We start from the raw sequence: 56,084 nt of genomic DNA on the forward strand, positions 1-56,084 counted from the left end.
GACGCCTGATGCGCGGCCTTCCCTCATCCCACCGGAACCCTCGTTCATGCCCTTGACCGTCTTCCGCCCCGCCGCAGTGGCGCTCGCGCTCGCCGCGGGCTTGGCGGCGCCGCTGCCGTCGTTTGCCCAGCAGCCCGTCGACCTGCCGGCCGCGCAGTTCAACACGCTGCGGCAGAAGCTCGCGCAGCGCCTGCCGGATCTGCCGCCCATCGAGGGCGCGCGCCCCGCGCCGGTGCCCGGCCTCATCGAGCTGCGCGGTGGCGGTCACGTGTTCTACACCGACGCCAATGGCGAGTACCTGATAGACGGCAACGTGCTGGAAACGCGCAGCCGCCGCAACCTCACCGAAGAGCGACTTGACGAGATCAACAAGGTCGATGTCGACCAGTTGCCGCTGAAGGATGCGGTGGTCTGGAAGAGCGGCAACGGCAAGCGCCGCCTGATCGTGTTCACCGATCCGAACTGCGGCTATTGCAAGCGCCTCGAGCGCGAACTGCAGCAGGTGAAGGACGTCACCGTCTACAACTTCGTCGTGGCCATCCTGGGCGACGACTCCCGCCAGAAGGCCGAGGCCATCTGGTGTGCCAAGGACCGCACGCAGACCTGGCGCGACTGGATGCTCAACGGCGTCACGCCACCGCGCGCGCTCGGGGCCTGTAACTCGCCCATTCAGCGCAACGGGGCCCTGGCGCAGCGCCTGCGCGTCAACGGCACGCCGGCCATCTTCTTCGACGATGGCAGCCGTGTGCCCGGTGCCGCCAGTGCGGCCACGATCGAGCAGCGCATGCTCAAGGCACAGGCACGAGGCGGTTGAGCCTCAAGGCGCGGGCACCGAGCCTGCGCCATTCACGGCCGCAGGGCGGCCCATCTGCGGCGCGCCATTCATGCGCAGTTCCATGAAGTTGGCGTCGCCCTGGCGCAGCATCATCCGCACGGGCAGGTACTGCAGGCCGGGCGCAAACCACAGCTCCAGGCTGAGGTTGTTGTTGTCTTCCACCAGGCGGCGCGGGCGTACGTGCACGGTGGGCACGGCGCCAATCGGCGTGTCCAGCACCTCTTCGCCCAGCACGTCATAGGCGATCACTTCGATTTTGCGTGCCGAGGCAATCGGCAACTCGATGCGTTGGCCGGCCTGCACCAGCGACGGCCGGGTGATGAACTGGTACGCCAGGTGAATCATCTGGCTGAGCGGATCCTGCAGAGCCGGAGGGCGGGGCACGCGGCTGCCATCCGGCAACTGAACCTCGTCGCCGTCGATCTGGACCACCTTCGGCTTGCCGCTGCGGATCAGCAGGCGGTTCACGTTCTCGTACCGTTCAGGCTGCAGTCCTTGTGGCGCGATGCGCCCCTGGCTGCTCAGGTTCCATGAGCCGATGGGCGCGAAGCTGGGGCCCACGATGGCATCCAGGTGCACCTGATAGCGCTCGCCCTGGCGCACCCATTCCACGGCCGCCTGGCCCTGGATGGGGCCACGGTAGTTGCCTGTCATCTTGAAGCGCACCCGGGCCGCCGTGGGCCAGACAAAGCCTGGCGCGCTGGCGGCCTGAGACGGTGTCGAGGCCGCGACTGCGACCGAGGTCGGTGCGCTGGCTGCCGCCACAGACGCGGGGGTGCTCGCTGCCGAGACTGCGACTTGTGGTGCCACGGCCTCTGCTGCGAGCGCAGCCTCCGACACCGCTTCAGAGGCCGCCTCTGCCTGGGCCACCGCCGAAGCGGCATCCAGCGGCGCGCTGGCAGCCTCGGCCGGTGCCGGCGCCACCTTGGGCTTCGTGCGTGGCTTCGGCGCGCGGCGTGGCGCAGGAGGCGGCGCCGGGGGCGCTGCAGCCACCGGCGGGGCCGTCAGGCGCATTTCGCTCACGTAAACGGCCTCCATGCGCTGAATGCGCCGCGCTTCCTCGCCCGGCTCCACATACAGGCGCTCGGCCACCTCGCCCGTCAGCCACAGATGGCCGAGCGTCACCGCCACCACGAGCGCGATCAACCAGGGGGCGTGTCGACGCAGCCGGCGCGGTGCGTTCTGTGGGCGCTCCGCCGGGCGGGCGGCTGCATTCGTCATCAGCGTGTCAGCCAGGCCCGTCTGCGTTGCAGCGCTTCAGGTTGCGGTTTGTCTGCGGGCATCAGCGTCACCACGTCGGCTGCGGCGGGTGACGGGGCCCGGCCCTGCAGGGCGGGCAGGCTCACCGTCAGCACCCGGCCGTCCCGCGCCAGCAACAGGGGCTGGGCATGGCTCGCGTCATGCCAGGTGGTGAGGTCGTCCGCCTTGCGCAGGCGCCAGCCGGCCAGGGCGAGGAGCTCGTCGCCAGCGCTCAGGCCGGCTTCCTCGCCTGCACCGCCGTGCATCACGGCTTGCACCTTCAGCGCGCCGCCCGATTCGCTGAGCTTCACCCCCAACTGCTGCGCCATGCTGCCCGCCTTCGTCGACCAGGCCACACCGTGTTCCGACAGGAGTTGGGGCAGTGGCAGGTCGCCGGTGCCTTCTGTCCAGGCGTGCAGCAGGGTCTGCCAGCCGGCCAGCGCATCCGCGGTCTTCGCACCTTGCGGGGGAGCGCCGGCTTCGTCGGCCAGCGCCTGAGCCACATCGGCCTCTGTGATCGCCCGCCCGAGTGCCCACAGCCGGCGCATCACGCCATCCAGCGATGGGAACTGGGCATCGTCGCGTTCCGGCAGCGCACGCAGGCTCAGATCCAGGGCCAGCGCCACCAGCGAGCCCTTGGTGTAGTAGTTCACCGTCGCGTTGGCGGTGTTTTCATCCTGGCGGTAATAGCGCGTCCAGGCGTCGAAGCTGGCCTGCCCGACGCTGTACTGCAGCCGTCCCGGGGCGGCCAGCACGAGGTTCACCGTGCGCGCCAGCAGCTTCAGGTAGGTTGCCGCGTCGATCAGCCCGGTGCGCAGCAGGAACTGGTCGTCGTAATACGAGGTGAACCCTTCGAAGAACCACAGCATGCGGGTGGGGTTCTCGCGGCTGAGCTCGTAAGGATCGAAGGCCACGGGCTTCAGGCGCTTCACGTTCCAGGTGTGGAAGTACTCGTGGCTGATGAGGCCCAGCAAGGTCGTGTAGGCGTCCTGGTTCAGCGGGCGACCCTGGCGCGGCAGGTCCTTGCGGCTGCAGATCAGGGCCGTGCTGGCCCGGTGCTCCAGGCCGCCATAGCCATCTTCCACGGCGTTCAGCATGAACACGTAATGCTGGAATGGCGCCTTGCGCCGCCCGTGCCAGAACGCGATCTGTGCCTCGCACACCTTGCGGGTGTCGTCCAGCAGGCGCTGGCCGTCGAGGTCGGCCGGTGCGCCGGCCACCACGAAGTCGTGCTGCACACCGCGCACGGTGAACGTGCCCTTCCAGAAGGTGCCCAACTCGACGGGGTGGTCGATCAGCTCGTCGTAGTCGGCCGCAACGTAATCGCCCACGCCCAGGGCGTTGACCTTGACCGAGGGCAGAGACGTCGCAACCGACCACCCACGCGGCAGCCCGGTGATCTTCACCCGGTGCGGCTGGGCCTCCAAGCCGTGGGCCTTCAGGAACACGCTCGTGCCGTTGAAGAAGCCGCGCGAGGCGTCCAGGAACGCCGCCCGCACCGAGGTGTCGAAGGCATAGACCTCGTAACGCAGCGTCAGCGCCCCTCGGCCCGCACAGCGCACCATCCAGCTGGCCTTGTCCAGGCAGCTCACATCGCAAGGCTGCCCACCCTGGGTTGCGGCAATCGGTGACAGATGCCGGGCGAACTCCCGCACAAGGTAGCTGCCCGGAATCCACACCGGCAGGCTGAACACCTGCTCGGCAGCAGGTTGCGCCACCTTCAGCGTCACGACGAAACGGTGGGCGTGGGCATCGCCCACCTCGATGCGGTAGTCGATCATGCAGACCTCAGATCTGGGCAGCGGCCAGGAAGCAACTCAGGCTGGCGAACACGGTGAGGCGGAAGCGCAGGGTCAGCCAACCCGCCGCGCCGAGCTCCGGGTAACGCTTGCGGTCGATCAGGTAGCAGCCGATCAGCAGCCCGCCCAGCACCACCAGACCGGCATGCGGGGGCATCAGCAGGGCGACCCAGGCCGCAAGCGAGAACGCGATGCCGGCCCACAGCGCCCGATGGTGGCTGGGCAGCTCGGCCTCGCCTGCCGCGTTGCGCAGCATCACCAGCCCCCAGGGGATCCCGCCCAGAAAGGACACGATCAGCGCGGCGTAGCTGGTGAGCGCCCGCACGACAAAAATGAAGGGCTCTTCTTCCACGCGCCCCACAAGCAGCCAGACGAACAGGGCGCCGGCCACGAACGGGATCAACCCGGCGTAGCCCAGCTTGTTGGCCAGTTCGCCGGGTTCGCTGTGATGGTGGGGGTCGGTGGGCAGTGTGAGGGTAGGGGGGGTCGTGCTCACGATGTCACGCTTTCTGATTGGGTTCAACGCCGGAAAATCGGTCTTCGCATTGTGTCAAGAAGCCCGTATCCCTGTGCGACGCAGGCGGGCTTCGTGGCTCAGGCCGCGAGCCAGCTGAACACGGCCGGCACCTTGTCGGGCAGGGCCAGCGGCTGCTCACGCCAGCGCGCCACGGTGGCCATGCGGGCAAAGCCACCGGGCAGCGTCAGGCCACAGGCCACGCTCAGTTGTGTCGTCGGTTGCAGGTGCTGCACCAGGGCTTCCCACAGCGCCATATTGCGATAGGGGGTCTCGATGGCGATCTGCGTCTGGTGGGCGCGGCGAGACTGCGTCTCCAGGTCCTTGATCCGCTGCGCGCGCTGTGCCGTTTCGGTCGGCAGGTAGCCCGCAAACGCAAAGCTCTGGCCGTGCAGGCCGCTGGCGGCCAGGGCCAGCAGCAGCGACGTCGGCCCCGAGAACGGCACCACCTCGATGCCGGCCTGGTGTGCCGCCTTGACCAGTGCCGAACCCGGGTCCGCCACACCCGGCAGGCCCGCTTCGGAGATCAGCCCGATGTCATGCCCCTCCAGTGCCGGTAGCAACAGATTGAGCAGCACTTCGCCCGCATCGGCTTGCCCCCCCTTGGCGCCGCCCTTGGCCGGGCGCGGCAGCACCTCGATGCGTTGCTCCTGCATGGGCGTCTGCAGCGGCACCACCTCCGAAACGCGCTTCAGGAAGGCGCGTGTCGTCTTGGCGTTCTCCGCCACCCAGTGGCTCAGCGAGGCCGCCGTCTCGATCACGCCATACGGAATCACCATGCGGATGTCCGGCAGCGGGCCGTCCTCCTCGGCGTGACCCAGATCGAGGGTGTTGGGGATCAGCAGCAGGCGGCCGGTGCGGCGTGAAGAGGCTTGGCTCATGTGGGTCTCAGGAAAGAAAGGCAAGAAGGTGAACGGTCAGCCGGTCAAGCGTTCGCGAGCGGGTCCAGTCCTGCTTCGCGCAGCAGCTGGCACAGGGCAATCAGCGGCAGGCCGATCAGGGTGGTGGGGTCGTTGGAGGCCACGCGTGACAGCAGCGTGATGCCGAGCGCCTCTACCTTGGCACTGCCGGCGCAGTCGTACGGCTGCTCGCGTTGCAGGTACGCCTCGATCTCGGCGTCGCTCAGGTCACGGAAGTCCACCGACACGGTTTCGACCACTGTCCGCTCGTAGTCGGTACGAGGGCGGCACACCGTCAACGCGGTGTGAAAGTGCACCGTCTGCCCGCGCATCGCGCGCAACTGGGCGGTCGCGCCAGTGTGGTCGCCCGGCTTGCCGAGCGCGTGCCCGCGCAGGTCGGCGACCTGGTCGGAGCCGATGACGACAACGTCGCTGTCCGGCAGTGCTGCAGCCACCGCGCGCGCCTTCGCGAGCGCCAGCCGTTCGGCAAGGGCACTGGGTGCTTCGCCGGCCCGGGCCGTCTCGTCCACGCCAGGCGAGCGCACCTCGAAAGGCATACCCAGCCGGTGCAGCAGTTCACGGCGGTAGGCCGAGGTCGAGCCGAGCACGAGCCGCGGTGGCACCGCAGGAGACACGGGGGGGAGGTTCATCCCGCCATTGTCCCCGGTATACGGCTGCCTGCTGCAGCGCTTGTCCTACACTTCCGCCATGAAAGCACGCACCTGGGCGCCCCGCAAGCTGGACATCGGGGCCTTCATTGAATCGGGCGAAAGCCTGTCTGGCGAGACCGCCGTGGCCGATCTGGCCCGCCTTGCCGAAGGCTTGGCACAAGATGCCGATCTGGCCGCGCTGCCGCCGGTGCGATGGCAGGCTGTGGGTCGCACGGTCCCGCAGCGCGTGGGCGCCCCCCAGCGCTGGCTCGATCTGCGGGCCGAAGGTGAGTTCGCCTGGGAGTGCCAGCGCTGCCTGCATGCGGTGACGCTGCCAGTTGCCATCGAGCGCTCCATCCGTTTCGTGGCCGACGAGGCCGCAGCGGCCGAGCTCGATGCCGATTCGGATGACGATGTCCTGGCCATGGCGCGCCAGTTCGATCTCGTCGAGCTGGTCGAGGACGAGTTGATCATGGCCTCGCCCATCGTCCCCCGCCATGATCGCTGCCCGACCGACGTCGAGCGCCATATGCGTAGCGAGGACGAAGCTCCCGACGCGGAGGAATCCGCCGAGTCGGGCGAGCGCAAGAATCCCTTTGCGGTCCTGGCGCAATTGAAAAAGGGCGGCAGCTGATTTGAATGCGGCAATGAAGCCGTGCTAGAATCTATGGTTTTCCGGGTTGCCCGCCTTGCATTCATGGCGAATTCAGGCAGCGGCCCGGTTGTCTTCAACACTTGCGGACTGCAAGGCGGCTGACGGCAGTGGCAGGCAGGTCTGTGGCAACACAGGGTGCGGCTGGCTGATTCGTCGGCAACGGGTGTGGTCTGACAATTGCGGGCGTTTGTCCGCCCTCATCGGAGTCCATCATGGCCGTTCAGCAAAACAAGAAGTCGCCCTCCAAGCGTGGCATGCACCGTTCGCACAATGCCCTGGTCACCCCGGGCACCGCGGTTGAGGCCACCACCGGCGAAACTCACCTGCGTCACCACATCAGCCCCACCGGCTTCTACCGTGGTCGCAAGGTCCTCAAGACCAAGGCCGACGCCTGATCTGCCTGAGCCCGGCCCCCGGGTTCGGTGCTGCACAGGGCTGGACAACCGATCTGTCGGTTCGCCAGCCCTTGTTTTTTGGCACCACCTGCCTTGCCTGACGTGAAGTCTGCGCCGCGCTCTGACCGCCGCAGTTCTTCCGAACGCCGATCCAGCCCATGACCGTCACTCCGTCCTCCGCCTTGTCATCGCACTCGTCCGCCGGCCGCACCGCTTCTGGCGTGCTGTCGCCCGTTCGCATTGCCGTTGACTGCATGGGCGGTGACCACGGCCCGTCGATCACGTTGCCGGCTTGCCAGGCCTTTTTGGCTCGCCACCCTGACGCCGAGTTGGTGCTGGTCGGTCTGCCCGAGGCCATCCAGCCGGCGGCCAACTGGCCCCGCGTGACGCTGGTCAACGCCTCCGAGGTCGTCACCATGGACGACCCCGTCGAGGTCGCGCTGCGCCGCAAGAAAGACTCGTCCATGCGCGTGGCGATCTCGCAGGTCAAGGCCACGACCGAGCAGCCTGCCGCGGCGCATGCCTGTGTCTCGGCTGGCAACACCGGTGCCCTCATGGCGGTGGCACGCTACCTGCTGAAAACCGTCGAGGGCATCGACCGCCCGGCCATTGCCACGGTGATGCCCAACCAGAAGGATGGCTTCACCACCGTGCTCGACCTCGGGGCGAACGTCGATTGCTCCGCCGAACACCTGCTGCAGTTCGCGGTGATGGGCAGCGCCCTGGTGGCTGCGGTCGACGGCAAGGACAACCCCACCGTGGGCCTGCTGAACATCGGCGAAGAAGTCATCAAGGGCAACGAAGTCATCAAGCAGGCCGGCGAGCTGCTGCGCGCCGCGCACGAGCGCCGTCTGCTGAACTTCCACGGCAACGTGGAGGGCAACGACATCTTCAAGGGTACGTCCGACATCGTCGTCTGCGATGGTTTTGTCGGCAATGTGGCCCTGAAGACCTCTGAAGGCCTTGCGATGATGATGGCCACCTTCATCAAGCAGGAATTCACCCGAAACATCTTCACCAAGCTGGCCGCCCTGGTGGCCATGCCAGTGTTGAACCAGTTCAAGAAGCGCGTCGACCACCGTCGTTACAACGGCGCCGCGCTGCTTGGTCTGCGTGGCCTGGTCTTCAAGAGCCATGGCTCCGCAGATGCCTTCGCGTTCGAGCACGCCTTGAATCGCGCGTATGATGCCGCCCGTCATCGCTTGTTGGATCGGGTACACGACCAGATCGCGGCCACGCTGGACAGCCTCCCATCAGGAGACCAGGACAGCGCGGCGGGTGTGGGGCAGGCGGCCTGATCCATTTCTCAATGTCATCCAGCCAGACGAAACAGACACCTTCTTCGTTTCCGGCAGCCACTGCGGGGTCCCGCTTTTCTCGCATAGCGGGTACTGGCAGTTACCTCCCACCGAAACGCCTCACCAACCAGGATCTCGTCGACCAGCTCGCACAGCGCGGCGTCGAGACATCAGACGAGTGGATCGTCGAGCGCACCGGCATCCGGGCTCGCCACTTCGCTGAAGCCGATGTGCCATCCAGTGCACTCGGCACCCAGGCCGCACTTCAGGCCATCGAGGCCGCCGGCATCACCGCCGCCGACATCGACCTCATCATCTGCGCCACGTCCACTCCGGACCTGGTTTTTCCCTCCACCGCCTGCCACATCCAGCGCAACCTCGGCATCGCCGGCTGCGCTGCGTTCGACGTCCAGGCTGTCTGCTCCGGCTTCCTCTACGCCCTGACCGTCGCCGACGCCATGATCCGATCCGGGTCGGCCCGTCGCGCGCTCGTCATCGGTGCCGAGGTCTTCTCCCGTCTGCTCGACTTCAACGACCGCACCACCTGCGTGCTGTTCGGCGATGGGGCAGGGGCTGTGGTGCTTGAGGCCTCCGACACCCCGGGCATCGTCTCGACCTGTCTGCATGCCGACGGTCAGCACATCGGCATCCTCAATGTGCCAGGCAACGTCAGCGGTGGCGAAATCCTGGGCGATGCCACCCTTAAAATGGACGGACAGGCCGTGTTCAAGCTCGCGGTCAATGTGCTGGACAAGGCTGCCCACGAGGTCCTTGACAAGGCCGGTCGCGACGCGTCGTGCGTTGACTGGCTCATTCCTCACCAGGCGAACCTGCGCATCATGCAGGGCACCGCCAGGAAGCTGAAGCTGTCCAGCGACAAGGTGATCGTCACGGTCGATCAGCATGGCAACACGTCCGCTGCGTCGGTGCCGCTGGCGCTCGACCATGGCGTGCGCACCGGCCAGATCCAGCGTGGCCAGACCTTGCTGCTCGAGGGCGTGGGTGGCGGCTTCACCTGGGGCGCGGCGCTCATCGATTTCTGAGCGTTGGCCGCCCAAGCAGTAACAAGAACGAGGACATCCATGACCGCATTTGCATTCGTGTTTCCGGGCCAGGGCTCGCAAGCCGTGGGCATGCTCAACGCCTGGGGCGATCACGCCGCCGTGCGTGAGACGCTGGCCGAGGCCTCCGAGGCCCTCGGCGAAGACATCGGCAAGCTGATTGCCGAAGGCCCGAAGGAAGCTCTGGACCTGACCACCAACACGCAACCCGTGATGCTGACTGCAGGCGTTGCCTGCTGGCGCGCCTGGCTCGCCGAGACCGGTCTGACTCCGGCTGCGGTCGCCGGCCACTCGCTCGGCGAGTACACCGCGCTGGTGGCAGCTGGTGCCCTCAGCCTGAAGGACGCGCTGCCGCTGGTGCGCTTCCGGGCCCAGGCGATGCAGGAAGCCGTGCCCGTCGGCACCGGCGGCATGGCCGCCATCCTGGGCCTGGATGCGGAAGCCGTGAAGGCCGGCTGCGCCCAGGCTGCGGCCGAGGTGGGCGAGGCCGTCGAGGCCGTGAACTTCAACGATCCCAAGCAGATCGTCATCGCCGGTACCAAGGCGGGTGTCGAGAAGGCCTGTGAAGTGTTGAAGGCCGCGGGCGCCAAGCGCGCGCTCCCGCTGCCCGTGTCTGCACCGTTCCACTCCAGCCTGATGAAGCCGGCGGCCGAGCGCCTGAAGGAGAAGCTGGCAGCCACCGCCTTTGCCGCAGCCGGCGTGCCGGTGATCAACAACATCGATGTGGCCGTGGCCACTGAAGCCGACGCCCTGCGCGACGCGCTGTACCGCCAGGCCTTCGGTCCGGTGCGCTGGGTCGAGACCGTCCAGGCTCTCAAGGCGCGCGGTCTGACGCACGTGATCGAGTGCGGCCCCGGCAAGGTGCTGGCTGGCATGGTCAAGCGTATCGACGCCGAACTGATCACCACCACCATCTTCGACCCGGCCTCGCTGGCCGAGGCCAACGCCCTACTGAGCAACGCAGCATGAGCAACGAGTACACAGGACAGATCGCGCTGGTGACCGGCGCCAGCCGCGGCATCGGCCGCGCCATTGCCGTGGCCCTCGCCCAGCGCGGGGTGAAGGTCTATGGCACCGCCACCACCGAATCCGGTGCACAGGCCATCACCGAGGGCCTGTCTGCGTTCGCAGGTTGCAAGGGCCTGGTGCTGAACGTGACCGACGCAGCCGCCGTCGACGCCACCCTGGACACCATCGTCAAGGAGCACGGCGCCCTGCATGTGCTGGTCAACAACGCCGGCATCACCCGCGACACGCTCGCGATGCGCATGAAGGACGAAGACTGGGACGCGGTGATCGACACCAACCTCAAGGCCGTCTTCCGCATGAGCCGTGCCGTGATGCGCCCCATGATGAAGCAGCGTTACGGCCGCATCGTGAACATCACTTCGGTGGTGGGCGCGAGCGGCAATCCGGGGCAGGCAAACTACGCAGCCGCCAAGGCCGGTGTGGCCGGCATGACCCGTGCGCTGGCCCGCGAGCTGGGCAGCCGCGGCATCACGGTCAACTGCGTGGCCCCGGGTTTCATCGACACCGACATGACCAAGTCCTTGTCGGAAGAGCAGCACACCGCCTTGAAGGCACAGATTCCGCTCGGTCGCCTCGGGCAGCCGGAAGACATCGCCGAAGCAGTGGCTTTCCTGGCTTCCCCCCAGGCTGGCTACATTACCGGCACCGAACTGCACGTCAATGGCGGCATGTTCATGAATTGAATTTGAGATGTTTCTGGGGAATCTCAATTTCGTTTCCAAAGCGGCTTCAGCGATTTGACACGCTGAGCAGCTAAAATCCCTGGTTTGTTTGCACCATCTCCTGGAGGAGTCATGAGCGATATCGAAGCACGCGTCAAGAAGATCATTGCCGAACAACTCGGTGTGGCCGAGTCTGAAGTCACCAACGAAAAGGCCTTCGTGGCCGACCTGGGCGCAGACTCCCTGGACACCGTCGAGCTGGTGATGGCCCTCGAAGACGAGTTCGGCATCGAGATCCCCGACGAAGAAGCCGAGAAGATCACCACCGTTCAGCTGGCGATCGACTACGCAAAGGCCCACGCCAAGGCCTGACCTTCGCGTGTCCGTGACAAGGCTTCCGCCACGAGGCGGGGCCTTGTTCACAACCGAATACTTAGCACACAGTCAAGCATGACCCGTCGTCGCGTCGTTGTCACAGGCCTGGGCCTGATCACGCCTGTCGGTAACACCGTGCAGGATGCATGGACCAATCTGATCGCCGGCCAATCCGGTATCGACACCGTCACCAAATTTGACGCTTCGGCGCTCGCCTGCACGTTTGCTGGCGAGGTCAAGGGCTTCTCCATCGAGGATTACATTCCCGCGAAGGAAGCCCGTCATATGGACACATTCATCCATTACGGACTGGCTGCCTCGATGCAGGCCGTCCGTGATGCGGGCCTTCCCACGGGCGAGGCCCTGACGCCCGAACAGGCCGAGCGCATCGGTGTGCTCGTGGGTTCCGGCATCGGCGGTCTGCCGATGATCGAAGCCACCCACAAGGACTACACCGACCGCGGCCCGCGTCGCATTTCGCCGTTCTTCGTGCCCGCCTCGATCATCAACATGATCTCGGGCCACGTGTCGATCCAGTACGGCTTCAAGGGCCCGAACCTGGCCGTCGTCACCGCCTGCACCACCGGCCTGCACGCCATCGGCCAGGCCGCCCGCATGATCGAGTACGGCGATGCCGACGTCATGGTGGCCGGCGGCGCCGAATCCACCGTGTCACCGCTGGGCATCGGCGGCTTCGCCTCGGCCCGTGCGCTCTCTACCCGCAACGACGATCCCAAGACGGCCTCGCGCCCCTGGGACAAGGACCGCGACGGCTTCGTGCTGGGCGAGGGTGCCGGCGTCATGGTGCTGGAAGAGTACGAGCACGCCAAGGCCCGTGGCGCCAAAATTTACGCTGAACTGGCGGGCTTCGGCATGAGCGCCGATGCCTACCACATGACCGCGCCCGACGTGGACGGCCCCAAGCGCTCGATGCTGAATGCGCTGCGCAACGCCGGCCTGAACGCCGACGACGTGCAGTACCTGAACGCGCACGGCACCTCGACGCCGCTGGGCGACGTCAACGAGACGAACGCCATCAAGCTGGCCTTTGGCGATCACGCCAAGAAGCTGGTGGTCAACTCGACCAAGTCCATGACCGGCCACCTGCTGGGCGGCGCGGGCGGCATCGAGTCGGTGTTCACCGTGCTGGCCATCCACAACCAGATCTCGCCGCCCACGATCAACATCTTCAACCAGGATCCCGAGTGCGACCTGGACTACTGCGCCAACACCGCACGTGAGATGAAGATCGACGCCGCGCTGAAGAACAACTTCGGTTTCGGCGGTACCAACGGCTCTCTGGTCTTCAAGCGCGCGTGATCGCGCCCGGCAGGTCGGGTTGAACAGGCGCGAGCTTGATCATGTCCCGCCTGCCTGCCGAGTTGGCCCAGCCTGCTGAATGGCATCTGCCTGTCGGGCTGTCGGCGGCGCCGGGATGGCGCTGGGCCGCCCGTCTCTGTGTCCTGAGCCTGATTGCGCTGGCCTGTGCCTGGTGGTGGTCGACCCTGGAAGGGTGGCGTCGAGGGCAGGGGCCGCATGGTGTCTGGATGGCACTGACCACCGTTGGGATGCTGGCATGGGCGTGGACTGTGGTCCGCCCTGTGTGGCGAGCCCTTCAAGGCGGCAAGACCGAAACCGTGTTGCTGCAATGGTCCGCCCTTGCATGCGCCAATCCAGCTTCGAGCGACGCGAACTCGTCACCATGGCGGCTGCCCGATTGCGGGGCCGACGCCGAAGTGGAACGGATGCTGGACCTGCAGCAGTGGCTGCTTCTGAAGGTCACGCCGCGGTCCGACCCGGCGGCTCGCCCGATCTGGTGCCTGGTTCCTGACCGACGAGGCCCTGTAGGAGACGTACATCGTCTGAGGGTCCTGATGTCGCTCTCGGCACAAGGCGCGTCCCGACGCACCTCGACACCAATCGGGGAGGGCGAAGCAGAGAGGTTGATGGCATCATCACTGTCGGTGGCCGGGTTGCCGGCCCCTCCGACAGCACGCCAACACATGATTCAAGCCTTCAGGCACCTTCGTGGCGCCGTCTCCGGTCGCGCGACGCCAGGGAAGTCGCACGGTCAGCGCGGGTTCGCGCCCTCGTCGCTCTTTCCACCCACCGAGATCGAGCCGGATCGGAGGGTGCGGTGATGCCGCGTGATGTTCCGCCGCCGGCGGATGTCCCGGCCCTGCAGCCGATTGCGCCCGATGTGGCCGACGTTGTGGGTCGCACCGGTCCCATGACGCCGGACGTTGATGCAGCGCTGGTCGAGCGGGTGCAACGGGGCGACCAGCGTGCGTTCGAGATGCTGGTCGTGAAGTACCAGCGCCGCATCGAGCGCCTGATCGCCCGCATGGTGCGCGACACCGATCTCGTGGAAGACATTGCGCAGGAAACCTTCATCCGCGCCTACCGGGCCTTGCCGAACTTCCGAGGCGAGAGCGCCTTCTACACCTGGCTCTACCGCATCGCAGTCAACACGGCCAAGAAGGCGATCATCGGGTTGCAGCGCGACCCGGTGATGACCGAGTCGGCGTTGGCCTCGCTGGACGAGGAGGATGCTGACGGCTCGCGCGTCGAAAACGAACTGAGCGATGGCGAAACGCCAGAATCGGTGATGGCCAGCCGACAGGTAGCCGAGGCCGTCAACGAGGCGATCGAATCGCTGTCGGAAGACCTTCGCCAGGCCATCGTCCTGCGTGAGATCGAGGGCCTCAGCTACGACGAGATCGCGGAGTTGATGAATTGTCCAATCGGTACCGTGCGGTCACGGATTTTCCGGGCCCGCGAAACCATCGCACAGCGCCTTCGCCCCTTGTTGGACACGAAACAGGGCGAAAGATGGTGAAGTTTTTGTGAAACGCCCGGTGAACTTTTGTGGCGCTCGGTGGTCCATCGGACAAGAGACGCCGCACTGTTGCACTGAGCAGGCCTGATTGCGGCACCTTCGTTCTCACCGCGAAGCCGGAGCCCGTTCCATGACCGACCGCATTTCATCTGACGCCGCCCGATTCGAAGCCTTGTCCGCCCTCGTGGACGGGCAGGCGACCAGCGCAGAAGTCGCCGACGCCTGCTCGCGCTGGGCTCATGACGCCGGGCATCGCGCCCGCTGGGCCGAGTATCAGTTGATCGGCGACGTGATGCGCTCCGAAGAGCTGGGCGCGCAGGCGCGCGGTGACGCGTTCCTCGCACGCTTCCGTGAACGGCTCGCCGCCGAGCCCGTCGTACTGGCCCCAGGGCGCGTGGCGGCGGCCGCACCGGCTGCGGATTCCTTGCCCGGTGTGGTTCAACCCCAGGCCCTGCATCGTCGCCGCTGGGCGGGCCCCATTTCTGTTGCCGCCAGTTTTGTTGCGGTGGTCGCAGCCCTGCTCAACACCGGGGTGGATCTCGGCGATGGCCGTGTCGAGATGGCTTCCAGCGGTCAAGGGGGCGCTTTGTCGCTGAACGCGGGGCAGGGCGCTGGTGCCTGGCCGGTGGCCGGCGCCAGCTTGGAACGTGCACCCAGCTTCTCACGCCCCGATGCCGGCGGTGCGGTCACCACCGTGCATGTTCTGCGCGATCCGCGCGCTGAAGAGCCGGTTTCAGCCCGCAGCGTGGAAGGCGGCGCTGTCACCTTCTCGTCAACCGGCGGTCTGGCGCGACAGGCGGTCTACGCCGCGCCCTGAGGCGGCGGCTGCATCGCCTCACTCACTTGCAGTTCACGAACAGGGTGGCATGATGCCGCCCTGTTTGCATTGCGCCCTTTACGAGCCTTTACCGTCACAGCGAACGTCGCCCGAGAACTGTCAGCGGGTGATCGGTCTCCAACGTTGTGGTTTCATTCCTTGTTCGTTTCACGAGGTTTACTGCATGACGTTTTCTTCTCAGCCTGGCACGCCTTCGGTCGTCCGTCGCACTCTGGTTGTGGGTGCTGTGGTCTCGGCCGTCGGGTTGGTTCTGAGTTCCAGCCTGTTTCCCCACGCCTCGCAGGCCCAGCAGCCGGCTGCCGCGCTGGGTATCCCGGCCGCGCCGAACGCGCCCACGCTGGTCAAGGGCCTGCCGGACTTCACCGAACTGGTCGACCGGGTCGGCCCCTCCGTGGTCAGCATTCGGACCACGCAACGTGTCACCGATTCCGACGATGACAGCGACGAGGCAGATGCCCAGATGCGGGAGTTTTTCCGCCGCTTCTTCGGCACCCCGTTGCCCAGTCAACCAAAGCGCGCCCAGCCTGGCAACCAGCCGGGCGAAGAGCGGCCACGCGGAGTGGGCTCCGGCTTCATCCTCAGCGGCGATGGCTATGTGATGACGAATGCACATGTGGTCGACGGCGCGGACGAGGTCTACGTGCACCTGACGGACAAGCGGGAGTTCAAGGCCAAGGTCGTGGGTGCGGACAAGCGCACCGACGTGGCTGTGCTCAAGATCGAAGCCAAGGGCCTGCCTGCGGTCACCGTGGGTGACGTCGGGCGCCTGAAGGTCGGTGAGTGGGTGATGGCCATCGGCACGCCGTTCGGCCTGGAAAACACCGTCACGGCCGGCATCGTGAGTGCCAAGGCGCGCGATACGGGCGAGGAGATCCGCTTTATCCAGTCCGACGTGGCTGTGAACCCGGGCAATTCAGGCGGGCCGCTGATCAACATGCGCGGCGAGGTGGTGGGCATCAACTCGCAGATCCTGAGCCGCTCCGGTGGCTTCATGGGCATTTCGCTGTCCATCCCCATCGACGATGCCGTCAAGGTGGCCGAACAGCTGCGCTCGGGCGGCAAGGTGATCCGGGGCCGCATCGGCGTGTCGATCGCGCCGGTCACCAAGGAAGTGGCCGAGTCGATTGGGCTGGGCAAGCCGGCGGGCGCGCTGGTTCAGGGTGTCGAGGCGGGTACGCCGGCAGACAAGGCCGGGCTCGAGGCCGGTGACATCATCACCAAGTTCAACGGTCAAACGATCGAGAAGGCCCAGGATCTGCCGCGGCTGGTGGCAGGCACCAAGCCCGGCACCCGCACCACGCTGCAGGTGTTCCGCCGTGGAGCCTACAAGGATCTTTCGATCACGGTGGCTGAACTGGACGCAGCCCAGCAGCCGAAGGCGGAAAGCCAGGCACCCGCCAAGCTGGCTGCAGACTCGCTGGGGCTGTCGCTGGCCGACCTCACCGCGGCGCAGAAACGCGATCTGCGCTTGAACGGCGGCGTGATGGTGGAGGCCGCCACGGGGCCGGCTGCCCGTGCGGGCTTGCGTCAGGGCGACATCATTCTGGCGGTCGCCAACGTGCAGGTGGCCGATACCCGCCAGTTCGAAGGCATGCTGGCGAAGGTCGACAAGGCCCGGCCTTTGAGCGTGCTGGTGCGCCGCGGAGAATGGGCGCAGTACGTGGTGATCCGCCCGCAGGCGCGCTGACCAGGCAGCACCGGGTGATCGGTACGCGATAACCCGGTGCCCCAAAGGGTCTTGCGGCTTTACCGGAGCGGGCGCGGGGGGCGTGAAACGGCCCGCTGACGCCCGCGGAATGCCGATACAATCGGCCGCTTCGCCCCCGCCAACCTCCGAGGGAGGAGAGCCTTCTTGTCCACAAATTGACAACAGGATTTGTGGATAAAGTGTGGGTAACTTTCATGTTGGCGGGTCGCAACGACCCCGGGTACGGCACGGACGCGGCTTGCCTGGAAGGGCTTTTCGATACAATGAAAGTCCAACAAGCAGTTGCCATACGTTTTTGTTGGAAGGCGCGTCACTCCTTTTGACGTGCCTTTTTTTTATGAACCACATCCGTAATTTCTCGATCATTGCGCACATCGACCATGGCAAGTCCACCCTGGCCGACCGCATCATCCAGCGCTGTGGTGGCCTGAGCGACCGCGAGATGGAAGCCCAGGTTCTGGACTCGATGGACATCGAGAAAGAGCGCGGCATCACCATCAAGGCCCAGACCGCATCCCTGCAGTACAAGGCGCAGGACGGCCAGGTCTACAACCTCAACCTCATCGACACGCCGGGGCACGTCGACTTCTCTTATGAGGTCAGTCGGTCGCTGTCGGCTTGCGAGGGGGCGCTGCTGGTGGTGGACGCCAGCCAGGGCGTCGAGGCCCAGACGGTGGCCAACTGCTACACCGCGCTCGACCTGGGTGTGGAGGTGGTGCCGGTCCTGAACAAGATGGACTTGCCCCAGGCCGACCCCGAGCGCGCCAAGGAAGAGATCGAAGACGTCATCGGCATCGACGCCACCGACGGGATCCCGTGTTCTGCCAAGACGGGCATGGGCATCGACGAGATCCTGGAAGCGGTGGTCAAACGCATGCCTCCCCCGAAGGGCAACCCTGACGGCCCGCCGCGCGCCATGATCATCGACGCCTGGTTCGACAACTACGTCGGCGTGGTGATGCTGGTGCGGGTGGTCGATGGCGTGCTCAAGAAGGGCGAGCGCATCCGCATGATGGCCACCAACTCGGTCTACCCGGCCGAGCACCTGGGCGTCTTCACGCCCAAGTCGACGCCGCGTGACGAGTTGCGCGCAGGCGAGGTGGGCTTCATCATCGCCGGCATCAAGGAACTGGCTGCCGCCAAGGTGGGCGACACGGTCACCCTCGAGAAGAAGCTGCCCAACAACGCCGGCCCGGCCACCGAGGCCTTGCCCGGCTTCAAGGAAATCCAGCCCCAGGTGTTCGCCGGTCTCTACCCGACCGAGGCGAGCGAGTACGACCAGCTGCGCGACGCCCTGGAAAAGCTCAAGCTGAACGACAGCTCGCTGCGTTACGAGCCCGAGGTGTCTCAGGCGCTGGGCTTCGGCTTCCGCTGCGGCTTCCTGGGCCTGCTGCACATGGAAATCGTGCAGGAGCGCCTGGAGCGCGAATTCGACCAGGACCTGATCACCACCGCGCCCAGCGTGGTCTACGAGGTCGAGCTCAATGGCGGCGAGGTCATCGAGGTGGAGAACCCCTCGAAGATGCCGGAAGTGGCGCGCATCAAGGAGATCCGCGAGCCCATCGTCACCGTGCACCTGTACATGCCGCAGGACTACGTCGGCCCGGTCATGACGCTGGCCAACCAGAAGCGTGGCGTGCAGATGAACATGGCCTACCACGGCCGCCAGGTCATGCTGACCTACGAGATGCCGCTCGCCGAGATTGTGCTGGACTTCTTCGACAAGCTGAAGTCGGTTTCGCGCGGCTATGCGTCGATGGACTATGAGTTCAAGGAGTACCGCGCCTCTGACGTGGTGAAGGTCGACCTGCTGATCAATGGTGACCGCGTCGATGCGCTGTCCATCATCGTGCACCGCGCGCAAAGCGCCTACCGAGGCCGTGCCGTGGCGGCCAAGATGCGCGAACAGATTCCGCGCCAGATGTACGACGTGGCCATCCAGGCGGCCATCGGCGGCAACATCATCGCCCGCGAGAACATCAAGGCGCTGCGCAAGAACGTGCTGGCAAAATGCTACGGCGGTGACGTTTCACGCAAACGCAAGCTGCTCGAGAAGCAGAAGGCCGGCAAGAAGCGCATGAAGCAGATCGGCTCGGTCGAGGTGCCGCAGGAAGCCTTCCTGGCCATCCTGCAGGTCGACGACTGATCCCGCGCGGCACGAGACAACAACGAGAAATGCATCAATGAGTCTGATCACCGGATTGCTGTACGCGGCGCTGGCCGTGTATCTGGGGGGCTGGTATACCGGTCGGTGGCATGGAAACTTCTCCCTGCTGTTGTTCGTGCTGACGGTGGTGACGCTGGGCTATTGGTTGGCCGAGCGTTACCGCTTCAAGCCGGCGCGTGAGGCTGCGGCGGCCCAGCTGGCGCAGCAGAACGACGCTCGTCGCGCCCAGCTTGCCGCGCAGGGCATCACACAGGTCGACACCGACATCACCCAGGCGCGTGAACGCCTGCTGATGCAGCCCTGGTGGCTGGACTGGACGGCCGGCCTGTTTCCGGTGATCTGTGCGGTGTTCCTGATGCGCTCGTTCCTGTTTGAGCCCTTCAAGATCCCGTCGGGGTCCATGATCCCGACGCTGCTGGTCGGCGACCTGATCCTGGTGAACAAGTTTCACTACGGCATCCGCCTGCCAGTGATCAACAAGAAGATCATCTCGAACAACGAGCCGCAGCGTGGCGACGTCATGGTGTTCCGCTACCCGGTGGACCCGAGCCTGGACTACATCAAGCGTGTGGTTGCCTTGCCGGGCGACGAAGTGGCCTACATCAACAAGAAGCTCACGGTCAATGGCAAGCCGGTCGAGCAATCGCAGCTTCCCCAGTTCTACGACGAGGACACCTTGCGCTATTTCGACCAGTACAGCGAGAAGCTCGGCAAGGTCGATCACCGCATCCTGGTCGACAAGGACCGCCCACCGTTCGTGCCGCCGCAGGCCGTGTTCGACTTCCCGAACAAGGAGCTCTGCCGCTACAGTGGTGAGGGCGTGGTCTGCAAGGTGCCCGCGGGCCACTACTTCATGATGGGCGACAACCGCGACAACTCGCAGGATTCCCGCTTCTGGGGCTTCGTGCCGGACGATGCCATCGTCGGCAAGGCGTTCGTGATCTGGATGAACTTCGGCGATTTCAAGCGCATCGGTTTCTTCAATTGAACACTCGCAGCATGCATTCGACGTCCTGTTCCGTGAGTTCCCCGCGCGCCCAGCGAGGCGTGACGCTGATCGGCCTACTGTTCTGGGCTGTGCTGCTGTGCTCGGCGGCCCTGGTGGTCATGAAGGTCATCCCGGCAGTGACGGAGTACCGGACCATCGTTTCGATGGTGAACAAGGTGGCGAAGGAGGGGGGCAGCACCGTGCCCGAGATTCGCGCTTCGTTCGAGCGCGCGCGCCAGGTCGAGTACGGCGTCACGTCACTGACGGGCCGCGATCTCGAGATCACCAAGGAGGGTGAGACCGTGGTGGTGCGTTTTGCCTACGACCGGGAAATCGAACTGGTCTCGCCGGTCTACCTGCTGATCAAGTTCGAAGGTCAGTCGAAGTGATCTGTTCGCCCTGCGTGGGCTTCTCTTTCTGCACCGGGCCTGGCTTCAGGCCCGCTTTGTTTTGATGGCTGCTGTTGACCCGTCCCTTGGCACCTCGGTGCCACCCCCCCTGCAGGCGCTGCAGGCGAGGCTGGGGCATGTTTTTGCCGATCCCCGCCTGCTGGCGCGCGCTGTCACGCACAAGAGCTTCGGGGCCGAGCACTACGAGCGGCTCGAATTTCTGGGCGACGCGGTGCTGAGCCTGGGGGTGTCCGGCCTGTTGTACCGCCGCTTCGACCGCAGCGATGAAGGCGACCTGACCCGGGTGCGCGCCCATCTGGTGCGCCAGGACATGCTGCACCGCCTTGCCGTTCAGCTGGGTCTGCCAGAGGTGATGCGCCTGAGCGAAGGGGAGGCCAAAGGCGGTGGGGCACAGCGCCCCTCCATCCTCGCCGACGCCCTGGAGGCGATCATCGGGGCGGTCTACCTCGATGCCGGTTTCGAGGCCGCGCGCGACCTGGTCCTTCGGCTGTTCGAGCCCCTGGTCGTCGAGACGACCATGGAAGGCTGGAGCAAGGATGCCAAGACCGCCTTGCAGGAATGGCTGCAGGCGCGCAAGATGGCCGTGCCCACCTACCGCATCGATTCGACCCGGGGGCGTGCGCACGAGCAGGTGTTCGTGGTGGCCTGCGAGTTGCCCGCCATGGAGATGAGCGAGACCGGCGAGGGCCTGTCCCGTCGTGCAGCCGAGCAGGCCGCCGCCCAGGCGGTACTCACCCGCCTGCAGGCCACGCCCGCACGGGATCTGCCCAAGCCCGCCCGCGTTGCACCGACGGTGGTGGTGCGCAAGGCGCGCGCTCGCCCGACGCGCACACCCGATGATGAAGGCGCAGCCGGCTGACCCCGCTTCGTCCCCGTTTATTTCTGTGGGCCGCCGTGCCCCGCCTGAACACCCCCCATGCCCCGCAAGCCTGCTTCCACCCACGACACACCGAGCCCCCAGACCGACGCCGTCAACCCGGACCTGGAGGCCATGCTCTCCGGCATGGCCCTGGCTCGCCAGGGGGGCGGGGAGGCCGCTGCCTCGGGCAGCCAGCGTTGCGGTCTGGTCGCCATCGTCGGTCGTCCGAACGTTGGCAAATCGACGCTGATGAACGCGATGGTGGGCCAGAAGGTGTCGATCACCTCGCGCAAGGCGCAGACGACACGGCATCGCATCACCGGCATCTGCACCCAGGACGACACCCAGTTCGTCTTCGTTGACACGCCGGGCTTTCAGACGCGCCACACCGTGCGGGGCACCGCGGCGCTGAACCGCAACCTGAACAAGACGGTGCAGTCGACGCTGTCCGACGTGGACGTGGTGCTGTACCTGGTGGAAGCCGGCCGTTATGGTCCGGACGATGCCAAGGTGGTGGCCCTGCTGCCCAAGGACAAGCCGGTGATTCTGGTGGCCAACAAGCTGGATCTGGTGCACCGCCGCGAAGACCTGTTCCCGTGGCTGCAGTCCATGCAGGCCCACCACCCGTTCGCCGAGTTCGTGCCGCTGTCGGCCCAGAAGGAGGCTGACACCCGCCGTCTGCTGAGCATCGTCCGCCCCTATCTGCCCGAGCAAGGCTGGTGGTATGACGCGGAGGCGCTGACCGACCGCACGGACCGTTTCCTGGCCAGCGAGATCATCCGCGAAAAGCTATTCCGCCTCACAGGCGATGAGCTGCCTTACACCTCCACCGTGGTCATCGATGCCTACGCCGAAGAGCCGCCGCCGCCCGACAAGCCACGGGCCAAGGGTCTCACCCGCATCGCCGCCACCATCATCGTCGAGCGCGAGCAGCACAAGGGCATGGTGATCGGTGACAAGGGCGAGCGCCTGAAGCGCATCGGCACCGAGGCCCGCACGGAGTTGGAGCGCCTGCTTGGCGTGAAGGTCTTCCTGGAGGTCTGGGTGAAGGTGCGCTCGGGCTGGGCGGACGACGACGCGCGCCTGCGTGCCTACGGTTACGAATAAGCGGTGGCACGCGCGGCCTCGCGAGCGGGCTCGGCAGCCTACGTGCTGCACAGCCACGACTGGAGCGAATCCAGCCTGATCCTGGAGCTGTTCACGCGCGACCATGGCCGCGTGGTGGCCGTCGCCAAAGGCGCCAAGCGGCCTTATTCCCAGCTCCGGCCGGTGCTGCTGCCGTTTCAGCGGATCATCGTGACCTTTGGCGCGCGCCGCTCCGAAGATGCCGAGGTGTGGCTGGTTCGACAGGCCGAGTGGGCTGGCGGCCCCGCGTGGCCGGGCGGCAGTGCCTTGTTGCCCGGCTTCTACGTCAACGAGCTGTTGATGCGCCTGATGGTACGACACGATCCGCATCCCGCGCTGTTCGATGCCTACGCGCAGACCCTGCAGGCCATGGCCGATCCGGCGCTGCTGCCGGCGGCGCTCCGGGCCTTCGAACTGCACCTGCTGCGCCAGTTGGGTCACCTGCCTGACCTGGCGGCCGAGACCGTGAGCGGCCTGCCAGTGGCCTCTGGCGAAGCCTATGCGCTGCACCCCGAACTCGGCGTGCAGGCCCAGCCTGGCGGTGCGGACCCCGGTGCGGGCCCGCTGACTGTGGCAGGCGCCGTGTTGCTGGACATCGAGGCGGCCCTGGCTTCCGTCGCGACGCCGTCACGGGCCTTGACCTCGCCTCTGGACGAAACGGGGGGCATGCAGCCGTCCGTCATCCCCGCCTTGATGGCCGCCTGCATACCGGCCCTGTCCGAGCTCAAGGTCATCACTCGCTCGCTCATTCACTATCATCTGGGCTCTCAGACGTTGCGCACCCGCGCGCTCATGCTCGAACTCCAGCAACCATGACCTTCTCCGGCACCCACCTGACCGATCTGAACGCGCCCCTGTTGGGTGTCAACATCGACCATGTCGCCACGGTGCGCAACGCCCGGGGCGGCGTGTTTCCCGACCCGGTGCGGGCCGCGATGCTGGCCGTCGAGGCGGGTGCCGACATCATCACCTTCCACCTGCGCGAAGACCGCCGGCACATCCGCGACGAAGATGTGGTGCGGTTGAAGCAACAGGTGCCGGTGCCTGTCAATTTCGAGGCGGCCGTGACGGACGAGATGCTCGACATCATCGAACGCACGCGCCCTGAACATGTCTGCCTCGTGCCCGAGCGACGCCAGGAAGTGACCACCGAGGGCGGGCTGGACGTGGTGGGGCAGTACGATCGGGTGGCCGTCGCCTGTGCCCGCCTGGCCGCCGTTGGCAGCCGCGTCTCCCTGTTCATTGGGGCCGACCCAGCGCAGATCGAGGCATCGGCCCGCGCGGGCGCGCCGTGCATCGAGTTGCACACCGGTGCGCTGGCAAATGCGTGGTGGGCCGGTGACCAGGCCGCCTTGCAGCACGAGCTGACCCGGCTGCGCGAAGGCGTGCGCATCGGCCGCAGCCTGGGCCTGCGCACCCACGCGGGCCACGGTCTGGCGCTCTCTTCCGACCTGCCTGACGGCCGCGATCCGGGCGAACCGAGTTCCACCGCCATCGTGGCCTCACTGCCGGATGTCAGCGAACTGCACATCGGGCATGCTCTGATCGGCAGGGCGGTGTTCGTGGGCCTGCGGCAGGCCATCGCCGATTTCAAGGCCGAGGCCATCCGCGCACGCACGGCATGATCACCGGCATCGGCACCGACCTGTGCGACATCCGTCGCATCGAGGCCGCCTTGCAGCGGCGCGGTGACCGCTTTGCGGAAAAGGTGCTGGGCGACCGCGAATTGGCGGTCTTCCGGGCGCGTCGCGCCAAGGTGCCGCTGCGTGGCCTGCGCTACCTCGCCACGCGCTTCGCCGCCAAGGAGGCTTTCTCCAAGGCCATCGGCCTGGGCATCCACTGGCCCATGACCTGGCGCGCCTGTCAGATTCTCAACGACGCCAGCGGCAAGCCCGTCATCGCCCTCGACGGCGAGCTGAAAGCCTGGTTCGAGGCTCGCCAATGGCGCGCCCACGTCACGGTCACCGATGAGGGCGAACTGGCCCAGGCCTTTGTCGTGATCGAAACCCATTCCACCTGACCATGAGCATGAAGAAAACCACGTCGCAGCCCGCCGCCATCGAGCACGCCCCGGTCGTTCTCGACATCGAAGGCCTCAGCCTGAACGACGACGACCGTCGCCGGCTGGCCCATCCCCTGGTGGGCGGCCTCATCCTGTTCGGACGCAACTGGGAAAGCCGCGCGCAACTCACCGCCCTGTGCGCCGAGATCAAGGCGATCCGCCCCGACGTGCTGATCTGTGTCGACCACGAGGGCGGGCGCGTTCAACGTTTCCGCACCGACGGCTTCACCCACCTGCCGCCCATGGCCCGCCTGGGCCAGATGTGGATGGACGATGGCAAGGGTGGGGAGGGCGCAGGCGCCATGGTGGCAACCGATGCGGCCACAGCCTGTGGCTACGTGCTGGCCAGCGAGCTGCGCGCCTGTGGCGTCGACTTCAGCTTCGCGCCGGTGCTCGACCTGGACTGGGGCGAGAGTGGCGTGATCGGCGACCGCGCCTTCCACCGTGACCCGCGTGTGGCGACCGTGCTGGCCAAGAGCGTCATGCACGGCCTGCTGCTGGCCGGCATGGCCAACTGCGGCAAGCACTTTCCCGGCCACGGCTTCGTGAAGGCCGATTCCCACGTGGCGGTGCCAGTGGATCGGCGCAGCCTCAAGGCCATCCTGGCCGACGACGCTCGCCCGTATGACTGGCTGAGCACCTCGCTGACCAGCGTGATGCCCGCGCACGTGATCTACCCGAAGGTCGATCCAGCACCCGCAGGCTTCTCGAAGCGCTGGCTGCAGGACATCCTGCGCGACCGGTTGGGCTTCACTGGCGCGATCTTCAGCGACGACCTCAGCATGGAAGGTGCGAGCGTGGCCGGCAGCCACACCGAAGGCGCCATTGCAGCCCTGAACGCTGGATGTGATCTCGTGCTGCTGTGCAACCAGTCGCTGAACGGCGGCAAGCCGGTGGACGCTCTGCTAGACGGCCTGAGCGCGGCCTTGAACGCCGGTCGTTGGACCGCCAGTGCCGACAGCGAGGCACGGCGCCTTGACTTGCTGCCCCAGACCGCGCCACTGCCATGGGATGACCTGATGCACCACGCACCGTATTTGCAGGCGCTGGCCCGCTTGCCGGGCTGAGGCGCGGAGGAGGAGGCTGCAGCAACCAGCGTGCCCGCCTTCCTCTTTCCCCCTTGAGCGAGCCCCCTAACCGTCGGGATGGGGTTCGTCTGGTGTGACGCCTAGCATCGCCGCACCATAACCAACCTCAAGGGTGGACCATGTCCCGTTTCGTTCCGCGCGCCACTGTCGTGGCCATGCTGTCCTGTCTGGCTTCCGGAGCCTTTGCCGCCAACACCTTTGACGGCACCGGCTTCACCCTCAGCTACGACGACGAGGCAGCGTCGTACAGCTATGAGACCACGTCGTTCGGTGGCATCAACACCGAGTACCTGACGCCTGGCCAGGTGAGCTACACGACTTCAGGCAGCGGCCTGGAAGTGGGCTTTCTCAACGGTCTGGGTGTCTACGCGACGTCGTACACCGACTTCACGCCGCAGACGCTGTCCGGTGCTTTCCACCTCCCCATGACGCTCTCTGCTGCGACGGGCTATGTGCTGACGGGCTACACAATCACCATCGAAGGCAACTACAGCATCGAGACCCCGGGGAGCGTCGATGTGGCCGGCTTGCTGTACGCGACCTCCGGCATCGAGGGCTTCAGCGTCAGCGGCTTCACCCCCTTCGCGGGCGGCAGCACGTCCGTGAGCGGTTCGTTCAGCGCGATCGGCGACATCTCGTTTGTCACGGTGCTGGATGGCTACGATGAGGTAGAGACCTGTACCGACCCGCTGGATCCTTCGACGTGCACCATTGAGCAAGTGCCGCGTTACCGCGAGGAGATGGATCTGGGCGAGGCCTATCTCAATATCGAGCGCATCACCATCACGCCCCAGGTCGCCGCTGTGCCAGAACCCGAGACGCTGGCCCTGGTGCTGGCCGGCGCTGGGGTGCTGCTCGGCCTTCGTGGGCGTGGTGCGGCAACCCGCAACTGCGCTCGCCAGGGGTAAAGCGCATCTGAAGGCGCAAAAAAGGCCGGGGAGCCCCGGCCTCAGTGCAGAAAGAAGAAAAGGCCCTCACGGGCCTTTTCTGTTTCGCCTCAGTGTGTGTTCGTTTCGAACGGCAGTGTCACCTGGTTGAGGTCCTTGCGGGTCTCGACCAGAATCAGCGGCCCTTCGTCGAGCACCACGGCTGGCTTGCGCTCGCGCGGCACGTGCACGGGCTTGGGCTCGTTGGCGATCGCTTCCTGAACAGCACGCACTCGGTCCGCGTCGGAATTGACCCACTCCAGACCGACGCCCTGCGCCAGGGCCTGCAGGTCGGAGAGGGGCAGCGTGTACGGTGCAGCTGCCTGGGCAACCGGCGCTGCGACCTCGGCCGCCACCGGGGCTGGGGCGGCAACGTCTGCGGTCACTTCAGCAGGGGGGGCCACCGGCGCGGCGATTTCCGTCGCCACTGCCACCGGCGCAGCCAGCGATGCTGCCTCGGCCACTGGCAATTGACCAGCGTCCTCAGACGCGGCCACGTCGGTTGCCGTCACTTCCTCTGTCACGGCATCGGTGCGCTCGCGGCGGTCGCGTCGCTGGCGGTTGCGGCGCGGCCGGCCGGCATCATCGCTGCCTTCCGCGTCATCCGCACGCACGTCACCCTCGGGGGTCGAGCGGGCGTCAGCTTCGTTGTCCGACGCCTGCGGTGCGTTGCCTTCTGCCGTCAGCGTGCCTTCCTCGCGTTCGCCACGGCCACGGCCGCCACGACGACGACGGCGGCCGCCTTCACGTTCGCCCTCGGCTGCCGCAGGCTGCGTGCCTTCGAGTTGCACGTCACCGGCGGCCACAGCCTGACCGATGGCCGCGGCTTCGGCGGCGATCGCTTCGCGGTTCAGTGCAGGGCGATCGCCCTGCGGACGGTCACCACCCCGGCCGCGCCCACGGCGACCCTCTCCGCGCTGCGCGTTCTCGTTCGTCGCTTCGGTGGCACCTTCGCCCGGCTGGCGGTCGTCGCGGCGGCCATTGCGCCCGCCGCGGCCTTCCGTGCCGCGCTCGCCATTGCGTTCGCGGCGCTCACCACGCTCGCCACCGCCCTGACGTTCACCGCGGCGGCCTTGGCCATCGCGGCGGCCGTCCTTGCGACCGTCACGTCCACCGGCTTTCGATTCCTTGCCTTCTTCCGTGCTGGCCGGGGTGACTGCCGGGGAAACCGTGGTCGGTGCGGGGGCTGCGGCCGGAGCGCCAAACAGACGCTTGATCCAGCCAAAGAAGCCGCCCGTCTGCGGTGCCGTCGGCGTGACGACCGGCGGCGGCAGCACAGCCGCGGGGGCCGGCGCCTGGACCACTTCGGGCTTGGGCGGTGCCACCGGGGCCGGCTGGTCGGGCAGCACGCCCTTGATCACCGGCTCCTGCTTGGGCTTGGCCTTCTCGCGGCGGGTGATGCCCACCTCGTCGTCAGGCTCCTCGATCATGGTGTAGCTGGCCTGGATGTTCTCCAGACGCGGGTCGTCGTGACGCAGGCGCTCCAGCTTGTAGTTCGGGGTCTCGAGGTGCTTGTTGGGCACCAGCAGCACGGTCACGCGCTGCTTGAGCTCGATCTTGGTGATCTCGGTGCGCTTCTCGTTCAGCAGGAAGGAGGTCACTTCCACCGGCACCTGAACGTGCACAGCGGCGGTGTTGTCCTTCATGGACTCTTCCTGAATGATGCGCAGGATCTGCAGCGCCGACGACTCGGTATCGCGGATGTGGCCGGTGCCGTTGCAACGCGGGCAGGTGATGTGGCTGCCTTCGCTCAGGGCCGGGCGCAGGCGCTGACGCGACATCTCCAGCAGGCCGAACTTCGAGATGGAGCTGAACTGCACGCGGGCACGGTCGGTGCGCAGGGCGTCACGCAGACGCTGCTCGACCTCGCGGCGGTTCTTGCTGTCCTCCATGTCGATGAAGTCCATGACGATCAGGCCACCCAGATCGCGCAGGCGCATCTGGCGGGCGATTTCGTCGGCCGCTTCCAGGTTGGTGCGGAAAGCGGTTTCCTCGATGTCGCCGCCGCGGGTGGCGCGTGCCGAGTTCACGTCCACGGCCACCAGGGCTTCGGTGTGGTCGATCACGATGGCGCCGCCGGAAGGCAGGTTCACCGTGCGGCTGAAGGCCGTCTCGATCTGGTGCTCGATCTGGAAGCGCGAGAACAGGGCGGCGTCGTCGCGGTAACGCTTCACGCGATTGGCCTGATCGGGCATCACGTGCAGCATGAACTGGTTCGCCTGCTCGTAGATGTCGTCCGTGTCGATCAGGATCTCGCCGATGTCCGACGTGAAATAATCGCGGATGGCGCGAATGACCAGCGACGACTCCTGATAAATCAGGTAAGCACCCTTGCCAGCCTGGGCGGCCTCATCGATGGCCGACCACAGCTTGAGCATGTAGTTCAGGTCCCACTGCAGCTCGGCAGCGGTGCGGCCGATGCCAGCGGTGCGGGCGATCAGGCTCATGCCCTTCGGGTACTCGAGCTGGTCCATCGCCTCCTTGAGCTCTTCCCGCTCGTCGCCCTCGATGCGACGGCTCACGCCACCGCCACGCGGGTTGTTGGGCATCAGGACCAGGTAGCGCCCGGCCAGCGACACGAAGGTGGTCAGCGCCGCACCCTTGTTGCCTCGCTCTTCCTTTTCGACCTGGACCAGCAGTTCCTGGCCTTCCTTGATCACGTCCTGGATCTTGGCCGAGCGGACCTCGACGCCTTCCTTGAAGTACTGGCGCGAGATTTCCTTGAATGGCAGGAAGCCGTGGCGGTCTTCACCGTAGTCGACGAAACAGGCTTCCAGCGAGGGCTCAACGCGCGTGACGACGGCCTTGTAGATGTTGCCTTTGCGCTGTTCGCGGCCTTCGATCTCGGTTTCGAAGTCGAGCAGTTTCTGTCCGTCGACAATGGCCAGGCGCCGTTCTTCCGGCTGCGTGGCGTTGATCAGCATGCGCTTCATGTGGTCTCCACAGTTCAAGCGAGGCCTGACCGGGATGGCGCCGGACAAACCCCCACTCACCGCTGACCTTGCGGACAGCAGCAGCGTTCATGCACGAGCAACGACGTTGAACCGTAAAGGAATTGCCTTGGCTGTCCGAGACGCGAGAGGCGTCACTGCAGCAGGGGCGCGCGTGGCGAGACTTGGACACGGGCCTGCTGCGCTTCGGACGTGACGACACCGCCCGTGCCACCGGAAGGCGGACGGAACGGCACGGTCAGGACGAAATACGGGAAGCGGGCAGGGGGCCCCGACCGGCGCAGACTGGACGCCGACGCGTCTGCAGCCGGCGCTTCCAGCAGGAAGGCGGGGCAGAGGCGGGCGTCTCGGGCGCGAGGCGGCATGGGCCAGATCACGTGGGCAGTCACTCGTCACAGACACCAGCGACCCCGATACCCCGAAGGGCGCGTTGCACGCTGGCGTCCATCAACCTTGATTCGTGGTTCGATCGACGTTGGCTCTGACCGTAGGACCGATTGGCAAAACCACACCTTGGGTGGTTTTCTCCGACCGGCCGGTCCGGTTGCATCACCATCATTTCTGATTTGGCGGGACACCCCGCCCGACCCGTGACAAGACGCTGCTGAACCGGCTCGAAGTAAAATGCGGTCTTGCTTTGCCTGTTGGGTGCCTGCTGACCTGGCCGAGCCATATCAACAAACACCTTAATCATCACGTGGCCAAGACCATTATAGGTGCGAAAACCGCCCGCCACCGGGCCACGCAGACCTCTAAAAAGCCCTCCGTTTCTCCGCCTGCCCGAAGCGTTTCGGGAAAACCCGCGGATGCGCCAGCCCCGCCGCCCAGCGCAGCTGAAATGCAGGCCCTGCAGTCCGTGCAGCGCCGCGTCATCGATGAAGGTTCGGCCGGCCAGCGGCTGGACAACTTCCTGATCAAGGTGCTGAAGGGGGCGCCCAAGACCCTGGTCTACCGCATCGTCCGCAGTGGCGAAGTTCGCGTGAACAAGGGGCGAGCCAGCGCCGACACCCGCCTCGCGCTCGGCGACGAGGTCCGCATTCCGCCCCTGCGGCTCACCGAGAAAAACGAGGAAGCGGCATCGGCGGTGCCTGCGCGCGAGTTTCCGGTGCTGTTCGAGGACGAACATGTGCTGGCCATCAACAAGCCGGCCGGTGTGGCGGTGCACGGAGGCAGCGGGGTGAGCTTCGGCGTCATCGAGCAGCTTCGCCGCGCCCGCCCGCAGGCGCGCTTCCTGGAGTTGGTGCACCGGCTCGACAAGGAGACCTCGGGCATCCTCCTGATTGCCAAGAAGCGCAGCGCGCTGACCACCTTGCAGGATGTGTTTCGCCACCGGCAGGCGCACAAGACGTACGCCGCGCTGGTGACCGGCGCATGGCCTGCCAGCCGCAAGGTCATCGACGTGGCGCTGCACAAGTTCCTGACGCAGGACGGCGAGCGCCGCGTCATGGCCGTGAAGGGCGAGGACGAAGGTCGCCGCTCGATCTCGCTGGTGAACGTCGTGGAGCGCTATGCCGCGTTCTGTCTGCTGGACGTCACGATCAAGACGGGGCGCACCCACCAGATCCGTGTGCACCTTTCGCACGAAGGGCACCCCATCGTTGGCGACGAGAAGTACGGTGATTTCGCACTGAACAAGGCGCTGGCCCGGGGAGCGGGCGAGAGCGTGCCCGGCGTCAACCGCCAGAAGCTGCCTGACGGACGGTTCGAGCGCATGTTCCTGCACGCCCGTTACCTGCGGCTGGCCCACCCGGTCACCGGAGAAGACCTGGTGCTGGAAGCCCCTTTGCCCCCGGAGTGTGTGGCGTTGCTGTCGGCCCTGAAGCCCGCGCCGGCTGCTGCAGGCTACAGTGCCGCCTGACGCCACAGAGGAACCCCTTGAGCACCGCCACCGACATGGGCCTGCGCCCCCGCCGCTTCGACCTGATCGTGTTCGATTGGGATGGCACGCTGTATGACTCCACCGGCCTGATCGTGCGCTGCATCCAGGCCGCGTGCGCAGATCTGGGGCTACCGGTGCCTGCGCCGTCCGAGGCCGCCTACGTGATCGGGCTGGGCCTGCATGACGCGCTGGCCCATGTCGCCCCGAGCCTGCCCCCCGAGCGCGTGCCCGAGCTGGGGCAGCGCTATCGTCACCACTACTTCAAGCGGCAGCATGAACTGAGCCTGTTCGAAGGCACGCTGGCCCTGCTGGAGGCCCTGAAGGCGCGCAACCACTGGTTGGCGGTGGCCACCGGCAAATCACGCCAGGGCCTGAACGAGGCGCTGGGCCACGTCGAGCTGCGCGGCATGTTCGACGGGACCCGCACTGCGGACGAAACCGCGTCCAAGCCGCACCCGCGCATGCTCAACGAACTGATCGCCGAGTTCGGGGTCATGCCCGAGCGCACCTTGATGATCGGTGACACCACGCACGACCTGCAGTTGGCGAGCAACGCCGGCACCCCCAGCGTGGCGGTGAGCTACGGTGCGCACGAGCCGGAGACCTTTCACCAGCACGGACCCCTGCACATTGCGCACTCGATGGCAGAACTGCACGACTGGCTGGTGCGGCATGCCTGACCTCCCGGTGCCGCTCTGCCGGTCGGAAGACCTGGCCGAGCTCGGGTTGGCGGTGTGCTTCGATGTGGCCGAGTTCGGCCGCAAGACCCCGGCCTTTGCCGTGCGCTACCAGGGCGCCGTACATGCCTTCCTGAACCGCTGCGCTCATGTGCCCGCCGAGATGGACTGGCAGGCCGGGCAGTTCTGGGATGCCGACAAGCGTTTTCTGGTCTGCTCCATCCACGGTGCGCTGTATCAGCCGACCACCGGGCTGTGTGTGTCCGGGCCCTGCCGCGGCGGGCGACTGCAGCCCATCCGCATCACCGAACAGGATGGCCAGGTCTGTTGGTATCCTGACGAACGTATCCAGCCTCTTTCCAACCCCATTCATCCATGAGCGAAGTCGAATCTTCTCGCGCCGACCTGTCGGGCGCACAGCAGGCCCTGCTGAACGACCTGGCGCGCGCCTACCTCGCGCAGCATCGGCGCGAGCGTCGGTGGCGCTGGGTCTGGCGCCTCTTTTGGCTCGGCGTGGCGGCGAGCATGGTGTGGGGGGCGATGAGCAACATGCCTTCGGCCACCGCGCCGGTCACGCCGCACACGGCGCTGGTCGAAGTGCGGGGCGAGATCGCGTCCGATGCCGAGGCCAATGCCGACAACCTCATGACGGCTCTGCGCAGCGCGTTCGAGGACCAGGGGGCCCGCGCCGTGGTGCTTCGCGTCAATTCGCCGGGTGGCAGCCCGGTGCAGGCAGGGTTGGTCAACGACGAAATCCTCCGCCTGAAGGCACTCCACAAGAAGAAGGTGTACGCGGTGTGCGAGGAGATGTGCGCGTCTGCCGCGTACTACATCGCCGTGGCGGCCGATCAGATCTACGTGGACAAGGCCTCCATGGTCGGGTCGATCGGCGTGCTGATGGACGGCTTTGGCTTCACGGGGGTCATGGACAAGTTTGGTGTCGAGCGCCGCCTGATGACCGCCGGTGAAAACAAGGCCATGCTGGACCCGTACTCGCCGCGCAACCCGCAGCATGAGGCGTACGCACAGGCCATGCTGGACCAGATCCACAAGCAGTTCATCGACGTGGTGAAGACCGGGCGGGGCAAGCGTCTGAAAGACGATCCGACGACGTTCACGGGCCTGTTCTGGAACGGGCAGCAGGCCGTGAACCTGGGCCTGGCTGATCATCTGGGCAGTCTCGACGGCGTGGCCCGCGACGTGGTCAAGGCCGAGGAAGTCATCGACTACACCCAGAAATCGAATCTGGCCGAGCGGCTGGCGAAGCGCTTTGGCGCGGCCATCGGCGACGGCGCCGTGCGCGCCCTGCGCAGCATGAGCGTGGTCCGCTGATCAGCTGTCCATCGCCATGATGAGGCGGGTGGCCGCCTCCTGCGACAGGGTGAGCAGGCGGGCCACGTCGGCCGCGTCGTCGTGCAGTGCGGCCTGCGCGTGCGGGTCATCCCAGCCGTAGCGGGTGTGGCGGGCAATGCGCACCGCCAGCTTGACGGTCTGCGCGCGCGGCTGGGGCCGCTGGCCGGGCTCGGTGGCCTGCAGCAGCAGGTCGGGAAGCTGCCATCGGTGCATCAGATGGTGCGACAGCTCGCCCAGCGTGATGCCGAGCACGGCGTGCTGCACTTCGGCAGATCGGCGGGTGTGGTCGGCCTCCAGTTGCTGTGCGATGGTGAGCGCGAGGGCGGGGGCATGGCACCACAGCAGCATCTCGGCAAAGTCGTGCAGCAGGGCGGCTTCCTGGATCACCGCAGCGTCCTCGTCCTGGCGACGGATGGCGAAGCCCATCGCGAAATGGGCCGCCCGGCGTGCGCGCAGGACGACATCGGCGAGGCCGGCCCGGGCAGCCGGCACTGCGGCCAGCACATCATCGGTGACGGCGGGTGAGGCAAATGCCGTGAAGAACGGCCCGATGCCTTGCATGACGAGGGCGCCCACCAGACTCTCCGGTGGCTCGACGTTCAGCCGGGTGCAGTAATGCGACACGTGCGTCAGCACGCGCAAGGTCATCAGGGGATCCGGTGCGAAGGCCTCGGCCAGTGTATGGGCGTCGACGGTGCCGCGCTCTTCTTCGATCAGGGCAAGGCGCTGGATTTCGGCGGCCGTGCCGGGCAGCACGGGCACCTCGGCGCCGTGGAAAGCGTCGCTCCAGGCCTGCAGGGTGGGAAGGGGGCGGTCGATCATGTCTGGGTGGCGTGATGCCGAGTGCATGATCGCTTATCGGCCGAGGCCATGCCCATGGCAAGCCGGGGAAGCCCCCAGGATCGTGTCATCGATCACGCCCCGTCCGTGGGGCCGGCGTCACTGTGCGCCCAGCAGGCCCGCCTTCAGGCTCTTGTCCACCGGCTGCTCGCCCAGCCAGATGGCGAGCATCGCGTTGTAGAAATCCTCGCCCGGCAACACGTTGCCCTTGCGCTCGCCGTTGACGAGCAGTTGGGTGCCCGAACCCGGCACGAATTCAAAGTGCACGACCATGCCTTTGCGGGCCTTGCCGAATGCGAGCATCGCGGCCTTGATGTCGTCCAGGCGAGCCTTGTAACGGGCCTGCTCGGCTTCGGTGTGGTTCTGGCGGAAACCCGTCATCATCGCATCGGCAAACTCTTCGCCGGTCAGCTCGCGCAGCAGCACGATCTGCAGGCTCTTCGGCCCCGATTGACCCAGCACGCCGGCGGCCGTGGTCTCCTTGCGAGGCAGATACAGCGTGGCGGCATAGACGTCGAACACGAGCTTGACCCGCACACCGGTGCCGTTGCGCTGGAGCGTCTGGCCGCCGACCTGGCGGGTGTCTTCAAAACGCACGCCCTTGACCTCCACCGCCGACCAGGCAGCGGGGGACAACAGGGCGAGGCTCACAGCGAGGGTCTGGGTCAATTTGCGCATGGTGGTGTCTCCTTTGAGAGCAATGGTACCGCGTCGTCCGGGAGGGCGCCCTGGGACAAGGCCTCTGAGCTCAACGCGCGAACGGGGCGATCGGGCTGACGAGTGTGGTGCGCAAGCCGCGCGGCAGGCCGCCTGCCCCCGGCCGGTACCAGGAAATTGGCAGGCAGAATGGCGGGCATCCACGCTGCTGCGTCCCGGTACCTCGAAAGAAAAGCATGGCCTTTCTCGTGATCGACATTGGCAACACCCGCCTGAAATGGGGGCTGTACGAGCGGGGGCAGCCGGACGCCCCATTGCTCGCCCACGGCGCCGTGCCGCTGGAAGACATCGATCACCTGTGGGAAACGGACTGGTCTCGCCTGCCGCAACGGCCTGTTGCCATGCTGGGGTGCGTGGTAGCGGGTGAGGCCATCAAGCGCCGCGTGGAAGAGCAGCTGCTGCAGGGCTGGGGCTTGCGGCCTCACTGGATGTCGGCCACCGCATTCGGTGGCGGGGTCATCAACGGCTATGAGCATCCTCAGCGCCTGGGCGCAGACCGGTGGGCGGCCATCATCGGGGCGAGGCAGCACGCGCTGCGTGTGTCACCCGAAAATCCACCGCCGGTGCTGGCCGTCATGGTCGGCACCGCCGTTACCGTCGATTCGGTGGACGCGAGCGGCCGCTTCCTCGGTGGCCTCATCCTGCCGGGCTTCGGCCTGATGTACCGGGCGCTGGAGAGCGGCACGGCCGGCCTCAAGGTGCCGACCGGTGAAGTGCGCGATTTTCCGACCAACACCAGCGACGCCTTGATGAGCGGCGGCACGGACGCGATTGCGGGTGCAATCGAGCGCACCATGCGCCGGCTGCGTGTGGCGTGCGGGCGCGATCCGCTGCTCATCATGTCGGGCGGGGCCGTATCCCGCCTGTCGCATGTGGAGGAACTGCCGGCCCTGGTGGTCGAGAACCTCATCTTCGAGGGCCTCCTCACGCTGGCCGGCAACGCATCAAAGAATGAAGCGTGACAGGTCTTCGTTGCGCGACAGCTCACCCAGCCGGCGCTCGACCTCCGCCTCGTCCACCGTGTGACTCTGCCCCGATTGGTTGGGGGCATTGAACGACAGCTCGTCCAGCAGGCGCTCCATGACCGTGGCCAGGCGCCGCGCACCGATGTTCTCGGTTCGCTCGTTGACCTCGTACGCGATCTGCGCAATGCGGCGCAGGGCGCCTGGCGTGAAGTCCAGCGTGACCCCTTCGGCAGACAGCAGCGCCTGATACTGCTTGATCAGGCTCGCCTTCGGCTGGCTCAGGATGGCCTCGAAGTCGTCGATCGACAGCGAGGACAGCTCCACGCGGATGGGGAAGCGGCCCTGCAATTCAGGGATCAGGTCGCTGGGACGGCTCAGATGAAACGCCCCCGACGCGATGAAGAGGATGTGGTCCGTCTTCACCATGCCGTACTTGGTCTGCACGGTCGTGCCTTCCACCAGCGGCAGCAGGTCGCGTTGCACGCCCTGACGTGACACTTCGGCGCCATTGCCCTCGGCGCGGCTGGCCACCTTGTCGATCTCATCGATGAAGACGATGCCGTTCTGCTCGGCGCGCTCCAGCGCCTTGGCTTTCACCTCGTCGTCGTTGAGCAGCCGGGCGGCCTCCTCGTCGATCAGCTGGACACGAGCCTCGGCGATCTTGAGCTTGCGCGTGCTGCGCTTGCCTTGGCTGATCTGGGAGAACAGGCCCTTGATCTGCTCGGCCATGTCCTCCATGCCGCCGCCGGCCGGGCTCAGGATTTCCACCGAAGGCGTGCGCGCATCGCTCAGTTCGATCTCGATCTCGCGATCGTCCAGCGTGCCCTCGCGCAGGCGCTTGCGCATCACCTGGCGCGCGGTGTTGTCCGGCTGGGCCTGAGCCAGCCCGAACTCGCTGCGGGGCGGCGGCACCAGCACATCGAGGATGCGCTCTTCGGCAGCGTCCTCGGCCTTCACGCGCTGCAGCTGCATTTGCCGCGCACGCTCCTGCTTCACGGCCGATTCCACCAGATCGCGGATGATGGTGTCCACGTCCTTGCCGACATAGCCCACCTCGGTGAACTTCGTGGCTTCCACCTTGATGAACGGGGCATCCGCCAGGTGGGCCAGGCGGCGGGCGATCTCGGTCTTGCCGACGCCGGTCGGGCCGATCATCAGGATGTTCTTGGGGGTGATCTCCGCGCGCAGCTTGTCATCGACCTGCTGACGACGCCAGCGGTTGCGCAACGCGATGGCGACCGCGCGCTTGGCATCGCGCTGGCCCACGATGTGACGGTCCAGTTCGCTGACGATTTCCTGTGGGGTCATGCTCATGGTGTTCAGCCCAGCGTCTCGATGGTGTGGTTCTGGTTGGTGTAGATGCACAGGTCGCCGGCAATGCTCAGTGACTGTTTCACCATGTCGGCGGCGCTCAGTGAGGTGTGCGCCACCAGCGCGCGGGCCGCGGCCTGCGCATAGGCACCACCCGAGCCGATGGCGATGATGCCGTGCTCGGGCTCCAGTACGTCGCCGTTGCCCGTGATGATCAGCGAGGTCTCGCGGTCGGCCACGGCGAGCATGGCTTCCAGCTTGCGCAACACGCGATCGGTGCGCCAGTCGCGTGTCAGCTCGACGGCGGCACGGGCGAGGTTGCCCTGGTGCTTCTCCAGCTTGGCCTCGAAGCGTTCGAACAGCGTGAAGGCGTCCGCAGTGGCGCCGGCAAAACCCGCCAGCACCTGGTCACGGTGGAGCTTGCGCACCTTGCGTGCCGTGGCCTTCACGACGATGTGGCCGAGGGTGACCTGGCCGTCGCCGCCCATGGCCACCTCCCAGCCCTGCGGGGTCTGGCGGCGGATGCTGACGATGGTGGTGCCGTGGTAGGAGTCCATGCTGCGCGTGTGAAAACGGATGACAGCCGGACATGGGGGCGAACGCCCCAGGTTCAAGGGCGTCGGCGCGACAATGCGCTCAACTGGTCAGAAGCTTGACCCTGGCATGCTCGTTGATGCCCATGGCGCCGAAGAACAGGGCAACCAGGCGGTGCGGGTTCAGGAAACTCACCTCGCGGCCCTCGGCGCGGCGGGCCAGCACCCAGTTGAGCAGATCCCCGGCGGCGATGAAGTCGACGCGCAGCAAGTGTTCGCAGTCGATGTCGAGTGCCACGCTGGCGCCCAGCTGGCTGTCCAGTTGCTCGAGGGTGGTTCCGATGTCGCCGGACAGCTGTCCGGACAGGTTGAGCGAGGCGACCTGCACCATGCCCGTGTCCTGCTGAAGGCGCGACTCGACAAAGGTTGTCGTCACGTCGCTGACGCGCGACATGGCCCGGGAATGCGGATGGATGACGTCCTGCCCTTCCTGGACCGTGCAGCGTGCCGGCTCCCACGAGGGGGGCGAGCGCTCGAAGGTGATGCAGTAGTCGATGGCTGTTTCGTCGAACTCGACCGGGCGGTTGATGAGGCGCAGCAGATCAAGGCGCAGCATCCAGTAGGCCGGGTCCACATCGCGGCTGCCGGTGGGGGAGGCATCGCCGAGCACGGCCAGCATCTGCGGTATCCCTTGCCACACCAGTGACAGCGGCTGTTCGGCCCACTGGCGAACCATCTGGCCCAGGTGCATGGCGCCATCCGGCGTGACGCGAAGGACGCGGCTCCAGTCCATTGTCCAGGGGCGGGGCATCTGCAGGGTTTCAGCCCGCAACTGGGCGACCGCTTCAGCGTCGATCACAGGTGGCGCCAACCAGCCCTCGAGCACGCCCCCCAGAGCGTCCTCGCCGGCTTCCGTGGCGGGGCCTTCGTCCGTGCGCGCCTCACCCGAGGCCGGGGTGCCGCCAGACGAGGTGGCGAGGAAGGCCGCCACCTTGCCAGGGTACGAGAACCATTGCGGTGCAGAGACCCCGAACTTCTGGGCGAACGACACCGCAAGCTGGTCGAACTTCTGTGCCTGGTCGATGGATCGGTAGAAGTCGAACAGCACCAGCCAGCACTCCTGCACATCGTGGCGGCTGCCGCCAGGGTGAATCAGGTCCAGCAGGCTGCGCTCGCACTGGTCGAAGTCTGCGTTCGCGAAGGCGATCACGGCCTCGTCCAGTTCGGGGTCGTGGACGAGCTCCGTCACGTGCACGTCCATGGCGTTCTGGAAGCCGCTGGGTGCCATCGGTGCCGTCAACGGCAGCGTGGGCGGCAGGGTCAGCGGCTGGGTCATGCCGCGGCTCGAGGCGCGGGCAGACTGCAGCACCGCCTCCGACACCTGGGGGATGTCCTCGTCGAAGGACATGGGCAGCGTGGCCGGGAGCGCGGGCGGGTGCGCTGCGGGCATCGTGTCGCCCATGGGCAGCGTCGGAATGTTCGCCGGCCGGGGCGGCAGGTTGACCGTGCGCGGAGCCCCGCCCACCATCTGCTGCTCAATCTCGTCGATCTTGGCCTTGACTGCGATGTCAGAGCGCGCGCCGCTGTGCGGGCGGGAGTCCGGGTCGATGTTGGAGTTGCCGCTGAGCGCCAGCGCATTGTCCGGGCTCAGGCCTTCACGCCGGATCTTGCGCAGCATGTCGAGCTCGCGTTTGCGCACGAAGTCGTTGCGCCGCTTGCGCTCGATCATCGCCTTGATCTCGCTCTTGGCGTACTGGCTTTCTGCGGCCTCGGCGCTCGGTGTGTCGAGCTCAGTCCAGTCGGTCGTGGGGTTGGCGACAAAGCGCACGACCTTGCGCAGGAAACCGCCGGATTCCTTGCTCATGCTGGTGTGCGCCTTCTGTGTGTCAACCGACCTCCGGGGCGATGCGGATCAATCCCCGAACATCTTCTGCTTGAGCCCGCGGCGCTGCTGCGCCTCGAGCGACAGGGTGGCCGTGGGGCGCGCCAGCAGGCGGCCCAAGCCGATGGGCTCGCCGGTCTCGTCGCAGAAACCGTATTCGCCAGAATCCAGACGGGCCAGGGCCTGAGAAATTTTCTTGAGCAGCTTGCGCTCGCGGTCGCGGGTGCGGAGTTCGAGCGCGTGCTCTTCCTCGATGGTGGCGCGGTCGGCCGGATCCGGCACGATCGACGTGTCTTCGCGCAGGTGTTCCGTGGTCTCGCCGGCGTTCGACAGCAGGTCTTCCTTCTGCGCTTCCAGGCGGGCGCGGAAGAAGTCCAACTGCTTGTCGTTCATGTACTCGCCGTCCGGCATCGCCATCAGTTCGGCTTCCGTCAGGTCGCGCCCGGCTTTGGATTTCCAGGCGTTGGCGAGTTTGGTGTCAACCTTGGTGGCGGTGCTTGGCATGGTCTCGGGGGTACGGATGGGAGGCGACGAGCGCCCTGATGCCACGGAGGCAGCTGATGGAATGCCTTCGGCTTTGCGCGCCGAAGCTTGAGTCGCCGTTTTCACGGGCTTGGTGTCAGCGGGCTTGGCAGCCGCGCCCACGGGGGTGGCAGTCTTGGACGTCGCAGAGGGCTTGGTCACAGGAATCCTCCTCACCGAACCGCGGGTTTCGCAGACCGGTCATGCACGCGGGACGCAGGGCCGACAGGGCGCCATCGCCTGATTGTTTGTTCTCGGTTCTTCCGACTTCGCCCTTTTCAGAACGTCACACGGAAGCGCGCGGATTGTAGCCATGCCTGCGCGCCGTTTTCACCGTGTCACCCCGTAGTTTGTATCGTTCCGTTGGCTGAGTGTCACGCCAGACACTGATCCAGCCCGGCTTTGAACAGATCCTGAGGCAGGTCAATTCCGATGAACACCAGCTTGCTGATCTTCTGCTCGCCAGCGGCCCACTTCGGCCCCATGTCGCTGCCCATCAGCTGGTGCACGCCCTGGAAGACCACCTTGCGCTCCATGCCCTTGACGTGCAGAACGCCCTTGTAGCGCAGCATCTTCGGGCCGTAGATCTGCACCATCGAACCGAGGAAGTCCTCCAGCTTGGTCGCGTCGAACGGCTTCGTGTTCTTGTACACGAACGATTTCACGTCGTCGTCGTGCGCGTGGTGGTGCGGGTGGTCGCAGTGTTCGCCATGCGCGTGGTCATGGTGATGGTGGTGCCCGTGACCATGGCCGTCTTCCTTCAGGAAGTCCGGGTCGATGTCGAGCTTGGCATTGAGGTTGAAGCCCTTCAGGTCGAACACCTCGGAGATCGGCACCTCGCCGAAATGCACGCGTTTTTGCGGCGCGCGGGGGTTCATGTGCTTGATGCGATGCGACAGGGCGTCGGCCTCTTCGGGCGTCACCAAGTCGGTCTTGCTCATGAAGATCTGGTCGGCAAACCCGACCTGGCGGCGTGCTTCCTGGCGATCGTCCAGCTGTTTCTCGCCGTGTTTGGCGTCGACCAGCGTGACGATGGCGTCCAGCAGGTACAGCTCGGCGATCTCGTCGTCCATGAAGAACGTCTGGGCCACTGGGCCCGGATCGGCCACGCCGGTGGTCTCGATCACCACGCGGTCGAAGGTGAGGGTGCCGGCCTTTTTCTGCTTGGCCAGATCAGACAGCGTTTCGCGGAGGTCTTCCCGGATGGTGCAGCAGATGCAGCCGTTGCTCATCTGGATGATCTGCTCCTCGGTGTCGGCCACCAGGATGTCGTTGTCGATGTTTTCCTCGCCGAACTCGTTCTCGATGACGGCGATGCGCTGACCGTGTGCTTCGGTCAGGATGCGCTTGAGCAGCGTGGTCTTGCCGCTGCCGAGGAAACCGGTGAGGATGGTGACTGGAATCAGGCTCATGGGCGGAGTGTAGCCCTGACGGCGGCTTTGGCTCAGGGTGTCCCGGAGGTTTCCCGCTGGCCATGGGGTATTCTTGCGGCATCCCAACCACGACACCCCTGCCGTGTCCGAAACCTCCCCCAGTCGGGCCTCGCGGTCCGACAAAGGCGCTGCACGCCCTTCTCGTGCGCGCGACAACCGCAGTCTGTTCGTCCGTGTCGTCGAGTTTCTGTCCCCCGGGCCGGATTCCACCGCCGAGCTGATCGAAACCCTGGCGGACGCCGAACAACGCGCGCTGATCGAGCCCGAATCCCGTGTGATGCTGGAAGGCGTGATCCGGATGGCGTCCATGACCGCCGGCGACGTCATGGTGGCCGTGCGCCGCATGGACATCCTCGACATCGAGGCGCCGTACGACGAGCTGCTGGCTCAGGTGATCAACACGGGGCATTCCCGTTTTCCGGTGTTCGATGGCGGCCGGGACAACATCATCGGCGTCCTGATGGCAAAAGACCTGCTCAAGCTGCAGCGGGCGCCGGAGCTCAACCTGCGGACCCTGCTGCGCGCGCCGGTTTTCGTGCCAGAGTCCAAGGGGCTCAATGAATTGCTGCGGGAATTCCGCTCCAACCGCAGCCATCTGGCCATCGTGATAGACGAGTTCGGTCGCACGGCCGGCCTGGTCACCATCGAGGATGTGCTCGAAGAAATCGTGGGTGAGATCGAGGACGAGTTCGATGAAGAGGATGGTCAATCCAGCATCTTCACCTTGGCCGACGGCAGCCAGCGGGTGGCGGGTGACACGGCGATCGAGTCGGTGAACGAAGTGTTCGACGCGCAATTGCCGACGGACGAGTTCGACACCATCGGGGGCCTGGTGGCCCACGAGTTGGGCCGCGTGCCGCGGCGTGGCGAGCACCTCGACCTCGGCGGGCTTCGGTTCCGCGTCATGCTGGCACGGGGTGGCTCGGTGCGCTGGTTCAAGGTGACCCGCGCACCGGAACCGGAAGAGGCGGCGTCGTCCTGATGGTGCACGCAGCGAGGTCGGCCGATTGCGGTGGCTCGGCCGTGGCGACGAGATGGCGGTCGTTGGCGGGGCTGGCAGTGCTGCTGGCTGGGGGCCTGCACGCATGGGCGTTGTCGCCTGCAGCCGCGGCGCTCTTTCCTGGCGCGCCGGCCATTTTCCAGACGTTGGCCCTGCTGGTTCTGGCTGGCGTGCTGTCGCCGCTGCGTACGCCCCGTGCAGTCGGGGCGCTGAGCTGGCTGTACGGCACCGTGTGGCTCATCGGCGCCACTGGGTGGATGTTCGTGAGCCTGCACCGCTACGGGGGGCTGCCGGCGTGGCTGGCGGCGCTGGCCGTGGTGTTGTTGTGTGCAGCGCTTTCGCTTTATTTTGCGCTGGCCGGCTGGCTCTGGGCCCGGTGGCGCGATGGCCGCTGGTGGCGCGATGCGCTTGCCTGGGGTGGGGCGTGGCTGCTGGCCGAGTGGGCGAGGGCCATCCTCTTCACCGGTTTCCCTTGGGGTGCGAGTGGGTATGCGCTGATCGACACGCCGTTGGCTGGCCTGGCGCCGTGGCTCGGTGTGTATGGCGTCGGCGCAGTCTGGGCGATGGCCGTGGTGGCCTCCGTGTGGTCGTGGCGCTCGGCCGATGGCGGGCTGGTATCGCGGCTGGCGGGTCTGGCCGCCACCTTCGTGCTGGTGGCTATCGGGGCCCTGGCCGGCCGGCCGTTTACCGAGCCGCAAGGCGCGGCCTTGTCCGTGACCCTGCTGCAGGGCAACGTCCCGCAGGACGAAAAGTTCATCGCCGAGCGGCAGGGCGCGATGCTGCGCTGGCATGCCGAGCAACTGCTTTCGGCTCGAACCGACCTGGTGATCGCGCCGGAGACGGCCATCCCCTTGTTGCCGTTCCAGCAGCCTCCAGGCTATTGGGATGCCCTGGTAGGCGGCTTCCCAGCCGGTAGCGGCCGCCACGCGCTGGTTGGCGTACCGCTCGGTGATTTCGAGCGCGGCTACACCAACTCCATCGTGGGCCTGGGCGGCCCCATCCGGCACGCCGACCCAGAGGCAGAGGGCGGGCCGTACCGGTACGACAAGCATCACCTCGTGCCCTTCGGCGAATTCATCCCTTGGGGTTTCCGCTGGTTCGTTCGCATGATGAACATGCCCCTGGGCGACTTCGCCCGTGGGCCGTTGGTGGCGCCCTCTTACCGCGTGAAGCAGCAGCGCGTCGCACCCACCGTCTGCTATGAGGATCTGTTCGGTGAGGAGATTGCTGCCCGATTCCGCGATCCTGCCGGGGCGCCGACCATCCTGGCCAATGTGAGCAACCTGGCGTGGTTCGGTGAATCGGTGGCCCTGCACCAGCACCTGCAGATCGCTCGCATGCGTTCGCTGGAGTTCCAGTTGCCCACCGTGCGAGCGACCAACACGGGCGCCACGGTGGTGATCGACCATGCCGGCCGCGTCACGGACCGGCTGCCAGGCAACACCCGTGGTGCCCTGGTGGCGGAGGTGCAGGGCAGGCAGGGCGTGACCCCGTTTGCCTGGTGGGCCGGGCGGGCCGGCCTGTGGCCGGCTTTTGCGCTGGCCGTGCTGCTGATCGCCGTGGGGCGGGGGCGGGCGCGCCACTAGAATCAAGGCTTTTCGCCCCGCGGCCGCCCGCAGGGCGAGGGCCCTCACCAAACCAAGAACCCGATTGCCGGTGGCGCACGCGCCGCACGGCACGCATCAAGGCTAGACCATGCTGACCTTCCAGCAACTGATCCTGCGTCTGCAAAGCTACTGGGATGCCCAGGGCTGCGCGCTGCTGCAACCCTACGACATGGAAGTCGGGGCGGGCACCAGCCACACCGCCACCTTTCTGCGCGCACTGGGCCCCGAGCCCTGGAAGGCCGCTTACGTGCAGCCCAGTCGCCGCCCGAAGGACGGTCGCTACGGCGAGAACCCGAACCGCCTGCAGCATTACTACCAGTTCCAGGTGGTGCTGAAGCCAGCGCCGGCCAACATCCTCGAGCTCTACCTGGGCTCGCTGGAAGCGCTGGGCTTCGACCTGAAGAAGAACGACGTGCGTTTTGTCGAGGACGACTGGGAGAACCCCACGCTGGGCGCCTGGGGCCTCGGCTGGGAAGTGTGGCTCAACGGCATGGAGGTCACGCAGTTCACCTATTTCCAGCAGGTGGGCGGCATCGACTGCAAGCCGGCCACCGGTGAGATCACCTACGGCCTCGAGCGGCTCGCCATGTACCTGCAGGGCGTGGAAAGCGTGTACGACCTGGTCTACGCGCCGGGTGTCAAGTACGGCGACGTGTTCCATCAGAACGAGGTGGAACAGTCGACCTACAACTTTGAGCACAGCAACGTCGAGTTCCTGCTGGGTGCATTCGGCAACTACGAAACGCAGGCCAAGTACCTGATGGAGCAGCAGCTCGCCTTGCCGGCCTACGAGCAGGTGCTCAAGGCTGCGCATACCTTCAACTTGCTGGATGCCCGCGGCGCGATTTCGGTGACCGAGCGCGCGGCCTACATCGGGCGCATCCGCAACTTGGCGCGCGCCGTGGCGGCCAGCTACCTCGACAGTCGCGCGCGCCTCGGTTTCCCGATGGCGCCCAAGGCCTGGGCCGACGAAGTGATCGAACAACTGAACGACAAGAAGGTGGCCTGAAGCATGACGTCCCTGAACCAGAAGGCAAACCTCCTCGTTGAACTGTTTGTCGAAGAGCTGCCGCCCAAGGCGCTCAAGAAGCTGGGTGAAGCCTTTGCCGGCGTGTTGGCCGACAGCCTGAAGGCCCAGGGCCTCGCCCACGCTGATGCGGTCGTCACGCCGTTTGCCTCGCCGCGTCGCCTGGCCGTGCACCTGACCGGCGTGCTGACCAGGGCTGCTGACCAGGCCATTCAGCAGAAGCTGATGCCGGTCGCTGTGGCGCTGGATGCCGCTGGGCAGCCCACGCCCGCCTTGCTGAAGAAGCTTGGCTCGCTGGGCTTGGGCGCCGAGGTGGTGCCGCAACTCAAGCGTCAGCCCGATGGCAAGGCGGAAGCGCTCTTCCTCGACAGCGTCAAGGCTGGTGCGTCGCTGGCCGAGGGCCTGCAGAAGGCCCTGACCGAGTCGCTGGCGAAGCTGCCCATCCCCAAGGTCATGACCTATCAGCTCGAACAGGGCGACGGTGAGGGCTTCCAGCCGGGTTGGACCAGTGTCAATTTCGTGCGGCCCGCGCATGGTCTCGTGGCGCTGCATGGCGACCAGGTGGTGCCCGTGTCGGCGCTGGGCCTGCACGCCGGCCGTGAAACCCATGGCCACCGTTTCGAGGCCAAGGTCTCGCCCGTGGTGCTGCGCGAAGCCGACAGCTACGCCGTCCAGATGGCGGAAGAGGGCGCTGTGATCGCTGGGTTTGCCGAGCGCCGTGCCGAGATCGCATCCCAGCTTGCCGCAGCAGCCGGGCGCGCGGGCCACGACCTGAAGCCCATCGAAGACGATGCCCTGCTGGACGAGGTGACGGCACTGGTGGAGCGTCCCAATGTGCTGATCGGCCGCTTCGAGGAGGCCTTCCTGGCGGTGCCGCAGGAGTGCCTGATTCTCACGATGAAGGCCAATCAGAAGTACTTCCCGCTGCTGGATGCGGCCGGCAAGCTGACGCATCAGTTTCTGGTGGTGAGCAACATCCACCCGGCTGACCCGAGCGCCATCATCGAGGGCAACGAGCGCGTGGTGCGCCCGCGTCTGGCCGATGCGAAGTTCTTCTTCGATCAGGATCGCAAGAAGACGCTGGCCTCGCGCACGGCGGGTCTGGCCAAGGTCGTGTACCACAACAAGCTGGGCACCCAGGGTGAGCGCAGCGAGCGCGTGCGCGCCATCGCGCACGCCATCGTGAACCAGCTGCGCATGAGCACGCTGCCTTTCACCGTCGACGACAAGGATCACTTCGATGTGCTGGACAGCAAGGCCCAACAGGCCGCGCTGCTGGCCAAGACCGACCTGCTGACCGACATGGTCGGAGAGTTCCCGGAGCTGCAGGGCATCATGGGTGGCTACTACGCCCGCCATGAAGGCCTGCGCGACGGCGTCGCCATCGCCATCGAAGACCACTACAAGCCGCGTTTTGCGGGTGACAACCTGCCACGCAACCACACCGGCACGGTCGTGGCACTGGCCGACAAGCTCGAAACACTGGTCGGCCTGTTTGGCATCGGTCAGTTGCCCACGGGCGACAAGGACCCGTTCGCGCTGCGCCGCCATGCGCTGGGCGTGATCCGCATCCTGATCGAGAAGAACCTGCCGCTGGACCTGTCGGCGCTCGTCGCGGCGGTCGTGCCCGTGTTCGGCGACCTGATCACAGACCCGGCCGAGGCGCTGCTCGCGTTCATGTCCGATCGTCTGGCGGTGTCACTGCGCGAGCAGGGCTACAGCGCGCAAGAGGTCGATGCCGTGCTCGCGCTGCAACCAAACCGCCTGGCCGAGGTGCCGCGCCGCCTGGCCGCCGTGCGTGCGTTTGCCGCACTGCCGGAAGCGGCCTCGCTGGCTGCAGCCAACAAGCGTGTGGGCAACATCCTGAAGAAGGCCGATGGCGTGGTCGAGGCTCGCGTGGATGCGGCGCTCCTGAAGGAAACCGCCGAAGCCGCGCTGCACGCCGCGCTGCAGACCGTGGCGCCCCAGGCCGATGCAGCGTTCGAGCAGGGTGATTACACTGCGTCTCTGCAGGCACTGGCTGCGCTCAGGACCCCGGTGGATGCGTTCTTCGATGCTGTGATGGTCAATGCCGACGACCCGGCGTTGAAGGCCAACCGGCTGGGGCTGCTGGCCTTGCTGCATGCCGCCATGAACCGCGTCGCCGACCTTTCCAGACTGGCGGCCTGATCTGGGCGGGCGCATCGTTCACGCGGGGGCGAGCATGAAGCTGGTCATCATCGATCGCGACGGCACCATCAACCACGAACGGGAGGACTACGTGAAGTCGCCCGAAGAGTGGGTGCCGCTGCCCGGATCGCTGGAGGCCATCGCTCGGCTCAACCACGCAGGCTGGCACGTCGTCGTGGCCACCAACCAGTCCGGCATCGGGCGGGGCCTGTTCGACATGGTGGCGCTCAACGCCATGCACGCCAAGATGAACCAGATGCTCACCAAGGTGGGCGGGCGCGTGGACGCGGTGTTCTTCTGCCCGCACACGCCGGAAGACCAGTGCGCATGCCGCAAGCCCATGCCGGGACTGTTCCAGATGATCGGGCAGCGATTCGGCTGTGACCTGGTCGGGGTGCCGATGGTGGGGGACCTGCCGCGCGACGTGCTTGCGGCGCAATCGGTGGGCTGCGAGCCCCATCTGGTACGCACCGGGCAGGCGGCCATCATGGGCGATGCTGAGTTGCAGGACCTGAGGCGCCGGGTGCCCGACCTGACCATCCACCCGGACCTGTCGGCATTTGCCGATTTTCTGGTGCTGCGGGATCGTCAGGCCATCGGCGAAGACGGCCCCGTCAGCACGCACACGGGGGAGATTCGTTGAAGCCTGAGGTGCCGCAGCAACTGGGGTTGTGGGGGGAGGGGGCAGAGTCTGCCGCCTCGTTCACTGCCGCTGGCGGTGCCGCAGGCCGCAGTGACGCGGGGCCGGCACGTCGGTCTGCCCCAGAGGCTCCAGCCGACATGCCGTTGCGCGGCGGCGACCACGAAGGCCCAGCCCATCAGATGCATGCCAGCGGCCTGCCGCTGTACCGCCACCCCCGTGCCGAGCGCGAGATCCGGCTCGGCAAAGCGGTGGTGGCCTACGAGGTCAAGCGCGTGCGGCGCCGCAGCATCGGCATGGTGGTGGGTGTGGACGGGCTCAGTGTGCGGGCGCCACGTTGGGTTTCCTGGGGCGACATCGAATCGGCGCTGCGCGCCAAGGAGCGCTGGATCTGCACCAAGCTCGTCGAGCAGCGCGAGCGGGCCCGACGCCAGGTGATGGCCCGCATCGAATGGTGCGAAGGTGCCGAACTGCCCTTCATGGGCGAATCGGTCGTCATCGTGCTTGATCCCGCTCGCACCGGGGCCACGCTGATGCCGGTCCCCCGTGAGCTCGGCTTGCCTGGTGTCACGCAGCGCACGCTGTACCTCGGTCTGCCGCAAGATGCGACCCCCGAGCAGATCCGCGACGCAGCCGAAGCCTGGCTTCAGCGAGAGGCCCGAGCCGTGTTTGCGGAACGTGTCCGGCACTACGCAGACAAGCTGGGCGTCTCCGTGACCAAGGTGAGCCTGTCCTCGGCACGCACGCGTTGGGGCAGTGCCAGCGCCGACGGCTCGATCCGCCTGCACTGGCGGCTGATCCATTTCAGCCTCAGCATCATCGATTACGTGGTGGCCCACGAACTGGCCCACCTCCGGGAGATGAACCACAGTCCGCGCTTCTGGGCCGTGGTGCGCTCCATCATGCCCGAGTACGACGGCCCGCGGGATCAGCTGCGCCACGTCGCCATTCCGGGCTGACGCGGCCAGCGGCGGTCAGGCGCCGTAGCGCCACGCGCCGTGTGCGTCCTGCTCTCGGCGCAGCACCCCGCGATGCCACAGGTAGTTCAGGTGGGCGATGGCTTCCCCCATGGCGAAGGTGGTCTGATGCAGGTCGAGCTGCCGGCGGAACAGCACCGGCAGCATTTCGGCCGCCGTGGAGGGCCGGGCCCGGCACGCGGCCTCCACCTCGGCCAGGCGCTCGGCATGGTGGGCATGCAACTGGTCGATGCGGGCGTGGATGCCCGTAAAGGGCAGTCCATGGGACGGCAGGGCCAGCGTGTCGGCCGGCAGGGCGCGCAGGCGCTCGACGCTGTCCAGGAAGAGCCCCAGCGCATCGCCCTCCGGTTCCATGTCGGTCACGCTGACGTTGGTGGAGATGGTCGGCAGCAGCATGTCACCGGAGATCAGCAGCCCATCCGCCTCGCAGTGCAACGCGATGTGCTCCGGGCTGTGTCCGAAGCCGGCGATGCACCGCCATTCGCGCTCACCGATGCGCACGGACTGCCCGTCCATCATCCGTCGGTAGGCGTGCGGCACGGTGGGGACCAGTTTCGCGTAGTAGTCGCCCCTCTCGCGCACCTTGGCGAGGTCGTCCGGTGCATTCAGGCCATGCGCCTGAAAGTGCGCGGCGGCCCGTTCCCCGCCAAAGCCGGTGGTCGACTGGCAGGCCAGCCGTGCTGCGAGGTGATCGGCCTGGCTCATCCACAGCCGTGCCGTTTCGCCCGGTGCGCTGTAGCGTTCGATCAGCCACTGAGCATTGCCCACGTGATCGGGGTGCATGTGGGTCACCAGCATGCGCCCCAGCGGTTTGCTGACCAGCGGGCCCGCCCAGAGCGTCTGCCATGCATCGCGGATGGCCTCGGTGGCCACGCCCGCGTCCACGGCCGTCCATGCCTCCGCATCGTCCAGCACCCACAGGTTGATGTGGTTCAGCGCAAACGGCATCGGCATGCGCACCCAGTGCAGGCCCGGGCGCAGGGTCATCAGCGTGCCGACGTCCGGTGTCTGGCGGTCCCAGGGATAGGTGAGGGGGCTGGCGAGGGCGTTCATGTGCGGGAGGGGGCGGGATCGAAAAAGCATTGTGCCCGCAGCGCCGAGCTTGCGCCGCGACAGCGATCGGGGCAGGGCGGCGCTTGCATAATGTCACGATGCCCTGCCGACCGTCGGTGTCGCCAGGTGTCGGCCCCACCACCACACAGACAGTCCAGGCCCACGATGTTTCCGCAACAGCTCACCGACTCCCGGGTCTTCGAGATCGCCAAAGCCTTGCTTGACGGTTTTGATCGCCACTACAAGATCTTCAGCGAGACCAGCGCGCAGTCCAAACGCCGGTTCGAGCAGGCCGACTGGCATGGCCAGCAACTGGCCCAACGGGCGCGGATCGAGTTCTATGACATGCGGGTCGACGAGGCCGTCGAGCGGCTCGAGCGCGACTTCAACGCCAGCAAGCTGCCGATGGAGGTCTGGCACCAGATCAAGCTGTTCTACATCGGCTTGCTGACCGGGCACTACCAGCCCGAGCTGGCCGAGACCTTCTTCAACTCCGTCACCATCCAGATCCTGCATCGCAAGTACTACCGCAACGACTTCATCTTCGTGCGGCCCGCGGTGTCGACCGAGTACATCGACGACGAGGAAGGCAAGCCCACCTTCCGCGCGTTCTATCCCACCAAAGACAACCTGCGCGACACCCTGAAGGCTGTGGTGGAGAGCTACGAACTGGCGGTGCCGTTCGATGACCTTGACCGCGATGTCGACCTCATTTACGGCGTGCTGATGGAGCAGGTGGGCAATGTGCGCCTGCGCACCAACTTCCAGATCCAGGTCCTGTCCTCGCTGTTCTTCCGCAACAAGGGCGCCTACATCGTCGGCAAGGTCGTCAACGGCTTCCGCAGCCTGCCATTTGCCATCCCCATTCTCCACAACTCGAAGAGCCGGCTCTACATCGATGCGGCGCTCTTCGGCGAGGACGACCTGCTGGCCCTGTTCAGCTTTGCGCGCGCCTACTTCATGGTCGACATGAAGGTGCCGTCAGCCTATGTGCAGTTCCTGCGCTCGCTGATGCCGCGCAAGCCGCGCGGCGAGATCTACAGCGCCATCGGCCTGCAGAAGCACGGCAAGAACCTGTTCTACCGGGACTTCCTGTTCCACCTGCGTCACTCGACAGACAAGTTCCGCATCGCGCCCGGCATCAAGGGCATGGTCATGCTGGTGTTCGACCTGCCGTCGTACCCCTTCGTGTTCAAGGTGATCAAGGATTACTTCCCGCCGCAGAAGGAGACCACGCGTGAAGGGATCATGGGCAAGTACCAGCTGGTGAAGCAGCACGACCGCGTGGGCCGCATGGCCGACTCGCTCGAGTTCACGAAGGTGGCCTTCCCGCGCAACCGTTTCGATGACGAACTGATCGAAGAGCTCCGCAAGTTTGCGCCCAGCGTGATCGAGGAAGAGGGCGATTCGCTCGTCATCAAGCACCTCTACATCGAGCGCCGCATGGTGCCGTTGAACATCTACATTCAGGAGGCGTCGGCGTCCTCGCTCGAGCATGCCGTCATCGAGTACGGCAACGCGATCAAGGACCTCGTGGCCGCCAACATCTTCCCCGGCGACATGCTGTGGAAGAACTTCGGGGTGACGCGCAACGGCAAGGTGGTGTTCTACGACTACGACGAAATCGAATACATCACCGACTGCAACTTCCGCAAGGTGCCCGAGCCGCGCAACGAGGAAGATGAGATGTCCGGCGAGATCTGGTATTCAGTCGGCCCGCATGACGTGTTCCCCGAGACCTTCGGGCCCTTCCTGCTGGGCGATCCACGCGTGCGCCAGATCTTCATGAAGCATCACGCCGACCTGCTGGACCCGGCCTACTGGCAGGAGCGCAAGGAGCGCATCCAGGCGGGCTATGTGCACGACGTGTTCCCGTACGACCGGGCGCGCCGCTTCATTCACAAGATCCAGGGCAAGGACTCGGCCCAGATCAGCGCCGAGATGGCGCCGGTGGAGGAGCCGGTCGATGTGCGGCCCGAGGGGCCTGAAGTGCACGATCAAGGCGTGTTGAGCGGCTTTGCGACCGGCGGCGTCGACGCGGGCGGTTGAGTGGTGCCTGCCGTCGCTTCATGAAAAACGGGCCTCGAGGGCCCGTTTTTCGTCGCCCCCGGCCTCAGGCTGCCGGGTCGGCTCACTTCACCAGAGCTTCCACCAGGGCCGGGTCGGCGCCCGGGTGGCCTCTTCCGTCTGCAGGTAGACACTCTCGGGGAAGTTCTGACGCAGCACCCGCACGGTGTCGTCGCGCAACTGCACCAGGCCAAGCGCATCGTAGCTGCGCGCCATGATGGACAGCGCTTCTTCCACTGCCGGGGAGGTGCGGTACTCGCGCACTGCCGTCTGAGCGCGGTTTGCGGCAGCCAGGTAGGCGCCACGGCGGAAGTAGTACCGCGCAATGTGCACTTCGCCCGCGGCCATCGAGTTGACGATGTGGTTCATCCGCAGGCGGGCGTCCGGCGCGTACTTCGACGTCGGGAAGCGATCGATCAGCGTGCGGAACGACTCGTAGGCATCGCGCGAGGCCTGCTGGTCCCGCTCGGAGATATCCTGGCTGGCCAGGCGCCCGAACAGCCCCAGGTTGTCGTTGAAGTTCACCAGGCCCTGCAGGTAATAGGCGTAGTCGAGCGCCGGACTGGTGGGGTGCAGCCGGATGAAGCGTTCCAGCTTCGCCAGGGCCTGTGCGCGCTCGCCGGTCTTGTAGTACGCGTAGGCCAGGTCGATCTGTGCCTGCTGGGCGAGCAGGGTGCCGGATGCCCGGGCTTCGACCTTCTCCAGCTTCTTGATCGCCGTCTCGTAGTTGCCTTCGGACCCGTCGTCCTTGGCGTCTGCGTACAATTTGTCCGGACTGATGTTGGCGAACTCGTCCTTTGGAGTCGACTCACAGGCCGCGAGGGCGGCCGCCATGGCCAGAACCGCAAGGCCCGCGCGGCGGGCGATCAGGTGTCGCCAGGTGGGGGAGGTCAGCAATGTCACGTTCTCGGTGTGCGGCCTGGCCGCGGTCAGTCTCGCCTTGCAGCGCCAGAGGCCGCAGTATAGAAGCCCTCGCCCGCATTTCCGCTCCGTGCCTATCCCTCATCGCAACTTTGCTTCATGCCCCGCTCTCGCTCACCCGTCCGCACGGCCGCTTCCGCTCCGCTTTCTGATGCTTCTCCAGCCGGGTTCCGCGAGGGCGATCTGGCTGCGCTCGATGAGGAATGGGACGAGGCGGAGCCATCCGCCAGTGCCCCTGCTGCGGCCGCGGGCGAGGTCGATGTGCGCGCCTGGCAGGTCCCTGCCAGCGCCCATGGCCAGCGGCTGGACGCCTTCGTGGCCGCTGAGGTGACGGCTTACTCGCGCAGCCATCTGAAGTCGCTGATCGAGGATGGCTGTGTCACGGTGGCCGGGCAGGTCATCACGACGCCGTCACGCAAGGTGCTGGCGGGGCAGCTGGTGCAGGCCCACCTGCGGCCCACCGCCCAGAGCCTGTCCTTCCAGCCGGAGGCCATCGCGCTGAACATCGTGTTCGAGGACGCGCATCTGCTGGTAGTGAACAAGCCTGCCGGTCTGGTGGTGCACCCCGCGGCCGGCAACTGGTCCGGCACGCTGATGAACGGCCTGCTTGCGCACCATGCGGACGCCGCAGCCCTGCCGCGGGCGGGCATCGTGCACCGCCTCGACAAGGACACCAGCGGGCTCATGGTGGTGGGCAAGACACTGGTGGCCGTGACCGCGTTGAGCCGTGCGATCGCTGCGCGGGAAGTCAGTCGGCAGTACCTGGCCCTGGTCCATGGCGAGACGGACGAGCGCTTCTCGGTGACATCGTCCATCGGGCGCGACCCCGTCACCCGCGTGCGGATGGCCGTCGTGCCCTCGGGCAAGCCAGCCCGCACCGACGTCGAGCGCCTGATGTCGGGAAGCTGGACGGGGCCGCAGGGCACGGCGCGAAGCTTCAGCGGCGTTCGCTGTACGCTGCACACCGGCCGCACCCACCAGATCCGCGTCCACCTCAGCAGCCGCCGTCATCCGCTGGTGGCCGACGCCCTGTACGGCGGTGCGCCCGCGCTCGGCATGACCCGCCAGGCGCTGCATGCCACCCGGCTCGCCTTCACGCATCCGATGACGGCCGAGCCGCTGGTGTTCGAGGCCGAGCTGCCCGTCGACATGGCCGAGGCATGGTCCGTGCTGCAGCGTGCGGACGGCGTGTGAGCGCGCAGCCCGCACTGCGTCTTGACACGCTGTCGTGGATCATGCATACACGAGCCCGCGAGGTGGTGCATAATGGGCAGGAAGGCACGGTCATGAACCGTTGCCGCGTGGGCCGGGTCGGCGCTGTGTCGCGTCACCCGACGCTGGTCTTCAAAGCCGCGTGCCCTCGCCCACCCGCCTGAAAAGACCTGAGCCAGCACCTTTGCAGTGCCCGGCGTCTGTCAGTCTCCAAGGTGCCGTTCCGCGACAGCCCGCCCGAACCGCCTGCCAACCAAGCAGGCCTTACCCGCAAGCCGGTGCGAGATCCGGCCTTCGCCGAGCCTGACTGGTCGGCCACCTCTAGAGGTCCGCATGTGTATCGCGGAGGCTTGCGCCCCGTGAACCGATTGATTGAAGCGATGGAAGTCCTCAATCCGCAGGAAACCCTGCGTATCCTTGAAGCGGCGCTGCTGTGCGCCGACCAGCCCATGACGCTCCGTGAGATGCGGCAGCTGCTGGACGACACCGTGTCCGTGGACGCGGTGCGCGCCTTGCTGGCCGAACTTGCCGTGCAATGGGAAGGACGCGGCGTGGAGCTGCGGGAAGTGGGTTCGGGTTGGCGCTTCCAGACGCGTGCCGACGTGCAGGCGCACCTGGACCGGCTCAACCCCGAGAAGCCGCCGAAGTATTCGCGCGCCACGCTCGAAACGCTCGCCATCATCGCCTACAAGCAGCCCGTGACGCGTGGGGACATCGAGGAGATCCGGGGCGTGACCGTCAGCTCGCAGATCGTGCGACAACTGGAGGACCGGGGGTGGGTCGAAGTGATCGGCCACCGCGATGCCCCCGGGCGTCCGGGCCTGTATGCCACCACCCGTCAGTTCCTCGACGACCTGGGGCTGGCTTCGCTGGCCCAGTTGCCTACACTCGAGGGCATGCCGGTGGCGCAAGGGCTGCTGCCAGGCATGGAAGACGCCATGCTGCCTCTGTCGCTGGTCGACGAGGAGGCCCCGGAGGCGCCAGCCGCCCAGTCGCCCCTCCTGCTGCCCAATCTTTCTGATGAAACGGCTTCTGCGCCTCCGTCTGCTTCGGCGGCGGCGGCCGAACCGGTCGAGACAATGCCTCTGGCCGTGTCCGGCCCCGCTCCTGCTGGCGCGGATGCGCCAGCCGATGACGTCGCCGTGATGGCTGGCGCATCTTCTTCGACCCCGGCCCACGACGAGGCCGCTTCGACCGCCCCGCTGACCGAGATGGCTCAGCCCGACGACGGCGTGTCACCACCTTCTTCCCCATCGCATTCATGACCACCGAGTCCGTGCCCATGTCCGAACCACAAGACCAGCCTCAGGCCGCCGAAGAGGTGGTCAAGCCCAAGCGCACCCGCCGCCCCAAGGCAGAGGCCGCACCCGCCGCCGAGCCGGTGGCAGCCGAGGCGCCCGCTGCGGCGAAGCGTGCACCGCGTCGCCGCAAGGTCGACGCCGATGCGGCGGAGCCCGCGGTGAGTGAAGCGCCTGCAGCAGAAGTGGCCGTGGTCGAAGCGGTCGAGCCGGCTCCGGCTGACGCCGCGGAGGCCAAGCCGCGCCGCGCCCCCCGTCGCAAGCCGACTGCCGCAGCGAGCGAGTCTGCCGGTGACGTCGAGCCCGCGGCGGATGCCGCCGAGCCCGTTCGCGAGGTGACGGCGCATGGCGTGATCGAACTCGGACCCGAGATCGACGCGCAGCCGCAGCAGGCTGCTGGCGCCGCACCGGCCGAGGGCGCCAGCGATGAGGCGCCGCGCGGCGAAGGCCGTGGCCGCGACGGCCGCGGTCGTCGTGACCGTGAGCGCCGCCGCGAAGGCGACCGCGGTGACCGTGCCGAGCGCACTGACCGGCCCGCACAGGCAGCTGCCGAGGGTGAGGAAGACGCTGACAACCGTCCGTCGCGCCGCGCCGCCATTGCCGCCGAGCAGGCCTCCGAAGTGTTCGCT

53 protein-coding genes (1 of these 53 running past the window's edge) are annotated in these 56,084 nt (G+C 66.5%); 37 read left to right on the forward strand and 16 right to left on the reverse strand.

Annotation, left to right across the window (positions count from 1 at the left end):
* Positions 1-46: 46 nt before the first annotated feature.
* A complete protein-coding gene (locus Q0Z44_RS04285) occupies positions 47-814 on the forward strand; it encodes a DsbC family protein (protein ID WP_298010844.1) in 768 nt (255 codons plus the stop codon).
* Positions 815-817: 3 nt separating this feature from the next.
* Here Q0Z44_RS04285 and Q0Z44_RS04290 read toward each other — a convergent pair whose 3' ends face one another.
* From Q0Z44_RS04290 to Q0Z44_RS04310, 5 genes are all read right to left on the reverse strand, one after another.
* Entirely contained in the window at positions 818-2,056 is a 1,239-nt protein-coding gene (locus Q0Z44_RS04290; RefSeq protein WP_298010846.1) for a DUF3108 domain-containing protein, read from the reverse strand.
* Entirely contained in the window at positions 2,056-3,855 is a 1,800-nt protein-coding gene (locus tag Q0Z44_RS04295; protein ID WP_298010848.1) for a peptidase M61, read from the reverse strand. Before Q0Z44_RS04295 ends, Q0Z44_RS04290 begins: the two co-directional genes overlap by 1 nt.
* A 7-nt stretch (positions 3,856-3,862) precedes the next feature.
* Complete coding sequence (locus Q0Z44_RS04300; RefSeq protein ID WP_245932708.1) at positions 3,863-4,369, reverse strand: DUF3429 domain-containing protein; 507 nt, start codon at positions 4,367-4,369, stop codon at positions 3,863-3,865.
* Between the two features lie 98 nt (positions 4,370-4,467).
* Positions 4,468-5,268 (reverse strand): SAM-dependent methyltransferase, encoded by an 801-nt coding sequence (locus tag Q0Z44_RS04305; RefSeq protein WP_298010850.1) that lies wholly within the window; start codon positions 5,266-5,268, stop codon positions 4,468-4,470.
* A 44-nt stretch (positions 5,269-5,312) separates the two neighbouring features.
* The gene (locus tag Q0Z44_RS04310; protein WP_298010853.1) at positions 5,313-5,936 is read right to left on the reverse strand and encodes a Maf family nucleotide pyrophosphatase; all 624 of its coding nucleotides are present in this window, start codon (positions 5,934-5,936) and stop codon (positions 5,313-5,315) included.
* Between the two features lie 58 nt (positions 5,937-5,994).
* Here Q0Z44_RS04310 and Q0Z44_RS04315 point away from each other — a divergent pair, with 58 nt between their 5' ends.
* The 21 genes from Q0Z44_RS04315 (at position 5,995) to Q0Z44_RS04415 (ending at position 26,403) form a co-directional block, all read left to right on the forward strand.
* Entirely contained in the window at positions 5,995-6,570 is a 576-nt protein-coding gene (locus Q0Z44_RS04315; protein WP_298010855.1) for a YceD family protein, read from the forward strand.
* A 233-nt stretch (positions 6,571-6,803) separates the two neighbouring features.
* Positions 6,804-6,986: a 50S ribosomal protein L32 gene (gene rpmF / locus Q0Z44_RS04320; protein ID WP_109036156.1), complete on the forward strand. Its 183-nt coding sequence runs from the start codon at positions 6,804-6,806 to the stop codon at positions 6,984-6,986.
* Between the two features lie 221 nt (positions 6,987-7,207).
* Positions 7,208-8,284 carry a phosphate acyltransferase PlsX gene (gene plsX / locus Q0Z44_RS04325; protein WP_366517571.1) on the forward strand — a complete coding sequence of 359 codons (1,077 nt, stop codon included), beginning with the start codon at positions 7,208-7,210 and terminating at the stop codon, positions 8,282-8,284.
* An 11-nt stretch (positions 8,285-8,295) separates the two neighbouring features.
* Positions 8,296-9,327 carry a beta-ketoacyl-ACP synthase III gene (locus Q0Z44_RS04330; protein ID WP_298010860.1) on the forward strand — a complete coding sequence of 344 codons (1,032 nt, stop codon included), beginning with the start codon at positions 8,296-8,298 and terminating at the stop codon, positions 9,325-9,327.
* 39 nt (positions 9,328-9,366) lie between these two features.
* The gene (gene fabD / locus Q0Z44_RS04335) at positions 9,367-10,314 is read left to right on the forward strand and encodes an ACP S-malonyltransferase (RefSeq protein WP_298010862.1); all 948 of its coding nucleotides are present in this window, start codon (positions 9,367-9,369) and stop codon (positions 10,312-10,314) included.
* Complete coding sequence (fabG, locus tag Q0Z44_RS04340; RefSeq protein WP_298010864.1) at positions 10,311-11,057, forward strand: 3-oxoacyl-ACP reductase FabG; 747 nt, start codon at positions 10,311-10,313, stop codon at positions 11,055-11,057. Before fabD ends, fabG begins: the two co-directional genes overlap by 4 nt.
* Positions 11,058-11,168: 111 nt before the next feature.
* Positions 11,169-11,408: an acyl carrier protein gene (acpP, locus tag Q0Z44_RS04345; RefSeq protein ID WP_109036166.1), complete on the forward strand. Its 240-nt coding sequence runs from the start codon at positions 11,169-11,171 to the stop codon at positions 11,406-11,408.
* Between the two features lie 78 nt (positions 11,409-11,486).
* Positions 11,487-12,731, forward strand: coding sequence for a beta-ketoacyl-ACP synthase II (gene fabF, locus Q0Z44_RS04350; RefSeq protein ID WP_294637336.1), 1,245 nt, complete (start codon positions 11,487-11,489; stop codon positions 12,729-12,731).
* Positions 12,732-13,641: 910 nt separating this feature from the next.
* Positions 13,642-14,250, forward strand: a complete 609-nt coding sequence (gene rpoE, locus Q0Z44_RS04355) for an RNA polymerase sigma factor RpoE (RefSeq protein ID WP_298010867.1) — start codon at positions 13,642-13,644, stop codon at positions 14,248-14,250.
* Positions 14,251-14,380: 130 nt separating this feature from the next.
* Positions 14,381-15,067: a sigma-E factor negative regulatory protein gene (locus Q0Z44_RS04360; protein ID WP_298010870.1), complete on the forward strand. Its 687-nt coding sequence runs from the start codon at positions 14,381-14,383 to the stop codon at positions 15,065-15,067.
* A gap of 184 nt (positions 15,068-15,251) precedes the next feature.
* The gene (locus tag Q0Z44_RS04365) at positions 15,252-16,775 is read left to right on the forward strand and encodes a DegQ family serine endoprotease (protein WP_298010873.1); all 1,524 of its coding nucleotides are present in this window, start codon (positions 15,252-15,254) and stop codon (positions 16,773-16,775) included.
* A 358-nt stretch (positions 16,776-17,133) separates the two neighbouring features.
* A complete protein-coding gene (lepA, locus tag Q0Z44_RS04370; RefSeq protein ID WP_298010876.1) occupies positions 17,134-18,942 on the forward strand; it encodes a translation elongation factor 4 in 1,809 nt (602 codons plus the stop codon).
* A 37-nt stretch (positions 18,943-18,979) separates the two neighbouring features.
* Positions 18,980-19,951 (forward strand): signal peptidase I, encoded by a 972-nt coding sequence (lepB, locus tag Q0Z44_RS04375; protein ID WP_298010879.1) that lies wholly within the window; start codon positions 18,980-18,982, stop codon positions 19,949-19,951.
* Positions 19,952-19,983: 32 nt separating this feature from the next.
* Positions 19,984-20,340 (forward strand): DUF4845 domain-containing protein, encoded by a 357-nt coding sequence (locus Q0Z44_RS04380; RefSeq protein WP_298010881.1) that lies wholly within the window; start codon positions 19,984-19,986, stop codon positions 20,338-20,340.
* Between the two features lie 64 nt (positions 20,341-20,404).
* Positions 20,405-21,220, forward strand: a complete 816-nt coding sequence (rnc, locus tag Q0Z44_RS04385) for a ribonuclease III (protein ID WP_298010884.1) — start codon at positions 20,405-20,407, stop codon at positions 21,218-21,220.
* A 132-nt stretch (positions 21,221-21,352) separates the two neighbouring features.
* Positions 21,353-22,327 carry a GTPase Era gene (gene era, locus Q0Z44_RS04390; protein WP_298010972.1) on the forward strand — a complete coding sequence of 325 codons (975 nt, stop codon included), beginning with the start codon at positions 21,353-21,355 and terminating at the stop codon, positions 22,325-22,327.
* Positions 22,328-22,330: 3 nt separating this feature from the next.
* The gene (gene recO / locus Q0Z44_RS04395) at positions 22,331-23,161 is read left to right on the forward strand and encodes a DNA repair protein RecO (RefSeq protein WP_298010887.1); all 831 of its coding nucleotides are present in this window, start codon (positions 22,331-22,333) and stop codon (positions 23,159-23,161) included.
* Positions 23,158-23,970 (forward strand): pyridoxine 5'-phosphate synthase, encoded by an 813-nt coding sequence (locus Q0Z44_RS04400; protein ID WP_298010889.1) that lies wholly within the window; start codon positions 23,158-23,160, stop codon positions 23,968-23,970. Before recO ends, Q0Z44_RS04400 begins: the two co-directional genes overlap by 4 nt.
* On the forward strand, positions 23,967-24,365 hold the full coding sequence (gene acpS, locus Q0Z44_RS04405; RefSeq protein ID WP_298010891.1) for a holo-ACP synthase: 399 nt from the start codon (positions 23,967-23,969) through the stop codon (positions 24,363-24,365). Before Q0Z44_RS04400 ends, acpS begins: the two co-directional genes overlap by 4 nt.
* 2 nt (positions 24,366-24,367) lie before the next feature.
* Positions 24,368-25,474, forward strand: coding sequence for a beta-N-acetylhexosaminidase (nagZ, locus tag Q0Z44_RS04410; RefSeq protein ID WP_298010893.1), 1,107 nt, complete (start codon positions 24,368-24,370; stop codon positions 25,472-25,474).
* A gap of 140 nt (positions 25,475-25,614) precedes the next feature.
* Entirely contained in the window at positions 25,615-26,403 is a 789-nt protein-coding gene (locus Q0Z44_RS04415) for a PEP-CTERM sorting domain-containing protein (RefSeq protein ID WP_298010896.1), read from the forward strand.
* Between the two features lie 89 nt (positions 26,404-26,492).
* Here Q0Z44_RS04415 and Q0Z44_RS04420 read toward each other — a convergent pair whose 3' ends face one another.
* The gene (locus Q0Z44_RS04420) at positions 26,493-29,354 is read right to left on the reverse strand and encodes an Rne/Rng family ribonuclease (RefSeq protein ID WP_298010898.1); all 2,862 of its coding nucleotides are present in this window, start codon (positions 29,352-29,354) and stop codon (positions 26,493-26,495) included.
* A 152-nt stretch (positions 29,355-29,506) separates the two neighbouring features.
* Positions 29,507-29,737, reverse strand: coding sequence for a hypothetical protein (locus tag Q0Z44_RS04425; RefSeq protein WP_298010900.1), 231 nt, complete (start codon positions 29,735-29,737; stop codon positions 29,507-29,509).
* Positions 29,738-30,210: 473 nt separating this feature from the next.
* Between Q0Z44_RS04425 and Q0Z44_RS04430 the strand changes: the two genes are divergently transcribed.
* The 4 genes from Q0Z44_RS04430 to Q0Z44_RS04445 are packed head-to-tail and all read left to right on the forward strand — an operon-like array spanning position 30,211 to position 33,260.
* On the forward strand, positions 30,211-31,230 hold the full coding sequence (locus tag Q0Z44_RS04430; protein ID WP_298010902.1) for an RluA family pseudouridine synthase: 1,020 nt from the start codon (positions 30,211-30,213) through the stop codon (positions 31,228-31,230).
* Between the two features lie 35 nt (positions 31,231-31,265).
* Positions 31,266-31,931 carry an HAD-IA family hydrolase gene (locus Q0Z44_RS04435; RefSeq protein WP_298010973.1) on the forward strand — a complete coding sequence of 222 codons (666 nt, stop codon included), beginning with the start codon at positions 31,266-31,268 and terminating at the stop codon, positions 31,929-31,931.
* Positions 31,924-32,307 carry a Rieske 2Fe-2S domain-containing protein gene (locus Q0Z44_RS04440; RefSeq protein WP_298010904.1) on the forward strand — a complete coding sequence of 128 codons (384 nt, stop codon included), beginning with the start codon at positions 31,924-31,926 and terminating at the stop codon, positions 32,305-32,307. The genes Q0Z44_RS04435 and Q0Z44_RS04440 overlap by 8 nt, the downstream gene beginning before the upstream one ends.
* Positions 32,304-33,260: a S49 family peptidase gene (locus Q0Z44_RS04445; RefSeq protein ID WP_298010906.1), complete on the forward strand. Its 957-nt coding sequence runs from the start codon at positions 32,304-32,306 to the stop codon at positions 33,258-33,260. Before Q0Z44_RS04440 ends, Q0Z44_RS04445 begins: the two co-directional genes overlap by 4 nt.
* On the opposite strand, the gene Q0Z44_RS04450 is transcribed toward Q0Z44_RS04445, so the two are convergent.
* Together Q0Z44_RS04450 and Q0Z44_RS04455 are read right to left on the reverse strand one after the other, a co-directional pair.
* Positions 33,261-34,103 carry an HDOD domain-containing protein gene (locus Q0Z44_RS04450; RefSeq protein ID WP_298010908.1) on the reverse strand — a complete coding sequence of 281 codons (843 nt, stop codon included), beginning with the start codon at positions 34,101-34,103 and terminating at the stop codon, positions 33,261-33,263.
* 117 nt (positions 34,104-34,220) lie between these two features.
* The gene (locus Q0Z44_RS04455; RefSeq protein ID WP_298010910.1) at positions 34,221-34,799 is read right to left on the reverse strand and encodes a chalcone isomerase family protein; all 579 of its coding nucleotides are present in this window, start codon (positions 34,797-34,799) and stop codon (positions 34,221-34,223) included.
* Positions 34,800-35,014: 215 nt separating this feature from the next.
* Here Q0Z44_RS04455 and Q0Z44_RS04460 point away from each other — a divergent pair, with 215 nt between their 5' ends.
* Positions 35,015-35,800 carry a type III pantothenate kinase gene (locus Q0Z44_RS04460; RefSeq protein WP_298010913.1) on the forward strand — a complete coding sequence of 262 codons (786 nt, stop codon included), beginning with the start codon at positions 35,015-35,017 and terminating at the stop codon, positions 35,798-35,800.
* On the opposite strand, the gene hslU is transcribed toward Q0Z44_RS04460, so the two are convergent.
* From hslU to Q0Z44_RS04485, 5 genes are all read right to left on the reverse strand, one after another.
* Entirely contained in the window at positions 35,783-37,117 is a 1,335-nt protein-coding gene (hslU, locus tag Q0Z44_RS04465; protein WP_298010915.1) for an ATP-dependent protease ATPase subunit HslU, read from the reverse strand. The two genes, Q0Z44_RS04460 and hslU, sit on opposite strands and share 18 nt — an antisense overlap.
* Before the next feature lie 5 nt (positions 37,118-37,122).
* Complete coding sequence (gene hslV / locus Q0Z44_RS04470) at positions 37,123-37,671, reverse strand: ATP-dependent protease subunit HslV (RefSeq protein ID WP_298010917.1); 549 nt, start codon at positions 37,669-37,671, stop codon at positions 37,123-37,125.
* A gap of 79 nt (positions 37,672-37,750) precedes the next feature.
* The gene (locus tag Q0Z44_RS04475) at positions 37,751-39,511 is read right to left on the reverse strand and encodes an STAS domain-containing protein (protein ID WP_298010919.1); all 1,761 of its coding nucleotides are present in this window, start codon (positions 39,509-39,511) and stop codon (positions 37,751-37,753) included.
* Positions 39,512-39,559: 48 nt separating this feature from the next.
* Positions 39,560-40,213, reverse strand: coding sequence for an RNA polymerase-binding protein DksA (gene dksA, locus Q0Z44_RS04480; RefSeq protein ID WP_366517569.1), 654 nt, complete (start codon positions 40,211-40,213; stop codon positions 39,560-39,562).
* 212 nt (positions 40,214-40,425) lie between these two features.
* On the reverse strand, positions 40,426-41,463 hold the full coding sequence (locus tag Q0Z44_RS04485; protein WP_298010921.1) for a GTP-binding protein: 1,038 nt from the start codon (positions 41,461-41,463) through the stop codon (positions 40,426-40,428).
* Between the two features lie 184 nt (positions 41,464-41,647).
* Between Q0Z44_RS04485 and Q0Z44_RS04490 the strand changes: the two genes are divergently transcribed.
* From Q0Z44_RS04490 to Q0Z44_RS04515, 6 genes are all read left to right on the forward strand, one after another.
* Positions 41,648-42,466: a transporter associated domain-containing protein gene (locus Q0Z44_RS04490; protein WP_298010975.1), complete on the forward strand. Its 819-nt coding sequence runs from the start codon at positions 41,648-41,650 to the stop codon at positions 42,464-42,466.
* A 41-nt stretch (positions 42,467-42,507) separates the two neighbouring features.
* A complete protein-coding gene (lnt, locus tag Q0Z44_RS04495; RefSeq protein WP_298010923.1) occupies positions 42,508-44,070 on the forward strand; it encodes an apolipoprotein N-acyltransferase in 1,563 nt (520 codons plus the stop codon).
* A 109-nt stretch (positions 44,071-44,179) separates the two neighbouring features.
* Positions 44,180-45,100, forward strand: coding sequence for a glycine--tRNA ligase subunit alpha (glyQ, locus tag Q0Z44_RS04500; RefSeq protein WP_298010925.1), 921 nt, complete (start codon positions 44,180-44,182; stop codon positions 45,098-45,100).
* 3 nt (positions 45,101-45,103) lie between these two features.
* The gene (glyS, locus tag Q0Z44_RS04505) at positions 45,104-47,287 is read left to right on the forward strand and encodes a glycine--tRNA ligase subunit beta (RefSeq protein ID WP_298010927.1); all 2,184 of its coding nucleotides are present in this window, start codon (positions 45,104-45,106) and stop codon (positions 47,285-47,287) included.
* Between the two features lie 34 nt (positions 47,288-47,321).
* A complete protein-coding gene (gmhB, locus tag Q0Z44_RS04510) occupies positions 47,322-47,930 on the forward strand; it encodes a D-glycero-beta-D-manno-heptose 1,7-bisphosphate 7-phosphatase (RefSeq protein WP_298010929.1) in 609 nt (202 codons plus the stop codon).
* 137 nt (positions 47,931-48,067) lie between these two features.
* Positions 48,068-48,886, forward strand: coding sequence for a SprT family zinc-dependent metalloprotease (locus tag Q0Z44_RS04515; protein ID WP_298010931.1), 819 nt, complete (start codon positions 48,068-48,070; stop codon positions 48,884-48,886).
* Positions 48,887-48,901: 15 nt separating this feature from the next.
* Here the strand turns inward: Q0Z44_RS04515 and Q0Z44_RS04520 are convergent, their stop codons facing one another.
* Positions 48,902-49,957, reverse strand: a complete 1,056-nt coding sequence (locus tag Q0Z44_RS04520; RefSeq protein WP_298010933.1) for an MBL fold metallo-hydrolase — start codon at positions 49,955-49,957, stop codon at positions 48,902-48,904.
* A gap of 165 nt (positions 49,958-50,122) precedes the next feature.
* On the opposite strand from Q0Z44_RS04520, the gene aceK reads away from it, so the two are divergent.
* Entirely contained in the window at positions 50,123-52,006 is a 1,884-nt protein-coding gene (aceK, locus tag Q0Z44_RS04525; protein WP_298010935.1) for a bifunctional isocitrate dehydrogenase kinase/phosphatase, read from the forward strand.
* 87 nt (positions 52,007-52,093) lie between these two features.
* On the opposite strand, the gene Q0Z44_RS04530 is transcribed toward aceK, so the two are convergent.
* On the reverse strand, positions 52,094-52,894 hold the full coding sequence (locus Q0Z44_RS04530; protein WP_298010976.1) for an outer membrane protein assembly factor BamD: 801 nt from the start codon (positions 52,892-52,894) through the stop codon (positions 52,094-52,096).
* 150 nt (positions 52,895-53,044) lie between these two features.
* On the opposite strand from Q0Z44_RS04530, the gene Q0Z44_RS04535 reads away from it, so the two are divergent.
* The 3 genes from Q0Z44_RS04535 to rluB all read left to right on the forward strand — a co-directional run.
* On the forward strand, positions 53,045-54,139 hold the full coding sequence (locus Q0Z44_RS04535) for an RluA family pseudouridine synthase (protein ID WP_298010937.1): 1,095 nt from the start codon (positions 53,045-53,047) through the stop codon (positions 54,137-54,139).
* 377 nt (positions 54,140-54,516) lie between these two features.
* Positions 54,517-55,422, forward strand: coding sequence for an SMC-Scp complex subunit ScpB (gene scpB, locus Q0Z44_RS04540; protein ID WP_366517570.1), 906 nt, complete (start codon positions 54,517-54,519; stop codon positions 55,420-55,422).
* On the forward strand, positions 55,419-56,084 hold the start of the coding sequence (gene rluB / locus Q0Z44_RS04545) for a 23S rRNA pseudouridine(2605) synthase RluB (RefSeq protein ID WP_298010939.1). Its footprint extends 1,341 nt past the window's final position; only the first 666 of its 2,007 coding nucleotides appear in the window; it begins with the start codon at positions 55,419-55,421; the stop codon falls past the right edge of the window. Before scpB ends, rluB begins: the two co-directional genes overlap by 4 nt.

The organism is uncultured Aquabacterium sp. (assembly GCF_947366995.1).
In the GTDB taxonomy this organism is placed as follows: Bacteria; Pseudomonadota; Gammaproteobacteria; order Burkholderiales; family Burkholderiaceae_C; genus Aquabacterium.

Coding starts and splice junctions, on each gene's coding strand:
- Q0Z44_RS04285 (WP_298010844.1), top strand. CDS start 47: ATGCCCTTGACCGTCTTCCGCCCCGCCGCAGTGGCGCTCGCGCTCGCC.
- Q0Z44_RS04290 (WP_298010846.1), bottom strand. CDS start 2,056: ATGACGAATGCAGCCGCCCGCCCGGCGGAGCGCCCACAGAACGCACCG.
- Q0Z44_RS04295 (WP_298010848.1), bottom strand. CDS start 3,855: ATGATCGACTACCGCATCGAGGTGGGCGATGCCCACGCCCACCGTTTC.
- Q0Z44_RS04305 (WP_298010850.1), bottom strand. CDS start 5,268: ATGAGCCAAGCCTCTTCACGCCGCACCGGCCGCCTGCTGCTGATCCCC.
- Q0Z44_RS04310 (WP_298010853.1), bottom strand. CDS start 5,936: ATGAACCTCCCCCCCGTGTCTCCTGCGGTGCCACCGCGGCTCGTGCTC.
- Q0Z44_RS04315 (WP_298010855.1), top strand. CDS start 5,995: ATGAAAGCACGCACCTGGGCGCCCCGCAAGCTGGACATCGGGGCCTTC.
- rpmF (WP_109036156.1), top strand. CDS start 6,804: ATGGCCGTTCAGCAAAACAAGAAGTCGCCCTCCAAGCGTGGCATGCAC.
- Q0Z44_RS04330 (WP_298010860.1), top strand. CDS start 8,296: ATGTCATCCAGCCAGACGAAACAGACACCTTCTTCGTTTCCGGCAGCC.
- fabD (WP_298010862.1), top strand. CDS start 9,367: ATGACCGCATTTGCATTCGTGTTTCCGGGCCAGGGCTCGCAAGCCGTG.
- fabG (WP_298010864.1), top strand. CDS start 10,311: ATGAGCAACGAGTACACAGGACAGATCGCGCTGGTGACCGGCGCCAGC.
- acpP (WP_109036166.1), top strand. CDS start 11,169: ATGAGCGATATCGAAGCACGCGTCAAGAAGATCATTGCCGAACAACTC.
- fabF (WP_294637336.1), top strand. CDS start 11,487: ATGACCCGTCGTCGCGTCGTTGTCACAGGCCTGGGCCTGATCACGCCT.
- rpoE (WP_298010867.1), top strand. CDS start 13,642: ATGACGCCGGACGTTGATGCAGCGCTGGTCGAGCGGGTGCAACGGGGC.
- Q0Z44_RS04360 (WP_298010870.1), top strand. CDS start 14,381: ATGACCGACCGCATTTCATCTGACGCCGCCCGATTCGAAGCCTTGTCC.
- Q0Z44_RS04365 (WP_298010873.1), top strand. CDS start 15,252: ATGACGTTTTCTTCTCAGCCTGGCACGCCTTCGGTCGTCCGTCGCACT.
- lepA (WP_298010876.1), top strand. CDS start 17,134: ATGAACCACATCCGTAATTTCTCGATCATTGCGCACATCGACCATGGC.
- lepB (WP_298010879.1), top strand. CDS start 18,980: ATGAGTCTGATCACCGGATTGCTGTACGCGGCGCTGGCCGTGTATCTG.
- rnc (WP_298010884.1), top strand. CDS start 20,405: ATGGCTGCTGTTGACCCGTCCCTTGGCACCTCGGTGCCACCCCCCCTG.
- era (WP_298010972.1), top strand. CDS start 21,353: ATGCTCTCCGGCATGGCCCTGGCTCGCCAGGGGGGCGGGGAGGCCGCT.
- Q0Z44_RS04400 (WP_298010889.1), top strand. CDS start 23,158: ATGACCTTCTCCGGCACCCACCTGACCGATCTGAACGCGCCCCTGTTG.
- acpS (WP_298010891.1), top strand. CDS start 23,967: ATGATCACCGGCATCGGCACCGACCTGTGCGACATCCGTCGCATCGAG.
- nagZ (WP_298010893.1), top strand. CDS start 24,368: ATGAGCATGAAGAAAACCACGTCGCAGCCCGCCGCCATCGAGCACGCC.
- Q0Z44_RS04415 (WP_298010896.1), top strand. CDS start 25,615: ATGTCCCGTTTCGTTCCGCGCGCCACTGTCGTGGCCATGCTGTCCTGT.
- Q0Z44_RS04420 (WP_298010898.1), bottom strand. CDS start 29,354: ATGAAGCGCATGCTGATCAACGCCACGCAGCCGGAAGAACGGCGCCTG.
- Q0Z44_RS04425 (WP_298010900.1), bottom strand. CDS start 29,737: ATGCCGCCTCGCGCCCGAGACGCCCGCCTCTGCCCCGCCTTCCTGCTG.
- Q0Z44_RS04430 (WP_298010902.1), top strand. CDS start 30,211: ATGCAGGCCCTGCAGTCCGTGCAGCGCCGCGTCATCGATGAAGGTTCG.
- Q0Z44_RS04435 (WP_298010973.1), top strand. CDS start 31,266: ATGGGCCTGCGCCCCCGCCGCTTCGACCTGATCGTGTTCGATTGGGAT.
- Q0Z44_RS04440 (WP_298010904.1), top strand. CDS start 31,924: ATGCCTGACCTCCCGGTGCCGCTCTGCCGGTCGGAAGACCTGGCCGAG.
- Q0Z44_RS04445 (WP_298010906.1), top strand. CDS start 32,304: ATGAGCGAAGTCGAATCTTCTCGCGCCGACCTGTCGGGCGCACAGCAG.
- Q0Z44_RS04450 (WP_298010908.1), bottom strand. CDS start 34,103: ATGATCGACCGCCCCCTTCCCACCCTGCAGGCCTGGAGCGACGCTTTC.
- Q0Z44_RS04455 (WP_298010910.1), bottom strand. CDS start 34,799: ATGCGCAAATTGACCCAGACCCTCGCTGTGAGCCTCGCCCTGTTGTCC.
- Q0Z44_RS04460 (WP_298010913.1), top strand. CDS start 35,015: ATGGCCTTTCTCGTGATCGACATTGGCAACACCCGCCTGAAATGGGGG.
- hslU (WP_298010915.1), bottom strand. CDS start 37,117: ATGAGCATGACCCCACAGGAAATCGTCAGCGAACTGGACCGTCACATC.
- hslV (WP_298010917.1), bottom strand. CDS start 37,671: ATGGACTCCTACCACGGCACCACCATCGTCAGCATCCGCCGCCAGACC.
- Q0Z44_RS04475 (WP_298010919.1), bottom strand. CDS start 39,511: ATGAGCAAGGAATCCGGCGGTTTCCTGCGCAAGGTCGTGCGCTTTGTC.
- Q0Z44_RS04485 (WP_298010921.1), bottom strand. CDS start 41,463: ATGAGCCTGATTCCAGTCACCATCCTCACCGGTTTCCTCGGCAGCGGC.
- glyQ (WP_298010925.1), top strand. CDS start 44,180: ATGCTGACCTTCCAGCAACTGATCCTGCGTCTGCAAAGCTACTGGGAT.
- glyS (WP_298010927.1), top strand. CDS start 45,104: ATGACGTCCCTGAACCAGAAGGCAAACCTCCTCGTTGAACTGTTTGTC.
- gmhB (WP_298010929.1), top strand. CDS start 47,322: ATGAAGCTGGTCATCATCGATCGCGACGGCACCATCAACCACGAACGG.
- Q0Z44_RS04515 (WP_298010931.1), top strand. CDS start 48,068: ATGCCGTTGCGCGGCGGCGACCACGAAGGCCCAGCCCATCAGATGCAT.
- Q0Z44_RS04520 (WP_298010933.1), bottom strand. CDS start 49,957: ATGAACGCCCTCGCCAGCCCCCTCACCTATCCCTGGGACCGCCAGACA.
- aceK (WP_298010935.1), top strand. CDS start 50,123: ATGTTTCCGCAACAGCTCACCGACTCCCGGGTCTTCGAGATCGCCAAA.
- Q0Z44_RS04535 (WP_298010937.1), top strand. CDS start 53,045: ATGCCCCGCTCTCGCTCACCCGTCCGCACGGCCGCTTCCGCTCCGCTT.